Here is a 57463-nt window from a genome sequence, read left to right as displayed (position 1 = left end):
ACGGCCTTGTCGTGGTGTACGGGTTCGTACTCGGCGCCGTGGTGTGGGGCATCGGACACCGTGTGATCCGCCCCGACCGCGACCTGCGGGAGACGCCGCGCACCACGGTCGGTTCCCTGACGTCCGCGATCCGGCGCTAGCCCGACGGGGTGACCACGCCGGGCCGCCGGCCGTTCCGTCCATCCGACTCGCCTCGCACGCAAGGGATTCGCTCATGCCGTTCGTCACCGTCGAATACTCCGACCGGCTCGCCGCCACGTTCGACCGGCCGGCGTTCGCCCGTGAGGTCCACGAGGTCGCGCCGCCGCTGGTCAATGTGGCGGCCGAGGCCTTCAAGACCCGCTTCCGGCGCATCGAGGAGTCGTACTTCGGCGCCGCCGATGACGACCTCGACGCCGTCTTCATCCAGGTCGCGATCCTCTCCGGACGTACGCCCAAGGTGATCGAGCAGCTGAGTGAGACCGTCCTGGAGATCGCCCGCAAGCATGTGACGGGCGTCGAGGGGCGCAGGCTGCACATCATGGTGGAGACGCGTGAGATGGAGCGGGACTTCTACCGCGCCCACAAGGCGTAGGCGCGGCCCCTCAGCGCGGATATGCGGGGGCAAGCCCCGCCGTCAGCAGGCGGCGGGGCTTTCCCGTGCCGTCCGCCGGGACCGTGTACAGATCGGTGCCGTAGTCGCCGGCCAGGGCATAGGTGACCGTACGGTCGTCCTGCCAGACCACCTGGTCGTCGACGCTCCGCGGCTCCGCGAGCGGGGTCTCGCGCAGCGTCGCCAGGTCGAGGGCGTACAGCCGCCACGGCGCGTCGGCGGGCAGCCCCGGCACCCGCTTCTTGTAGACGATCCGGGTGCCGTCGGGGGACAGCGAGGGGCACTCGACGTTCGCGTGCAGGGAGGTCACCGTGCGGGACGCGAGGTCGCCCCGCACCAGGTACGTCCGGCCGCCGGTCGCCATGGTCGCGTAGAAGTGCCGGTCGTCGGCGGCGAAGGTGACGCCCCAGAAGTTGGTGTCGGGGGCGTGGTGCTCGCTGCCGTTCAGATACGCGGTGAAGTCCTCAAGGGACGCGGTGAGTTGGCCGGTCCGGGTGTCGAGCACCGCCGTGCGCGTCGAGAAGTTCGTGCCCGCGTACGAGTCTCCGCCGACGAACACCGTCCAGGCCGCCCAGCGGCCGCTGGGCGAGACCCGGGCCCGGGTCGGGATGCCCGGCAGGCTGTAGTGCGCGCGCTCCTTGAGCCCGGCGTCCAGCACCACCGCACGGTAGGAGTCCTGGAGCGTGCCGTGCTCGGCCCGCAGGCAGATGCCCGTGCCGCCCGCCGCGTAGAAGCGCAGGCACTTCACGCCGGAGGCGATGCGCGGGCCCGCCGGGTCGTCGGCCGCGACCGAGGCCAGCTCGTCGCGGTGCGGGCCCCACGCCATGCTGCGGAACACGATCCGGGGCCTCGCCCCCGGCGCCAGCGACACCGTGCCCGCGGTGACGGGGGGCCCGTCGGCCCGCGTCTGGTTCTTGCGGTTCTCACGGCCTGCCGCGTGCAGCACGGACGCGGCGGCGAGACCCGCCAGGACCGCGACGGCCACCATCAGGACCAGGATCTTGCCGCGCAGGGTCAAGGGCGTTCCTTCTTCAGGGAGTTCGGAGCGTGCGGAGAGGTCGGAGCCTCCGGGGAGTTCGGAGCGTCCGAAGAGGTCGGGGAGGTCGGAGCCTCCGGGGAGTTCGGAGCGTCCGAGGGGAGGAGCAGATATCCGACCGTCACGCAGACGGTCAGGACCATCGCCGCCGTGCCCAGCGCCGTACGGTCGCCCCAGGCGGCCCAGGCCGCGCCGAAGGCGATCGAGCAGGCGAAACGGGCCAGCGCCTGGCCGGTCTGGATCAACGCGAGCCCGGAGGAGCGCAGTTGGGCCGGTACCGACCCGGCGGCCGCCGCCATCAGGACGCCGTCGGTCGCCGCGTAGAAACCGCCGTGCAGCGCCAGCGTGAGGAAGGGCAGCGCCGCCCCTTGCCAGCCGGTCAGGAGCAGCGCGTATGCCAGCAGCAGCGCCAGATGGCCGCCGAGGAAGACCCGTCGGCGGCCCACCGTGTCGCAGAGCCGGCCCATCGGCACGGCGAGCAGCAGGAACGCTCCCGCCGTGCCCAGCGGCAGCAGGGCGAACCAGCGGTCGGGCACCCCGAGGCGGTGCTGGAGGAGCAGGTACACGAACGAGTCGCTCACCGTGGCCAGGCCCAACAGCAGGGCTGCGAGCGCGAGTTGGCGTACGGCGCGGACGCGCAGAAGGGCGAGGGCCGCCGTGAAGGAGACCCGGGGTGCGCCGTCCACCGGGGCGGCCGCGGGGACGCGGGAGGGGACGAAGAGGAGCAGGACCAGCACGCCGACGGCGGCCACGCAGAAGCTCACCGTGAACACCGCGTCGTAGCCGTCCGTGGCCTGACGCAGGATCAGGAACGCCGTCAGGGGGCCGAGGAGCGCTCCCGCCGTGTCCATCGCCCGGTGCACTCCGAACGCCCGGCCCCTGGATTCGGGCGCGGAGGCCAGCGAGATCAGCGCGTCGCGCGGCGCGGTGCGCAGCCCTTTGCCGGTGCGGTCGACGGCGAGCACCGCACCGATCACGGGCAGCGAACTCGCCGCCAGGAGAAGGGGTTTGCACGCGGCGGACAGTCCGTAGCCGAGCACCGCGACGGCCTTGTGGCGCCCGCCCCGGTCGGCGAGGTGACCGCCCACGAGACGGACCAGGGCGCTGAAGCCGTTGTACACACCGTCCAGGAGCCCGAAGCCGAGCGGGGACAGGCCGAGGCCTGTGACCAGGTACAGCGGGAGCACGGCGGTGACCATCTCCGATGAGACGTCCGTGATGAGACTGACCGCGCCGAGCGCCAGCACGGTGGAGGCGACGGCCGAACGCCGCCCGGATCCGGCCCGGGCGGCGTCGGCAGGCGCGGCGGGAGTGCCGCGGCTGTCCGCTACGTACACGTCAGCCGGCCCAGATCCCCGTGATGTCGGCGGAGTTGGCGGCCTGGCCGGCGTGCGCGGTGCCGTACATGTCCTCGATGGTGCGCAGCAGGTTGTAGTGGTTGTACGTCGTCGAGGACGAGGACCCCGGCGTCACCTGCTGGCCGTAGAGGACGGTGGGGATCTTGTTGCCGGCGAGCCTGTTGTCCTCGTCGAAGGTGATCACGAGCAGGCTCTTGTGTGTCTTCGCCCAGGTCGCGTACGCGCCCAGGTTGTTCTTCAGCCAGGTGTCGCCGCTGGAGACGGAACAGTCGTGCATGTCGCTGCACAGGTTCGGCGTGACGAAGGAGACCTGGGGCAGCTTGGTGTAGTCGCTGGGGAACTGGGCGAAGGTGTACGCCGACGAGGTCGGCACGTTCGAGAAGCCGAACCACGGGTTGTGCTTCTGCGCGTACTTGCCGCTGGTGCACTTGGTGGAACCCTGGCTGGGCAGCGTCTCGTTGTAGCTCGCCCACGTCCTGCCCGCCGCGACCAGTTCGGAGGCGAGATTGGGCGCGGAGGAGAAGCCGGGGGTCACACAGCTGTCGTCGGTGACGCCCTGCGTGGAGCCGGAGAACATCGCGTAGTAGTTCGGCTGGCTCGGGTGCGTCTCGGCGTACGAGGCCGGGAGGCTGGCCCCGCCGGACTTCAGCGTGTTGATGTACGGCGCGCCGGAGCTGCCGATGACCTGGTCGTAGGCGTGGTTCTCGAAGACGACCACCACCACGTGGTCGGGGGTGGGGACGCCCGGCGCGGCCTGCGCTGCCTGCGCGGTGGACGGGGTGCCGAGGCCGGCCCACAGGCCGGCGGACGCGGCCGCGAGGCCGAGGGCACACAAGAGGGCGGTGCGGGTGCGGCGCTGCGTGGGGTCGCCGGACACGGCTACCTCCGGGGTGAGGGGGGCGGGCGGACGCCGGTCGGGCGCTGCCCGGGGGCGGGGCGCGCTCCGGTGTGGGGGCGCGGCCGGTGTGCGGACACCCAGAGGTTAGGGGTGTGCATGACAACCCGGAAGGGGGAAGGGGGTGAAGACCGGGGAAACGTACGGTGCCCGACGCGGTGGCTGCCCGAACACGCGCACGCGGCCCCCTACGGTGGGACGAATGACCAGCTCCACCCCCCACCCCGGTCCTGGCAGCCCCCGAACCCCCGATCGCAGCCCGTTCTTCGACAACGCCAAGTTCCTGCTGATCGCCCTGGTCGCGCTCGGCCACAGCTGGGAGGAGATCATCACCCTCCACACGCAGGGCCTCAGAGCCCTGCACAACCTGGTCTACTGCTTCCACATGCCGGCCTTCATCCTGCTCTCCGGCTACTTCTCACGCGGCTTCACCGGCCGGCCCGACCAGATCCGCCGGCTGCTGCGCGGCGTGCTCCTGCCGTACCTGATCTTCGAAGCCATCTACAGCGTCGTCTACCACTGGGTGCGCGGCACGGAACTCGCGATCACCCCGACCGCGCCGACCTACCTGTGCTGGTTCCTCATCGCCCTGTTCGTCTGGCGGCTCACGACCCCCATCTGGAACGCGGTGCGTCACGCGCTCCCCATCGCCCTCGTCGTCTCGATCGCCGCGGGCACGACCGCGGTGGGCGGAGAACTGGCGCTGTGCCGGGTGCTGATGTTCCTGCCGTGGTTCGTCCTGGGGCTGCGGCTGCGCCCCGAACACTTCGCCCGGCTGCGCACCCGTACGGCCAGGACGGTCGCGGTGCCGGTCTTCGCCGGCGCTCTCGCGCTCGCCTACTGGCTGTCTCCGGACCCGGGCGACGACTGGCTGTCGTCGGACGCGGACAACACCGTCCTGCATGTGTCGCTGGTGCGGTACCTGCTGCTCAAGCTGGCGCTGCTCGTGGTCACCGCGCTGCTGGTGGGGGCGTTCCTCGCGCTGGTGCCGGGGCGCCGGACGTGGTTCACGGGGTTCGGCGCGGTCACCCTCTATCCGTATCTGCTGCACGGGATCGCGGTCCGGGTGGCCGAGCACTACGGATTCTTCCGGTCCGTGGGGGCGGCGGGGCTCGTGGGACAGCTGGGGCTGAGCGCACTGGTGGTGGCGGCGGTCACGCTGCTGTCGACGTCACCGGTGCGGGCGCTGGTGAGGCCGCTGGTGGAGCCGCGTCTGCCGGGCCGGCTCGTGCCCCGCCCCCAGGCGCCTGCGCCCACGGCCGTTCCGACGGCCGCCGCCGAACGCGAGAAGACGCTCGCGGGCTGACGGCGGCGGTCCGTGGGCGGCGCCGGTCGGTTCGTGGGGCCGGTCGGCGGGCGGCGCCGGCCAGTTCGTGCGGCCGGTCAGTTCGTGGCGGGGGTCCAGGGAGCGGCCGGGGCGCCCGCGCCCGTGGTCCGCGTCCAGTACAGCCGCCCGTCGAGACCGATCGCGGCCGCCACGGCGCCCTGGCCGTTGTGGCCGTTCTGATCGTTCTGATCGTTCTGGCCGTCCCACACCGCCGAGGGCGCGCCGGTGAAGAGGATGTTCTCGTCCGCCTTCCAGCGCGGTGCACCCGCGCCCGGCTCCAGCGTGGCGAGGGCACCCGAGGCGGCACGGCCGGTCACGAGCGGGCCCGCCGCGCCGATGGTGCCGTAGCCGGAGGTGCCGCCGAGGTCGACCGGGGCCGAGGGCGTCGCCCCGGTGAACAGCACGCTCTGGACGTCACCCGAATCCGCCGCGCGGTAGTACACCCGCACCCCCGCACCCTCCGGGCGGGCGGAAAGCCCCGTCGTGTTCGGCGGCAGCTTGGTGTCATCGGCCCGGGCGGGCATCGGGGCGCCCGGGTTCGGCTGTACCCACGTCGACATGGTTTTCGGCGTACTGGAGAAGACATGGACGCGTCCTGCGCTGTCGGTGACCGCCACCGGGTCGCCGATCAGTGCGGCGCCTCCCAGCGTGGTCCACGGCGTCCAGCCGCCGTCCTCGGTGGCGGTCGCGGAGTGCAGCCGTCGGTCACCGCCGCGCAGGAACACGGTGAGCCTGCCGGTGCCGTCCACGGCGGCCGAGGGCGTGGACATGTCGAAGACGCCGTTGCTCGCGCTCGTGCCGGGCGAGCCGAGCGAGCGCCAGGGGCCGAAATCGCCGTTCGCCCCCTGCACCGTGGTGACGACCTCGCGCTGGTAGCCGCCCTGGTCGGCGCCGAAGAGCGTACGGGTGCCGAACACCACGAGGCGGCCGTCCGGCAGGCGCGTCGCGCTCACGCCGGGGTCCATGCCGTCACCGGGCAGCAGCTCGGGCTCGCTCCAGGCGCCGTGCGCGCCGGGTGCCTTGTGCCAGACGGCGAGCCGCTGGTCGAGCACCCCGAAGGCCCACAGGCTGCCGTCCTTGCCGGCCTGCAACCAGGACGTGGAGTTGGTGCGGCTGTAGCGGACCGACTCGGCCCAGTTGTTGCCGTGCGGGTCGGGCGCCACCTTGCGGTCGCCGCAACCGGCGTCGCTGGCACAGTAGTTGTCGTCCGGGTCCATCCAGGCGTACGTCTCCACGACGGCGGCCTTGGCGTCGGCGGCCGGCTTGGCGAACGTGTGCGGAAGGTGGCTGGTGTTGTAGCCGAAGTAGCTCTGGACGCTGAAGTCGGGGCGGTTGGGGGAGTCGGCGTACTCCTGGAGCGCGGCCTGGGCGAAGCGGGCGCTGTAGATGTGGTCCTGGTGGTCGATGATCTTCCCCGGCTTGCCGTCCAGGCCCGGTGTCGGGTCCATGGTGCGCACGTGCGTCGGGCGGAAGCGTTCCATCAGGCCGGCGAGCGTCTTGATGACCTGGTCCTTCGTGTACGTGAAGGAGTGCGCGGGGCTGCCGGACGCGGGCTGCGAGGTGAGCACGCCGGTCTGGCCCTTCCACAGGCCGCGCAGGCTGTGCGGCTGGTTGCCGAGGATCGTCTCGGACTCGCGCAGCTGCACCCAGACCAGGTGGATGCCGGGGTGGGCGTCGAGCGTGTCGAGCTCGGCGGTGCCACCGCCCGCGGTGGGTATGGAACTGCGCGTCCAGGAGCTGCCGCGGTCGCCGGTCGCCATCTGCGCGTAGGCCCCGCGTATGCCGTTCTGGCGGGCTTCGGCGTACTTGGCCCGGTCGGCGGGGGGCCGGGGGGTGCCCTTCTTCACGGGCGGTGAGTTCACGCCGTCCGCCTCGCCGGCCGTGACGTACACCGACGTCTCGGGGCGGCCCGAGCGCAGTGACTGGCGGGTGTCCGGGTTCATGAAGAACAGGTCGTCGTCCGGGTGGGCCATGATCTGCATCACCGAGCCGCCCTCAGGGCGCACCGGCGGCGGCGACGCTATGGGCCGGCCGCTCGCGCCCGGCGCGCCGGAGACGTCCTGGCCCTCGCTGTCCGACATCGCGAGTTCCGCGAACACCCCGCCCGAGACGAGTACGGCGACGAGTGCGGAGCCGGCGACGGCGCCGCGGCGGGAGAGCAGCGCGGAGCGCAGCGGCAGCCTGGACTTCATGGGCGTGGTCTTTCGGTGCGGGCGGCCTGGGTGGCCGGTCGGTGCGTGAGCACGTCCTCGCCGGGCCGGCCGTGAGTGCTCGATCGGGGGTGATCAGAACCCGATCGGAAAGGAAGACGAAAGGTCCAAGAATGGGGTTCATTTGGACGTGTGGGCAAATCGTGTGGTGTTGCTCACCACGAATTGCCGCTATGTACGCACAAGTCGGGCATACGCCCCCTGAACACCCCCCAGGGCACGGGCCCCTGAGCCCCACCCCCTGGGGCTCCGCCCCAGCCCCCGCCGCGCCTGAACGGCGCTCGTCCTCAAGCGCCGGACGGGCTGGGGTGGCCCGTGCCGTCCCGCATCGAGTAGTCAGGGGCGCGGGGAACGGCGCGAGACGCGGGCACGGTTCGCAGGCGTAGGCCGGGGTTGCCGGGGCTTCGCCCCGGGCCCCGTTTCGGGCCTGAACGGCCCTCGTCCTCAAGCGCCGGACGGGCTGAGGTGGCCCGTGCCGTCCCGCATCGAGTAGTCAAGGGGCGCGGGGAACTGCGCGAGACGCGGGCGCGGTTCGCAGGCGTGAGCCGGGGTTGCCGGGGCTTCGCCCCGGGCCCCGTTTCGGGCCTGAACGGCCCTCGTCCTCAATCGCCGGACGGGCTGGGGTGGCTTTGGCTGGCCACTCTGCCAAGGTCGGCCCTGTCAGGGGCGCGGGGAACTGCGCGAGACGCGGGCACGGTTCGCAGGGCGTGGGCCGGGGTTGCCGGGGCTTCGCCCCGGGCCCTGTTTCGCGCCCGGAAGGCGCTCGTCCTCAAGCGCCGGACGGGCTGAGGTGGCCCGTGCCGTCCCGCATCGAGTAGTTCAGGGGCGCGGGGAACTGCGCGAGACGCGGGCACGGTCCGCAGGCGTGGGCCGGGGTTGCCGGGGCTTCGCCCCGGGCCCCGTTTCGCGCCCGGAAGGCGCTCGTCCTCAAGCGCCGGACAGGCTGAGGTGGCCCGTGCCGCCCCGCATCGAGTAGTCAAGGGGCGCGGGGAACTGCGCGACCAGCCACGCACGGCCCGCACCCGAAAGCAGAGGCCGGGGGCTGCGCATGCGGGCCGGTGTCGGCAGGCGGACGGGCTGGGGGTGCGTAGGCGGGCCGGCGTCGGGGGCCCGGGGCCCGGGTGGGGGCGGGGGGAGGGGGCTCGTGGGGGCCCGCCCGGCGCCATGCGGCTACGCTCGGAAGCCGGGTCTTGATCGCGTGGGCCGAAGCCCGGGCGCGCGGGCATACGGACGACGTGGGAGGCGGCCAGATGACGGTGCCGGTGCCGGGACGCAGGAGCAGTACCTTCACCCGCCTGCTGCGGCATGGCTTCACCGACCCCTCGGCCGCCGAGCGCCTGCTCGACACCCCCGAGCTCACGCCCGTACGGACCGACCCGGTGCTCCTGGACGCGCTCGGCGCCACCGCGGACCCCGATCTGGCCCTCCTCGGACTCGTCCGCATCGTGGAGGCGCAGGACGAGGACGAGCGCCGCGCCCTCCTGGACACCCTGGTCACCGCGAAGCCGCTGCGCGACCGGCTGCTCGGGGTGCTCGGCGCGTCCGAGGCGCTGGGCGACCACCTGGCCCGCCACCCGCACGACTGGCACGCCCTCGTCACCTACGAGGCCGCGGACCTGCACCCCGGGGTCGCCGAGTTCGAGCGGGGCCTGGCCGAGGCCACCGACCCCGTGGCGCTGCGGATCGCCTACCGGCGCTGCCTGCTCGCCATAGCGGCCCGTGACGTGTGCGGCACCACCGACGTGGCCCAGGCCGCCGCCGAGCTCGCCGACCTCGCCACCGCGACCCTGCGCGCCGCACTCGCCATCGCCCGCACCGCCGCGCCCGCCGACGCCGACCAGTGCCGGCTCGCGGTGATCGCGATGGGCAAGTGCGGGGGACACGAACTCAACTACGTCTCCGACGTCGACGTCATCTTCGTGGCCGAACCCGTCGAGGGCTTCGACGAGGGCAGGGCGATGCAGGCCGCGGCTCGGCTCGCCGCGCACCTGATGCGGATCTGTTCGGAGACCACCGTCGAGGGCGTGATCTGGCCCGTCGACGCCAACCTGCGCCCCGAGGGCCGCAACGGCCCGCTCGTGCGGACCCTCTCCAGCCACCTCGCCTACTACCAGCGCTGGGCCAAGACCTGGGAGTTCCAGGCGCTGCTCAAGGCCCGCCCGGTCGCGGGCGACCCCGAGCTCGGACGGGACTACGTGGAGGCCGTCGCCCCGCTGGTGTGGCAGGCCGCCGAGCGGGACAACTTCGTCGCCGACGTGCAGAAGATGCGGCGCAGGGTCGTCGACAACATCCCCGCCGCCCAGGTGGAGCGCGAACTGAAGCTCGGCCCCGGCGGCCTGCGCGACGTCGAATTCGCCGTCCAGCTCCTCCAGTTGGTGCACGGACGCAGCGACGCCACCCTGCACAGCGGCACCACCCTCGACGCGCTCGCGGCGCTGGCGGCCGGCGGCTACGTGGGCCGGGCGGACGCCGCCCAGCTCGACGAGGCGTACCGCTTCCTGCGCGCCATGGAGCACCGCATCCAGCTGCACCGGCTGCGCCGCACCCACCTCGTGCCCGAGGACGAGGCCGATCTGCGCCGGCTCGGCCGCTCGCTCGGGCTGCGCACCGAGCCCGTCGCCAGCCTCCACAAGGAGTGGAAGCGCCACGCGTCGGTCGTGCGCCGCCTGCACGAGAAGCTCTTCTACCGGCCGCTCCTGGACGCGGTCGCCCAGCTCGCGCCCGGCGAGATCCGGCTCAGCCCCCGCGCGGCCGCGCACCGCCTCGAAGCGCTCGGTTACGCCGACCCGGCCGCGGCCCTGCGCCACCTGGAGGCCCTGAGCTCCGGGGTCAGCCGCAAGGCCGCCATCCAACGCACCCTGCTGCCCGTCCTGTTGGGCTGGTTCGCGGACTCCGCCGACCCCGACGCCGGACTGCTCGGCTTCCGCAAGGTCTCCGACGCGCTCGGCAAGACCCCCTGGTACCTGCGGCTGCTACGGGACGAGGGCGCCGCCGCCGAGAACCTGGCCCGGGTACTCTCCGCCGGCCGGCTCGCCCCCGACCTGCTGCTGCGCGCCCCCGAGGCGGTGGCCATCCTGGGCGACCCGGACGGGCTGGCGCCGCGCGGCCGTGACCATCTGGAACAGGAGATCATGGCCGCGGTCGGCCGGGCCGAGACCGCCGAGGGCGCGGTCGCGTCGGTCCGGGGCGTCCGCAGACGCGAACTGTTCCGCACCACCGCCGGTGACCTCATCGGTTCGTACGGGACCGAGGACAGTCCCGCCGAGGAGGACCCGGGCGCCCTCGTCGACCGGGTCGGCGCCGCGGTCACCGACCTGAACGCGGCCACCATCGCCGGTGCCCTGCGCGCCGCCGTGCGGGCCGAGTGGGGGGAGACCCTGCCGACCCGCTTCACCGTCATCGGCATGGGCCGCTTCGGCGGCCACGAACTGGGTTACGGCTCGGACGCGGACGTCCTGTTCGTGCACGAGCCCCGGGCGGGGGTCGACGAGCAGGAAGCGGCACGGGCCGCCAACCGCGTCGTGTCGGAGATGTGCCGGCTCCTCCAACTCCCCACCGCGGACCCGCCGTTGCTGATCGACGCCGATCTGCGCCCGGAGGGCAAGTCCGGGCCGATGGTGCGCACGCTGAAGTCGTACGGGGCGTACTACCGGCGCTGGTCGCTGGTGTGGGAGAGCCAGGCGCTGCTGCGCGCCGAGGTGATGGCGGGCGACGCGGAGCTCGGCGACCGCTTCATCGAGCTGATCGACCCGCTGCGGTATCCGGTGCAGGGCCTGAGCGACGACGCGGTGCGCGAGATCCGCCGCCTCAAGGCCCGGATGGAGTCCGAGCGGATGCCGCGCGGCGCCGACCCCACGCTGCACGCCAAGCTGGGGCGCGGTGGCCTCTCGGACGTCGAGTGGACGGTCCAGCTGTTGCAGATGCGGCACGGCTGGGAGCTGCCGGGCCTGCGGACGACGCGGACCCGTGAGGCGCTGGCCGCCGCGCATGCCGCGGGGCTCATCGAGACCGAGGCCGCGTCGATACTGGACGAGGCGTGGGTGCTGGCGACGCGGGTGCGCAACGGGGTCATGCTGGTGCGGGGCCGGGCCGGGGACACGTTCCCGTCCGACGGGCGGGAGCTGGCGGCGGTGGGGCGTTACCTCGGGTACGAGCCGGGGCATGTCGGGGACATGCTGGAGGACTACCGCCGCCTGACGCGCAGGGCGCGGGGGGTCGTGGAGGAGCTCTTCTATGGAGCCCACCTCTAGCGCGCAGCGGGGTTGCCGGAGCTCCGCCCCAGTCACGGCTGAGGATGTGCGTGCCGCCCCGCATCGAGTAGTCAGGGGCGCGGGGAACTGCGCGAGACGCGGGCACGGTTCGCAGTCGTAGGCCGGGGTAGCCGGGGCTTCGCCCCGGGCCCCGTTTCGGGCCTGCACGGCCCTCGTCCTCAATCGCCGGACGGGCTGGGGTGGCTTTGACTGGCCACTCTGCCAAGGTCGGCCCTGTCAGGGGCGCGGGGAACTGCGCGAGACGCGGGCACGGTTCGCAGGCGTGGGCCGGGGTTGCCGGGGCTTCGCCCCGGGCCCCGTTTTGGGCCTGAACGGCCCTCGTCCTCAATCGCCGGACGGGCTGAGGTGGCCCGTGCCGCCCGCATCGAGTAGTTCAGGGGCGCGGGGAACGGCGCGAGACGCGGGCACGGTTCGCAGGCGTGGGCCGGGGTTGCCGGGGCTTCGCCCCGGGCCCGGGTTCGGGCCTGAACGGCCCTTGTCCTCAATCGCCGGACGGGCTGGGGTGGCTTTGGCTGGCCACTCTGCCAAGGTCGGCGGTGTCAGGGGCGCGGGGAACTGCGCTAAGCGCTGGGCGGCGTGGCGGCGCGGCCGGCCCGCGGGGCCGCGCTTCGTACCCGCTGCGGGAGCCGGTGCGGCAGCGCCCCGTACCACGTGCGGGACACCAGCAGGCCGAAGGTGAGGCAGAGCAGCCCACCCACCGCGTCCAGCCAGAAGTGGTTCGCCGTGGAGACGATCACCACCAGCGTGGCCATGGGGTAGAGCAGGCCCAGGATCTTCGCCCACGGCGCCGAGGCGAGCGCGAAGATCGTCAGGCCGCACCAGGTCGACCAGCCGATGTGCATGGACGGCATCGCCGCATACTGGTTCGACATGTTCTTCAGGTCGCCCGAGGCCATCGAGCCCCAGGTGTGGTGGACCAGAACCGTGTCGATGAAGCCGCCCCCGTTCATCAGGCGGGGCGGTGCGAGCGGGGCGAAGAAGTAGCCGACCAGGGCCACGCCCGTCGTCGCGAAGAGGACCAGGCGTGACGCCGCGTAGCGGCCGGGGTGACTACGGAACAGCCACACCAGCACACCGATCGTGATGATGAAGTGCAGTGTCGCGTAGTAATAGTTCATGCCGATGATGAGCCAAGTCACCGAATTCACGGCGTGGTTGACCGACTGCTCCACCGCGATGCCCAGGTGGTGCTCGGCGCTCCAGATCCAGTCCGCGTTCCTGAGCGCCTGCGCCTTCTGCTCGGGCACCGCGTTGCGGATCAGCGAGTACACCCAGTAACTCACCGCGATCAGAAGGACTTCGAACCAGATGCGGGGCCGACGCGGGCGGCGCAGGCTGCGCACCCGGGCGGTAAATCCGTTTCGTCCGGGTTCGGTGGTCGTCGTGGGTGAGGCCGGCGGTCCCTTGGTTGGAGCGGCCGTCCGGCCTTCCAGAGTTTTCACGGTCATGTCACCCATGAGGAGAGAGTCTGCCAGATGCACATACCCCCCGCCGATCATCCTCCGGTCGGGTTCGTTCCGCACCCGCTACTCCCGAAGGACGAGGCTTTCCCCGAAGCGCGTCAGGATTGGCGGGGCCGCGCGCCGGAGGTTGAACCGCGTACGACCAGCTCCGGCATGAACACGAATTCGCTGTGCGGGGCGGGGGTGCCGCCGACCTCTTCGAGCAGGGCGCGGACCGCGGCCTGGCCCATCGCGGTCACCGGCTTGCGGATCGTGGTGAGCGGTGGGTCGGTGAACGCTATCAACGGAGAGTCGTCGAACCCCACCACGGAGATGTCGCGCGGCACGTCGAGCCCCGCCTGGCGGGCCGCCCTGATCGCGCCGAGCGCCATCATGTCGCTGGCGCACACCACCGCGGTGCAGCCCTGTGCGATGAGCGCGGAGGCCGCCGCCTGGCCGCCCTCCAGGGTGTAGAGCGAGTGCTGGATCAGGGACTCCGCCTCGGTCAGGCTCAGGCCCAGCCGGTCCTGCATGCCGGCCGTGAAGCCCTCGATCTTGCGCAGGACGGGTACGAAACGCTTCGGGCCGACCGCGAGGCCGATCCGGGTGTGGCCGAGGGCCGCGAGGTGGGTGACCGCGAGCCGCATCGCGGCCCGGTCGTCGGGGGAGATGAAGGGCGCCTGCACCTTCGGCGAGAACCCGTCCACCAGGACGTACGGGACGCCCTGGGCGCGCAGCTGCTCGTAGCGCTCCATGTCGGCGGTGGTGTCCGCGTGCAGCCCGGAGACGAAGATGATCCCGGAGACGCCGCGGTCCACCAGCATCTCGGTGAGCTCGTCCTCGGTGGACCCGCCGGGGGTCTGGGTGGCGAGCACCGGGGTGTATCCCTGCCGGGTCAGCGACTGGCCGATGACCTGGGCAAGGGCGGGGAAGATCGGGTTTTCCAGTTCCGGCGTTATCAGGCCGACGAGCCCCGCGCTGCGGCGGCGCAGTCGTACGGGCCGTTCGTAGCCCAGCACGTCGAGTGCGGCCAGAACGGATTCACGGGTGCCCGCGGCCACGCCGGGCTTGCCGTTGAGCACGCGGCTGACTGTGGCTTCGCTGACCCCCGCCTGGGCTGCGATGTCGGCGAGCCGTGCGGTCACGGGATTGGACTGTACCGGTCGCACGTCAGATTGCCCACCAGACCGCGGATTCGGCGGGCAGCAGGGCGTGCGCGTCGTCGAACGTGACGGCGCCGGTGGTGAGCAGCGGCCGCCCCGGCAGCGGGAGTTGGACCTCGTGGTCCAGGGTGTTCAGGGTGCAGACGAAGCCCGGGCGGGCGAAGGCCAGCACGCCGTCCGGCGCCGCCAGCCAGGTCATCGTTCCGTCGCCGAGCCCCGGCAGTTCGCGGCGCAGGGCGAGGGCCGCGCGGTAGAGCTCAAGGGTGGAGTGCGGGTCGCCGGACTGGGCGGCGACGCTCAGGCCCCGCCAGGACGCCGGCTGCGGCAGCCAGGGCGCGGCGTCCCCGAACCCGTAGGAGGGCCCGTCCGCGGTCCACGGGATCGGGACGCGGCAGCCGTCGCGGAAGCCGTCCTGGCCGGACGCGCGATAGAAGGCGGGGTCCTGGCGCACCGCGTCGGGCAGCTCGGTGACCTCGGGCAGGCCCAGCTCCTCGCCCTGGTAGAGATAGGCGGAGCCGGGCAGGGCCAGCGTGAACAGGGTCGCCGCGCGGGCCCGGCGCAGGCCCTGTTCGCCGCCGCCGTAGCGGGTCACATGGCGTACGACGTCGTGGTTGGAGAGCACCCAGGTGGTGGGGGCGCCGACCGCGGCGGTGGCGGCGAGCGAGGCGTCGACCGTCTCGCGCATCCGCTCCGCGTCCCAAGGGCAGGTGAGGAACTGGAAGTTGAAGGCCTGGTGCAGCTCGTCGGGGCGTACGTACAGGGCGAGGCGTTCGGGCGAGGGCGCCCAGGCCTCGGCGACCGCGATGCGCTCCCCGTCGTAGCCGTCGAGCAGCTCGCGCCAGCCGCGGTGGATCTCGTGGACGCCGTCCTGGTCGAAGAAGGGGAGCACCTGGTTGCCGATGAGCTTGGCCTGCCCGCTCGCCCCGATGTCGGGGAACCCCGGCGCCTTGACCATGCCGTGGGCCACGTCGATGCGGAAGCCGTCGACGCCGAGGTCGAGCCAGAAACGGAGCACGGAGTCGAACTCGGCCCGGACCTGCGGATGGTCCCAGTTCAGATCGGGCTGCTCGGGCGCGAACAGATGGAGATACCAGGCGCCGTCGGCGGTCCGTGTCCAGGCGGGGCCGCCGAAGACCGACTCCCAGTCGTTGGGCGGGAGTTGACCCTCTGCGCCCCTGCCGGGGCGGAAGTGGTAGCGCGCCCGCTCCGGGCCGCCGGCCAGCGCCGCGCGGAACCAGGCGTGCTGGTCGCTGGTGTGGTTCGGTACGACGTCGACGATGATCCGCAAGCCGAGCCGGTGGGCCTCGCGCACCAGGTCGTCCGCGTCGGACAGGGTGCCGAAGAGCGGATCCACGCTGCGGTAGTCGGCCACGTCGTACCCGCCGTCGGCCTGCGGTGAGGCGTAGAACGGGGTGAGCCAGACCGCGTCCGCGCCCAGCTCCCGCACATACGGCAGCCGCGCCGTGATGCCGGGCAGGTCGCCGACGCCGTCGCCGTCGCCGTCCGCGAAGGAGCGCACGTACACCTGGTAGATCACCGCGTCGCGCCACCAGCCGCTCCCCGGACCGGTCCGCTCCCGCGCGACGGCGGGTGTCGTCAGCTCCTGCGTCATGTGGGGTCCCTCTCGAAAACTCTGCATCTACGGGATCAACGCCGATGGCCCCTCGAAAATAACAGTCTTGCAAGGCCTTGCGGAAGCCTTGCAGTGATCGCTCAGGGGTTCGCGGACCAGCCATACCGGCTTTGACAAGGCGCACAACGGCAACCGTGCGGACACGCTGATGTAACGATCGACCGGCCTTGCAGAAATTCTTCGCAAGGTCTTTCGGTCTCCTTTCATCCTTGTTACGTTCCTGGCGATCCGGCGCCGTGATGGAACGGCACCCAGTGAAGGAGTTCTCATGCGACGTGGCATAGCGGCCACCGCGATCGCGGCGACCCTCGCTCTCGCGGCGACGGCCTGCGGTGGCAGCGACAGTGACGGCGGCTCGGCGGACGGCCCCGTCACCCTCACCTGGTGGGACACCTCGAACGCCACGAACGAGGCCCCCACGTACCAGGCGCTGGTCACGGAGTTCGAGAAGGCGAACCCGAAGATCAAGGTCAAGTACGTCAACGTGCCCTTCGACCAGGCGCAGAACAAGTTCGACACCGCCGCCGGCGCCAAGGGCGCCCCGGACGTGCTGCGGGCCGAGGTCGGCTGGACGCCCGCCTTCGCCAAGAAGGGCTACTTCGTGCCGCTGGACGGCACCGAGGCCCTGGCCGACCAGGCCAAGTTCCGGCCCAACCTGATCAAGCAGGCCCAGTTCCAGGGCAAGACGTACGGTGTCCCGCTGGTCACCGACACGCTCGCCCTCGTCTACAACAAGGCCCTGTTCGCCAAGGCCGGCATCACCAAGGCCCCCGCCACCTGGGACGAGCTCAAGGCGGACGCCGCGCTCGTCAAGGAGAAGGCGGGCGTCGACGGGTACTGGGGCTCCACCGCCGGGTACTACGCGCAGCCGTTCCTGTACGGCGAGGGCGCCGACACCGTGGACGTCGCCGCCAAGAAGGTCACCATCGCAAGCGCCCCCGCGGTCAAGGGACTTGAGACCTGGAAGGGCCTTTTCGACGGGCCCGGCCTGCACAAGGCGGACGTCACCGCCGACGCGTACGCCCACATCCAGGACGCCTTCGTGAACGGCAAGGTCGCCGCCATCGTCCAGGGCCCGTGGGAGATCACCAACTTCTACAAGGGCTCCGCGTTCAAGGACAAGGCCAACCTCGGCATCGCCACCGTCCCGGCCGGATCCGCGGGCACGGCGGGCGCCCCGACCGGCGGCCACAACCTGTCCGTGTACGCGGGCTCCGACAAGGCGCACACGGCCGCCGCCATGAAGTTCGTCAACTTCATGACCTCGGCCAAGAGCCAGGAGACCATCGCCCTGAAGAACTCCACCCTGCCGACCCGCGACGACGCCTACACCGCGCAGGTCAAGGCCGACCCGGGCATCGCCGGCTTCCAGGGCGTGCTGCCCGCCGCCAAGCCCCGGCCCGAGCTGCCCGAGTACAGCTCGCTGTGGACCCCGATGGACACCACCCTGCCCAAGGTCGCCGACGGCAAGGAGTCCGTCGCCGAGGCCACCAAGAGCCTTGAGCAGGACATGGCCAAGCTGGTCCCCGGCTTCACCAAGTGAGCCCCGCCGCCGGGCCGTTCCCCCACCGGGACGGCCCGGCGGTACGCACGTGTGCCGAACTTCTGGGAAAAGGTGTCGAGATGACCGTTGCCGTCGATGGCGCGGCCCCCAAGAGCGTGTCCAAGGAGCGCCCGGGGCCGCTGGAACGCCTCAGGCGGTCCTGGCAGAAGCACTGGTACGCCTACGCGATGGTCGCGCCGATCGTCGTCGTGCTCGGCGTGCTCGTGCTCTATCCGCTCGTCCAGGGCGTCTACTACACGCTCACCGACGCCAACAGCCTCAACTCGGCGCGCACCATCGGCGCCAACCACATCCCGGGCACCTACGAATTCGTCGGGCTGCACAACTACGCCGACATCCTGTGGGGGCCGACCGCCTGGGACCGGTTCTGGTCGCACTTCATCTGGACGGTGGTGTGGACCGTCGCCTGTGTGACCCTGCACTACACCATCGGGCTCGCGCTGGCCCTGCTGCTCAACCAGAAGCTGCGCGGACGCACCTTCTACCGCATGATGCTGATCCTGCCGTGGGCGGTGCCCACCTTCGTCACCGTCTTCTCCTGGCGCCTGATGCTCAGCGACTCCGGCATCGTCAACACCGTGCTCGGCACGCTCCACCTGCCGCAGCCCCAGTGGCTTGAGCAGCCGCACTTCCAGCAGCTCGCCGCGATCCTCGTCAACACCTGGGTCGGCGTGCCCTTCATGATGGTCTCGCTGCTCGGCGGGCTCCAGACGATCCCCGGCGAGCTGTACGAGGCCGCCGAGATGGACGGCGCGAGCGCCTGGCAGCGCTTCAGGCACGTCACCCTGCCGGGCCTGCGCCCGGTCAGCGCCACCGTCGTCCTGCTCGGCATCATCTGGACGTTCAACCAGTTCGTGATCATCTTCCTGCTGTTCGGCAACGGCGGCGCCCCCGACGCCCAGATCCTCGTCACCTGGGCCTACCGGCTCGGCTTCGGACAGCAGCCCCGCGACTTCGCGCAGTCCGCCACCTACGGCGTGCTGCTGCTCTCCATCCTGATCGTCTTCTCCTCCTTCTACCGTCGCTGGCTGGCCCGCAATGAACAGGTCTGATGCCCCCATGACCACCAAGGCCGTCTCCCGGGACCACGGCCGGCGCCGCACCGCCGTCCTGTCGCACCTCGCGCTGAGCCTCGCCAGTCTCGTGGCCCTCTTCCCGATCGTGTGGCTGGTCTTCGTCTCGCTCGGCCCCGACAAGGACGACTACCTGCACCCGGGCCGCATCTGGTCCAAGCTGTCCCTCTCCAACTACGCGTTCGTCACCGAGCACACCAAGTTCTTCACCTGGCTCGGCAACACCGCCCTGGTTGCCGTCCTGACCTGCGTCATCGGCGTGATGTTCGCGGCCACCACCGGCTACGCGGTGTCCCGGATGCGCTTTCCCGGCTACAAGAAGCTGATGTGGGTGCTGCTCGTCACCCAGATGTTCCCGATCGCCGTGCTGATCGTGCCGATGTACCAGATCCTCGGCGACCTCGGTCTCATCGACACCTACGGCGGCCTGATCCTCGTGTACTGCTCCACGGCGGTCCCGTACTGCGCGTGGATGCTCAAGGGGTACTTCGACACGATCCCGATCGAGATCGACGAGGCGGGCCGCGTCGACGGCCTGACCCCCTTCGGCACCTTCTTCCGGCTGATCCTGCCGCTCGCCCGGCCCGGCCTCGCCGTCGCCGCCTTCTACACCTGCCTCACCGCGTGGGGCGAGGTGGCGTTCGCGTCCACCTTCATGCTCGACGACAGCAAGTACACGCTCGCCGTGGGCCTCTCCAGCTTCGTCAGCCAGCACGACGCCCAGTGGAACTACATGGCCGCGACCGCCGTGCTCATCGCGATCCCGGTCTCCGCCATCTTCTACCTGGTGCAGAAGCACCTCGTCACCGGCATGACCGCGGGTGCCACCAAGGGCTGAGCCGGGCTCGGACCCGGCCCCTCGACACCGAAGGCTCGGGGCGTTACGCCCCCAGACCCCCCTCCTAAGGACGACATGACCCAGCACTTCACCGCCCCCGACCGCCTCGCCGGGACGACCGGAACCCAGTGGTGGCGGGACGCCGTGATCTACCAGGTCTATCCGCGCAGCTTCGCCGACGGCAACGGCGACGGCATGGGCGACCTCGAAGGAGTGCGCGGCAGGCTGCCCTATCTGCGCGACCTCGGCGTCGACGCCGTGTGGCTCTCGCCCTTCTACGCCTCCCCGCAGGCCGACGCGGGCTACGACGTCGCCGACTACCGGGCCATCGACCCGATGTTCGGCACCCTGCTCGACGCCGACGCGCTGATCCGCGACGCCCACGAGCTGGGTCTGCGCATCATCGTCGACCTCGTACCCAACCACTCCTCCGACCAGCACGAGTGGTTCAAGCGCGCCCTCGCCGAGGGCCCCGGCTCGCCGCTGCGGGCCCGCTACCACTTCCGTCCCGGCAAGGGCGCCCACGGTGAACTGCCGCCCAACGACTGGGAGTCCATCTTCGGCGGGCCCGCCTGGACCCGTACCGAGGCGCCGTCAGGCGATGGGGGCACCTCCCAGCCGGAGGCTGGGGGAGAGTGGTACCTGCACCTGTTCGCCCCCGAGCAGCCCGACCTCAACTGGGACCACCCGGCCGTCGCCGACGAGTTCCGCTCCATCCTGCGGTTCTGGCTCGACATGGGCGTCGACGGCTTCCGCATCGACGTCGCCCACGGCCTCGTCAAGGCGCCGGGCCTGCCCGACATCGGCGGCTCGGACCAGCTCAAGCTGCTCGGCAACGACATCATGCCGTTCTTCGACCAGGACGGTGTCCATGAGATCTACCGGTCCTGGCGGACCATCCTCGACGAGTACGACGGTGAGCGCATAGCCGTCGCCGAGGCATGGACCCCCACGGTCGAGCGGACCGCGCACTACGTACGCCCCGACGAACTCCACCAGGCCTTCAACTTCCAGTACCTGGGCGCCCCTTGGGACGCCGCGGCGCTGCGCGAGGTCATCGACGTGTCGCTCGCCGCGATGCGCCCGGTCGGCGCCCCCGCCACCTGGGTCCTGTCCAACCACGACGTCACCCGGCACGCCACCCGCTTCGCCAACCCGCAGGGCCTCGGCACCCAGCTGCGCACCCCGGGCGACCGCGAACTCGGCCTGCGCCGGGCCCGCGCGGCCACCCTCCTGATGCTGGCCCTGCCCGGCTCCGCCTACGTCTACCAGGGCGAGGAGCTGGGCCTTCCCGACGTCACCGACCTGCCCGACGAGGTGCGCCAGGACCCCTCCTTCCTGCGCGCCGCGGGACAGGACGGATTCCGCGACGGGTGCCGCGTGCCGATCCCGTGGACCGTCGATGGCACCTCGTACGGATTCGGCAGCGGCGGCAGCTGGCTCCCGCAGCCCGACTCCTGGGGCGGGCTCAGCGTCGAGGCGCAGACCGGCGACGCGGACTCCACCCTTGAGCTGTACCGCCGCGCCCTCGCGGCCCGCCGCACCCACCCGGGCCTCGGCGCCGGGGACGACGTGCGGTGGCTCGACGCACCCGAGGGCGTGCTCGCCTTCGCCCGCGAGGACTTCGTGTGCACGGTGAACCTGACGGGACGCCTGGTGTCGCTGCCGGTGCCCGGCCGCGTCCTCGTGGCCAGCGGTCCCTTCACCGTGGACGGCGACCGGTTCGAGCTGCCCGGCGACACGACGGTGTGGTGGACGGTGTGAGCCATGCCGCGCAGCCGGGCGGGCCGCGCCTCGCCGACATAGCGGCCCAGGCCGCCGTCAGCGAGGCCACCGTCAGCCGCGTACTCAACGGCAAACCCGGGGTCTCCGACCCCACCCGGCAGCGGGTGCTCGCCGCCCTTGACGTGCTGGGCGGCGAGCGCCCCGCCCGGCTGCGCCGCCGCAGCGCGGGCCTGATCGGTCTGCTCACCCCGGAGCTGACCAACCCCATCTTCCCCGCCTTCGCGCAGGCGGTGGAGCAGGTCCTCGCCGGCCACGGCTACACGCCGGTCCTGTGCACCCAGCTGCCGGGCGGCCCCACGGAGGACGAACTGGTCGAACAGCTGGAGGAGCGGGGCGTCAACGGCATCGTGTTCCTCTCGGGACTGCACGCCGACACCTCCGCCGACCCGGGCCGCTATCTCGCGCTGGCCGAGCGGGGCGTTCCGTACGTCCTGGTCAACGGCTACAACGACGCGCTGCGCGGGCCCTTCGTATCGCCGGACGACCACGCGGCGATGCGGATGGCGGTGGGCCACCTCGCCGATCTCGGGCACACCCGCGTCGGGCTGGCCATCGGGCCGCTGCGGTATGTGCCATCGCGCCGCAAGACCGACGGGTTCACGGCGGCGCTGGGGGAGCGGCTCGGGCTGCGCGAGCAGGAGGCGGCGGCGTACATCCGGCCCACCCTGTACAGCGTGGAGGGCGGCCAGGTGGCGGCGGGGGCGCTGCTCGACCAGGGCTGTACGGGGATCGTGTGCGGCAGCGACATGATGGCGCTCGGGGTGGTGCGCGCCGCGCGCGAGCGCGGACTCGACGTGCCGGGCGACGTCTCGGTGGTGGGCTTCGACGACTCCCAGCTCATCGCGTTCACCGACCCGCCCCTGACCACGGTCCGCCAGCCGGTGCAGGCGATGGCGACGGCCGCGGTGTCCGCGCTCCTGGAGGAGATAGCCGGAACGCCCATCCAGCGCACGGAGTTCGTCTTCCAGCCCGAACTGGTGGTGCGCGGATCCACGGCGGCGGTGCGGAGCGGACGGTGACGGCGTGGCCCTGGCCGGCGAGCCCGGCCCGGTACGAGCGCACCGGCCGGGCCCCCGCCGGCCGGGGCGGCCCCGGCTACCCGAAGGCCGTCAGGGTGTCCTCGCCGTCGCTCCACCAGACGGCGAGGCGCTGACGGGTCAGGAGCCAGCCGTCGGGGCCCCGGCGGAACTCCCAGTCGTAGGGGCCGCCCATGGCGTACGGAGACGCGGCGCGGCCGGGTTCGGGGACCGCGACGAACCACATGTAGCCGACGCCCGTCGCCCGGTCGCCCGCCACGTCGACGTGCATGTTGAGAATGTGGTGCTGCATGTTCGCGTACGCCGATTCCGCATCGCGCACCTTCGTCAGGACCCCCTCCTTGCCGCGGACCGTCCCCCACGGCCCGAACTCCAGCTCCGCGTCCGTCGCCCAGCAGGCGATCCAGGTCCCCCAGTCCTTGCGGTCCAGGGCCCGCCAGCCGCGGATCAAGAGGGCGCGCAGTGCCTCCTTGTCCTCCAGGGTCCTCAACCTGCGCGCCAGGTCCGCGCGGTCGGCGTCGATGTCGATGTCGATGTCGGTGTCGATGTCGGTGTGGGTGTGGGTGTCGGGCATGGTGGTCCCTTCCCGGGTCACTGGGCGCTCGCGGCGGGACGGACGACTATTTCGTTGACGTCGACCTCCGGAGGCTGGGAGACGGCGTAGGCGATGGCCTGCGCGACGGCGTCGGCGGGCAGCGCCACCGCGCGGTAGCTCTTCATCGCCTCCCGGGCAGTCAAGTCATCGATACCGTCGGCCAGTTCGGACTCGGTCACCCCCGGGGAGACGAGGGTGATTCGGATGTCCCCGGCGGACTCCTGGCGCAGCCCCTCGGAGATCGCGCGCACCGCGTATTTGGTGGCGCAGTAGACGGCGGCCGTGGGTGAGACCGCGTACGCCCCGACGGAGGCGATGTTCACGAAGTGCCCGCCGCCCTGGGCACGCATCACGGGCAGGGCGGCCGCGATGCCGTGCAGCACTCCCCGCACATTGACGTCGATCATCCGGTCCCACTCGTCGGTCCTGAGCGCTTCCAGCGGCGAAAGAGGCATCACCCCGGCGTTGTTGACCAGCACGTCAAGCCGGCCGTGGCGCTCGCGGGCGGCGGCGACGAAGGCCCGGACGTCGTCGGGGTCCGTGACGTCGAGCCGCCGGTGGGCCACGGTGCCGCCTGCCGCGGTGATGTCCTTGGCCAGCGCGTCGAGGCGGTCGGTGCGCCGCGCACCGAGGAAGAGGCGGTGGCCGTCGGCGGCCAGCCTGCGGGCGGTCGCCTCGCCGATCCCGCTGCTCGCCCCGGTGACCGCCACGACCTTGGCTGTGTCCGTCATGCCTGCTGTTCCTCTCGGTGAAGTACGAGGTGTTCGTGGTGGAGCACCCCGTCGCGGATGTCGCCCGTCGCGGTGAACCCGGAGTCGTCGGCGTAGTCGATGTGGCTGCCGCTCACCCAGTAGCGCCCCGTGTACGCCGCACGCCGGGCGCCGCGGGCCTCCTCGTACCGGCCGTCCGGCCGCAGCTCCTGGCGGATGTGACCGTCCGAGGTCACCCACATGCCGACCACGTCGGCACAACTCCCGTCCGCGTTCCCTGACATGACGGACTCCCCTCGTCCTGGGTATGGATCTGTCTGCGTATGGATCCGTGGATCCGTTGGCGCCACCGAGTCTGCGCGGGCCGGTGGTTGCCGCCCAGGGCGTTCGCTGCCTGGGTGCGCCACACCCAGGCGCCGCGGGGCCCGGCATGCCCGAAACGCGAGGCCCTAGGGGGTGTCTGGTGGATCATGGCCGGGGGTGCGGCGCCTGGCACGGCACCTCGCGGCGTTGCCGAAACGCCCCGATAGCTCCGCTATCACGACGTTCCGGCGCCTTGCGATGCACCGCACCAGGCGCCGCACCCTGACCGACCCTGATCCACCAGACACCCCCTAGCCTGAGCCGCATGAGCGACAACCACCTGGGAGAGTTCCTGCGCGCCCGCAGGGCGGGCCTGCGGCCGCAGGACGTGGGCATGGCGAGTTACGGCGTGCGCAGGGTCGCGGGGCTGCGCCGTGAGGAGGTCGCGGTCCTCGCCGGGGTGAACGTGGACTACTACACGCGCCTGGAGCAGGGCCGCGAGCGCCACCCGTCGGCATCCGTACTGGACGCGCTCGCCCACGCCCTGCGGCTGAGCTCCGACGCCCACGAGCATCTGCACCGGCTGGCCGGGACACGGCCGTCGCACAACCGGTTCGCGTCCGGAACGGACGAGGTCGGTCCCGCACTCCGTCAACTGCTGGACGCCTGCCCCGGCGCCCCCGCGCTGGTCGTCAACGGGGCTCTGGACGTCCTGGCGGCCAACGCCCTTGCCGAGGCCCTGTACGCGCCGTTCCAGCGGATGGACAACCTGGCCCGCATGACCTTCCTGGACCCGGCGGGCCGGCCGTTCTTCACCCAGTGGAGCCGCGCCGCGCGGGCCACGGTGGGCCACCTGCGCCAGACGGCGGGCCTCGACCCGGACAACCCGCGGCTGCGGGAAGTGGTGCGCACCCTGACCGGGCGGAGTTCGGACTTCACCCGCCTGTGGGACGCGCACGCCGTGCACGGCAAGACCCAGGACGCCAAGCACATGCTCCACCCGGACGTCGGACCCCTGACGCTCACCTACCAGACGTTCGACGTACGGGACGCGCCCGGCCACCAGCTCGTCATCTACCAGGCCGAGCCCGGCAGTTCCAGCGCCCAGGCCCTGAACCTGCTCGGCACACTCCACGCCACCGCACACGCCCGCCCGTGAGCCGGCCGTGCAACTCCTTGCAGAACGGCAATCTCACGCCGCGGATTCTGCCCAAACCGTTGACCTGAGCCCAGCCTCCCTCCTACGGTCACCTGCTCAGAAGCACTTTCAGTCTTGCAGCAAGAACATGCAATCCCGGTTGCGGCCCCCACCGCAATCCGCATCACAGCCCCGGTCGCACACCTCGTCGCAATCCCCGTTGCGATCCCCGCTGCAAGCCCACTGAGAGACCTCCCCGAGCCGCAGGAGGATCCGCCCCCATGAAGCCCCCCAGTACGCATCGCAGAACCGCAGCAGCCCTCGCCGTCGTGACCGCCGCGTCGGCGGCCTTCCTTGCCGGGTCCGGCGTCCCCGCCGCCCTCGCTTCGGCCCCCGGTGACCGGGACGTCACCGCCGAACTCTTCGAGTGGAGGTACGACTCGGTCGCCCAGGAGTGCCGGACCACCCTGGGACCGGCCGGATACGGCTACGTCGAGGTGTCGCCCGCCACCGAGCACATCCAGGGCAGCCAGTGGTGGACCTCGTACCAGCCCGTCGGCTACAAGATCGCCGGCCGGCTGGGGGACCGCACGTCCTTCAAGAACATGGTCGACGTCTGCCACGCGGCCGGCGTGAAGGTCGTCGCCGACGCCGTCATCAACCACATGGCCGCCGGCTCCGGCACCGGCACCGGCGGCTCGTCGTACAGCAAGTACACCTACCCCGGGACCTATCAATCCGCCGACATGGACGACTGCACCGGCCAGGTCACCAACTACGCCGACCGCTGGAACGTCCAGCACTGCGAACTGGTCGGGCTCGCCGACCTCGACACCGACGAGCCCTACGTCCGCACCAGGATCGCCCAGTACCTGAACGACCTGCTCTCGCTCGGCGTCGACGGGCTGCGCATCGACGCCGCCAAGCACATCGCCGCCGAGGACATAGCGGCCATCAAGTCCCAGCTGACCAACCCCGGGGTCTACATCAAGCAGGAGGTCATCTACGGGGCAGGCGAGGCGGTCCAGCCCTCGGAGTACCTGGGCAACGGCGACGTCCAGGAGTTCCGTTACGGGCGCGACCTCAAGCGGGTCTTCACCGGCGAGAACCTTGCCGAGCTGAAGAACTTCGGCGAGGCGTGGGGCTATGTGCCGAGCGACCGGGCCGGGGTGTTCGTCGACAACTGGGACACCGAGCGCAACGGCTCCACCCTCACCTACAAGGACGGCGCGGACTACACGCTCGCCAACGTCTTCATGCTGGCCTGGCCCTACGGCTCGCCCGACGTCCACTCCGGGTACGAGTTCACCGACAACGACGCCGGCCCGCCCAACGGCGGTACGGTGGGCGCCTGTTACGCGGACGGCTGGAAGTGCCAGCACCGGTGGCCCCAGATCCAGAGCATGGTGGGCCTGCACAACACCGCGCGCGGCGAGTCCGTCACCGACTGGTGGGACGACGGCGCCAACCGGATCGCCTTCGGCCGCGGCTCCAAGGCGTACGTGGTCATCAACCACGAGTCGTCCGCGCTGACCCGCACCTTCCAGACCGCGCTGCCCGCCGGCGACTACTGCGACGTGCAGAGCGGAAAGGGCGTGACGGTCGACTCCGCGGGCCGCTTCACCGCCACCCTCGGCGCCGACACCGCCCTCGCTCTCCAGGTCAACGCCCGTACCTGCGGCGGCGGTTCGGGCAGCGGCAGCGGTACGGGCACCGGCACCACCGCGCCCGGTGCGTCCTTCGCCGTCGACGCCACCACGGTCCCGGGCCAGAACATCTATGTCACCGGGGACCAGAGCGCGCTGGGCTCCTGGAACACCGGCGCCGCCCTGAAGCTCGACCCCGCGGGCTACCCCGTGTGGAAGCTCGACGTCGCGCTGCCCGCCGGCACGTCCTTCGCGTACAAGTACCTCCGCAAGGACGCGAGCGGCCAGGTCACGTGGGAGAGCGGCGCCAACCGCACCGCCACCGTGCCCGCCGACGGCAAGGTCACCCTGAACGACACCTGGCGCCCCTGACCCGCACCCCTCCGCGAACCGGGCCGGCCGACGCCCGTTCCGCCCCGCTCCGGGCGCCGGCCGGCCCCCACCTCCACCCCTGCACCCGTCCCGACCCGTCCCATGTCCCGTGCCGAGAACCCCGTCCGACCGAGGAGCACCCGGTGATCCCCCTGCGAAGAACGGCGGTCGCGGTCGCGGCCGCCCTGTGTGCGGCGCTCGTCCCCGCGCTGCCCGCCACCGCCGCGCCCAGGCCGCCCGCGCCGCCCAGCGACGCGCGCCTGGCCGCCGAGCCGGCCCGGCACGACGCGACACGCGAACAGTTCTACTTCGTGCTGCCCGACCGGTTCGCCAACGGTGACACCGCCAACGACCGCGGGGGGCTGACCGGTTCACGTCTCGCCACCGGGTACGACCCCACCGACAAGGGGTTCTACCAGGGCGGCGACCTCAAGGGGCTCACCCGGAAACTCGACTACATCAAGGGCCTCGGCACCACCGCCATCTGGCTCGCCCCCATCTTCAAGAACAAGCCCGTCCAAGGCACCGGCAAGGACGCGTCGGCCGGCTACCACGGCTACTGGATCACCGACTTCACGCAGGTCGACCCGCACTTCGGCACCAACGCCGACCTCACCCGGCTCATATCCGGCGCCCACGCCAAGGGCATGAAGGTCTTCTTCGACGTCATCACCAACCACACCGCCGACACCGTGGACTACGCCGAGCAGCAGTACGGCTACCGGCCCAAGGGCGCCTACCCCTACCTCGACACCAGCGGCCGCCCCTTCGACGACCGCACCGGCATGGCGAAGGTCGACGCGAACTCCTTCCCGTACACGCCCGTCGTCAAGGAGAAGAAGGTCCCCGACTGGCTGAACGACCCCACGATGTACCACAACCGGGGCGATTCGACGTTCGCGGGCGAGAGCGGCGAGTACGGCGACTTCTCCGGCCTCGACGACCTGTGGACCGAGCGGCCCGAGGTCGTCTCCGGTATGGAGAAGATCTACGAGAAGTGGGTCCACGACTTCGACGTGGACGGCTTCCGCATCGACACCGTCAAGAACGTCGACCTGGACTTCTGGACCCAGTGGGCGACCGCGCTCGATGCGTACGCGAAGAAGCAGGGGCGCCCGCGCTTCTTCATGTTCGGCGAGACCTACTCCGCCGACCCCGCGGTCACCTCCCCCTACGTCACGCGGGGGCGCCTCGACGCGACCCTCGACTTCCCCTTCCAGGACGCGGCCCGCCAGTACGCCTCCCAGGGCGCCCCCGCCGCCAAGCTCGCCTCCCTCTTCGCCGACGACTACCGCTACACCACCGACAAGGCCAACGCCTACGAGCAGGTCACCTTCCTCGGCAACCACGACATGGGCCGCATCGGGAGCTTCCTCAAGCAGGACCACCCCGGGGCGAGCGACGCCGAACTGCTCCAACGCGACCGGCTGGCCAACGAGTTGATGTTCTTCAGCCGGGGCAACCCGGTCGTCTACTACGGTGACGAGCAGGGCTTCACCGGCGCCGGCGGCGACAAGGACGCCCGCCAGACCATGTTCGCCTCCAAGGTCGCCGACTACCTCGACGACGACGAACTCGGCACCGATCGCACGCACGCGACGGACGCCTACGACCCCACCCACCCGCTCTACCGCACCATCGCCGACCTCTCCCGCCTCACCCGGGCCAACCCGGCGCTGCGCGACGGCGTCCAGACCGAGCGTTACGCCAAGGACTCCGTCTACGCCTTCTCGCGTACCGACACCACGTCGCGCACCGAGTACGTCGTCGCCGTGAACAACGCGACCGAGGCGAAAAGCGTCTCCGTGCCCACCGGATCCGCCGACGCCGACTTCGCCGTCCTGTACGGCGGTTCGGGCTCGGTGCGCAGTGGCGCGGACGCCACGGTGCAGGTGACCGTGCCCGCCCTGTCCTCCCTCGTCCTGAAGGCCGCGGCCCCGCTGCCCGCGCCGGCCGCCAAGCCGTCGATCACGCTCAAGGCGCCGGCTGCCGGAGCCACCGGAACCGTCGAGGTGTCCGCCGACGTCAGCGGCGGCGGCCTGAACCGGGTCGTCTTCGCCGCACAGAGCGGCAACGGGACGTGGCAGACGCTCGGCTCCGCCGACCACGCCCCCTACAAGGTCACCCAGTACGTGGACCTGGCCGCCGGAACACCCCTGCGCTACAAGGCGGTCGTGGTCGACAGCCGGGGACGCACCGCGAGCGCGACCGCCGCGACGACCGCGGGACAGACCCCCGCGCCCGCACGGCCGACGGCCGTCGAACGCGACTACGCGGTCGTGCACTACCAGCGTCCGGCAGGCGACTACGACGGCTGGCAGCTGACCTCGGACGGCCGGAGCGCCCCGTTCACCGGCCGCGACGCCTACGGCGCCTTCGCCTGGGTCAAGATCCCCGAGGGCGCCGCGTCACTGACGTACACCGTCGCCAAGGGGGGAAGCGCCGACGGCCCCGCGCGCACCGTCGACCTCGCCGCCACCGGCGAGGTGTGGATCGCGCAGGGCAAGGACGGCCAGGTCGACCAGGCGCCGACCGGCGCCCACCCGCCGCAGGACACCTCCAAGGTGGTCCTGCACTACTCCCGGCCCGACGGCGACTACGACGGCTGGGGGCTGCACACCTGGACCGGCGCCGCCACGCCCACCGACTGGTCCAAGCCGCTCATGCCGACCGGCCACGACGCCTACGGCGTGACCTTCGAGGTGCCGCTCGCCAAGGGCGCCACCACCCTCAGCTACATCCTGCACAAGGGCGACCAGAAGGACCTGCCCGACGACCAGTCCCTCGACACCGCCGCCTCCGGCAACGAGGCGTGGCTGATCGCGGGCGAGCCCAAGTACCTGCTGCCGCAGGCTGGTTCGGGCGTGTCGCTCGACCTCACCAAGTCCGCCGCCCAGTGGATCGACAAGAACACCGTCGTCTGGAAGGTCAAGGCGAGCGCCGCCACAAGTCAGCAGCTGGTGTACGCGCCCGGCGGCGGCATCACCGTCAAGGACGGCGCGCTCTCCGACGAGGGCCACTGGCTGCGCCTGACACCGTCCGCGCTGAGCGACGCGCAGAAGGCCAGGTTCCCCCAGCTGAAGGACTACCCCGCCTTCACCGTCGACGCCCGCGACCGCTCCCGTGTCCGAGACGCCCTCACCGGGCAGCTCATCGCCACCCAGCGCGCCGCCGACGGGGCGCTGCTCGCCGCGACCGGCGTCCAGACCCAGGGCGTCCTCGACGACCTGTACAGTCCTGCCGCCGTCAAGGCATCACTCGGCCCCGTCTTCGCCCACGGCCGCCCCACCCTGTCCCTGTGGGCGCCGACCGCGCGCAAGGTCTCCCTGGAACTCGACGGGCACACGGTCGCGATGCGCCGCGACAGCGCCTGCGGCATCTGGTCGGTGACCGGGCCCGCGTCCTGGTCGGGCAAGCCCTACCGGTACGCCGTGACGGTGTGGGCGCCCAGCGTCCAGCGCGTGGTGACCAACCTGGTCACCGACCCGTACTCGACCGCCCTCACCACCGACTCGGCACGCAGCCTCGTGGTGGACCTCGCCGACCCGAAGCTGGCCCCCACGGGCTGGTCCACGCTGAAGAAGCCGGCCGCCGTGCCGCTGCGCGACGCCCAGATCCAGGAGCTCCAGATCCGCGACTTCTCCATCGCGGACCCGACCTCCCACCACCCCGGCCAGTACCTGGCCTTCACCGACACCGGCTCCGACGGCATGAAGCACCTGGCGCAGCTGGCCAAGTCCGGCACCTCCTATGTGCATCTGCTGCCCGCCTTCGACATCGCGGGCATCCCCGAGAAGAAGTCCGAACAGGCCGTCCCGGCCTGTGACTTGAAGGTGTACGCACCCGACTCCGCCGAGCAGCAGGCCTGCGTCGCGAAGGCCGCCGCGAAGGACGCGTACAACTGGGGCTACGACCCGCTGCACTACACCGTCCCCGAGGGCTCCTACGCCAGTGACGCCGACGGGACCCGCCGCACGGTGGAGTTCCGGCAGATGGTGCAGGGGCTCAACGGAGCGGGCCTGCGCACCGTCATGGACGTCGTCTACAACCACACCGCGGCCAGTGGCCAGGCCGACAACTCCGTGCTCGACAAGATCGTGCCGGGCTACTACCAGCGGCTGCTGGAGGACGGCAGCGTCGCCAACTCCACCTGCTGCGCCAACACCGCGCCCGAGAACGCCATGATGGGCAAGCTGGTCGTCGACTCGGTGGTGACGTGGGCCAAGCAGTACAAGGTCGACGGGTTCCGCTTCGACCTCATGGGCCACCACCCCAAGGCCAACATCCTCGCCGTCCGCGCGGCGCTCGACGCGCTGACCGTCGCCAAGGACGGCGTCGACGGCAAGAAGATCATCCTGTACGGCGAGGGCTGGAACTTCGGCGAGGTCGCCGACGACGCCCGCTTCGTGCAGGCCACCCTGAAGAACATGGCGGGCACCGGCATCGCCACGTTCTCCGACCGGGCCCGTGACGCGGTGCGCGGCGGCAGCCCCTTCGACGCCGACCCGGGCGTCCAGGGCTTCGCCTCCGGCCTCTACACCGACCCCAACTCCTCGTCGGCCAACGGCACCCCGGCCGAGCAGAAGGCCCGCCTCCTGCACTACCAGGACCTGATCGAGGTGGGCCTGAGCGGCAACCTCGCCGGATACACCTTCACCGACAGCTCGGGCCGCACCGTCAAGGGCTCCGACGTCGACTACAACGGCGCCCCGGCCGGCTACGCGGCCGCCCCCGGCGACGCGCTCGCCTACGCGGACGCCCACGACAACGAATCGCTCTACGACGCGTTGGCGTACAAGCTCCCCGCGGGCACCTTGGCCGCGGACCGCTCCCGCATGCAGGTCCTCGCGCTCGCCACCGCCACGCTCTCCCAGGGGCCCGCCCTGTCCCAGGCAGGCAGCGACCTGCTGCGCTCGAAGTCCCTCGACCGCAACTCCTTCGACAGCGGCGACTGGTTCAACGCCGTGCACTGGGACTGCCGCGCGGGCAACGGGTTCGGGCGCGGGCTGCCGATGGCCGCCGACAACCAGCCCAAGTGGCCTTATGCGAAACCGCTGTTGACGAACCCGGCGCTGACGCCCGGCTGCGCCGAGATCAACGGGACCTCGGCCGCCTACCAGGACCTCCTCGCGATCCGCGCCGGCGAGAGCGCGTTCGGGCTCGCCACGGCGGGCCAGGTCCAGTCGGCGCTTTCGTTCCCGCTGTCCGGGGCGGGCGAGACGCCCGGCGTGATCACCATGCGGCTCGGCCCGCTGGTCGTCGTCTTCAACGCCACACCGAGGTCGCAGACCCAGCAGGTCACCGCCCTCGCGGGCACCGGCTACGCGCTGCATCCGCGCCAGGCGGCCGGTGGCGACCCGGTGGTCAGGACGGCCACATACGATCAGGGTTCCGGCAGCTTCACAGTCCCGGCCCGCACCGTAGCGGTCTTCAAGCAACGCTGAACCGATCATTCCAGGTCGCTCGACGAGCGATTTCGGTTGTTCCCCGCCGCGGGTTCCGTCACGGGCCACACTGTGGTCCAGACTGTGCCCGTGGTGGGGAATCTTCCTGCGGAGAGCACGAGTTTCATCGGGCGGTCGGGCGAACTGGCCGGTCTGGGCGGCCTCCTCGAACGGCATCGGCTGGTCACCGTCACGGGACCCGGCGGCGTCGGGAAGTCCCGGGTCGCCCTGCGGGCCGCCCGGCAGACCGAGCACCGCTACCCCGATGGCGTGTGGTGGGTGGAACTGTCGCCGCTGCGGGACCGCGACCTGCTCGCCGCCACCGTCGCCGACGCCTTCGACGTCACCGACCAGAGCCTGCGCACCGCCTGTGAAGCGCTGTGCGGCCGGCTCGCCGACAAACACGCGCTCCTGGTGCTCGACACCTGCGAACACCTGATCAGCGCCTGCGGCCACCTCATCGGCGAACTCCTCCAGGCCTCACCGGGGCTCACCGTGCTCGCCACCAGTCGCCAGGCCCTCGGCCGGCCGCAAGAACGCGTCTTCCCCCTGGAACCGCTGCCCGTCACGGGCGAGGCGCTGACCCTGTTCAAGGCGCGTGCCACCGAGGCCGTGCCCCACCTCGACCTCGACGACCCGGCCCGCGCCGCGGCGGCGGCCGAGGTCTGCCACCGACTCGACGGCATTCCGCTGGCCATCGAACTCGCGGGCGCGCGCCTGAAGATGTGGTCCGTCGAACAGCTCGCCGTCCGGCTCGGCTCCCGCTTCGACGTGCTGGCCGACGCCGGTGTCGCGTCGCTGCCCCGCCACCGGACCATGCGCACCGCCATCGGCTGGAGCCACGAGCTGTGCGAACCCCTTGAGCGGCTGCTGTGGGCCCGGCTCTCCGTGTTCGCCGGCGGCTTCGACCTCGCCGCCGCCCAGGACATCGCGGGAGGCGGCCCGCTGCCCGCGTGCGCCGTCGAACAGGTCCTCGCCGGGCTCGTCGACAAGTCGGTGGTCCGCACCCGTCTGGAGCCCTCCGGCCGGCTCGGCCACCGCATGCTGGACACCATCCGCGAATTCGGACTGCGCTGGCTCGACGAACTCGGCGAGGCCCCCGACGTCGCCGACCGGCACGCCCGCCGCTTCAGCCGCATCGCCCACGAGGCCGACGCCGCCTGGATGGGCCCCGGCCAGCTCGACTGGTACGTACGCCTGGAGGCCGAGCACGCCGATCTGCGCACCGCGCTCGAACACCTCCTGGCCACCGACCCCGAGTCGGCCCTCGACATGGCGGCCACCCTCTGGTTCGTCTGGGTCTGCTGCGGGCGGCTGCGCGAGGGCCGCGGCTACCTCCAACGCGCCCTCGACGGCTGCCCGGGACCCGGCCCGCACCGCGCGGCGGCCGTCTGGGCGCTCGGCATGTGCGCCTTCCTCCAGGGCGACTTCGTCATCGCGCACCGGCTCGGCGAGGAGAGCGCCCGCGCCGCCCGCGACCCCGAACAGCGGCTGCGGGCCGCCTACTTGTACGGCGGCAGCGTCCTGATGCCGGGCGATCCCGAGCGGGCGCTCGCCATCCTGGACCCGGCCCTCGCCCAGGACACCGGCTTCTCGCCGGGCCGCGCCCTGTGCGCGCTCGCCCGGATCTTCGCCCTCAACAACCTGAGCCGCTACGCCGAGGCGTCCGACGAGGCCGTCCGGCTGCGCGACGAGTGCGCCGCGCGCGGAGAACGCTGGATGCGCGCGTACGCCGACTACATGCTGGCCGCCGGCGCCCTCGCGCTGGACCGGCCCGCCGAGGCCGCGGCCCACGCCCGCGCCATGCTCGCCGGCAAACGGCTCCTGCGGGACAGCTTCGGGCTCGCCATGGGCCTCGACATGCTGGCCTGCGCGGTCGCCTCGCAGGGTGACGCAGAGGACGGCGCCCTGCTGCTCGGCATCGGCCGGGAGTGCTGGCGCACGGTCGGCAAGGAGCAGATGGGCGCGCCCGAACTGGCCGCGGTGCGCGAGCGGTGCGAGCGCCGGGCCCGCGCGGCGCTCGGCGACGGGGCGTACGCATCGGCGTTCGGCCGGGGGGTGGCCACCGGCCTGGACGACGGTCTCGCGCTCGCCCTCAGGGGCGGCTCGGCCCGAGGGCCTTCTCCATCAGCGTGACCGCGTACGGGCTGCCCCCGCCGTCCGTCTTCGCCGGCTGCTCGCCGACCACCGCGTACCCCCGGCCCTCGTAGTAGCGGACCAGAGCCGCGTTGTCCGAGCGGCAGTCCAGGCGGCACAGGGTGCGGCCGGTCTCGGCGATGCGCCGCTCGGCGTGGCCGAGCAGGGCCTTGCCGGCGCCGCGCGGCGCGGCCGCGCGGTCCACCATCAGGCGGTGCACATAGCCGGCCACCGGCGGCTGCTCGCCCCAGGCCGGCTCGTCCTGCCACCACAGTTCGTACGCGCCGACGACGACGGATCCGGTGCGGGCCAGCCACACCTCGCCCTGCGCCATGCGCAGCCTGAAGTGCTCGGCGTCCTTGCCGCCGGGCTGCCATTGGTCGATGCCGTGCTCCAGCATCCAGCGCGCGGCGCCGTCGTACAGCGAGGTCAGCGCGGGCAGATCGCAGGCGTCGGCCAGATCGAGCGCGAGTTCGGGCGTCATGGGGACGATCATGCCGCAGTGCTCAGCCGACGCGGGGCGCGGGGACCGGCGCAAGCAGGGCGGTCAGGCGCTCCATCAGCTCGCCGAACGGGCCGTCGGCGGGCTCGTCCGCGAGCATCCGCAGCATGATCGCGGCCATCTCCTCGTCGTAGGCGGCGCTCACCGCGGCCAGCGCCGCGAAGTCGTGCACCAGCTGCAACTCCAGCTCGCCGCGCGGAATCCGCCGCCCGTCCAGCCAGATCAGCGCCGTCGACTCGGCGAGCGACACCCACGACCGTACGACCAACTCAAGCCGCGCGGGCGGCCGTTGGACGCCCAGGTGCGCCAGGATCTGGAGGTGGGCGGCGTTGCGCACCTCGTCGATCATGGCGTGCGCGGTGGACACCGCGTCCGAGCAGGATCCGCCCACGGAGACCGCAGGGCCGCCTCGCATCAGCGCGGAGAAACCGGGCCCGTGGTCGTCGACGAAGTCGAAGAACCGGCCCATCACCCGCAGCAGCCGGGCGCCGAGCGGGCCCTCGTGCGGCTCCATGAAGCGCCCGGCGAGCTCGTCCGCCGCGCGGCGCAGCGCCGCCTCGTACAGGCTCTGCTTGCCGGGGAAGTAGTGGTACACCAGCGGCCGTGAGATCCCCGCGGCCGCCGCTATCTCGTCGATGGACACGTCGTCGGGCGAGCGCTGGCTGAACAGATCGAGGGCGACCCCGATCAACTGCTGCCTGCGCTCGTCGACGCCCATCCGGCGCCGTACCCCGGTCGTCATGCGAACAGAGTACCCAGGGCGCGCCCGCCGGGGCAGGCCGGGCCCGCGGGGTCCGGGCTGCCCCGGCAACCACCGCCTTACAGGTCGAGCACCAGCTTCTCGCCGAGGCACCGCGATACACAGATCAGCATCGAACCGTCGCGTTCCGCGTCCGTCAGGAGCTCGTCGCGGTGGTCGATCTCGCCGTCCAGGACCCGCAGTTGGCAGGTTCCGCAGAATCCCTGCTCGCACGAGTAGGAGATGCCCGGCACCTGGGCGCGCAGCACGGAGAGCAGCGATTCGTCCGCCGGCACGTCGAGGGTGCGCCCCGAGCGGCGCAGCTCCACCTCGAACCCGGTGCCCGCCGGGGCCGCGCCGGGCGCGAACCGCTCCAGGTGCGGTGGGCGGCCGGGGCCGAGCGCCGCGCTGACCGCGTCCATCAGCGGATCGGGGCCGCAGCAGTAAACGGCGGCGTCCGCAGGGGAGTTGGCCATGTAGGCGGCGAGGTCGGGCAGTCCTGACTCGTCCTCGGGGACCACGGTGACCCGCGCGCCGAACCGCTCGACCTCGTCGAGGAAGGGCATGGTGGCCCGCGAACGCCCGCCGTACAGCAGCCGCCACGGGACGCCCGCCGCCTCGGCGGCCCGCACCATGGGCAGCAGCGGCGTGATCCCGATGCCGCCCGCGACGAACACGTAGGAGGCGGCCGTCACCAGCGGGAAGCGGTTGCGCGGCCCGCGCACGCGCAGCTCGCTCCCCTCCTGAAGCCGCTCGTGCACCTCGCGTGAACCGCCCCTGCCGTCCTCGATGAGACGGGTGGCGACGGTGTACGCGGCGCGGTCGCCGGGATCGCCGCACAGCGAGTACTGCCGTACGAGACCCGAGGGCAGCACCAGGTCGAGGTGGGCGCCGGGCTCCCAGGCGGGCAGCTCGGTCCCGTCCCGGGCCTCAAGACGCAGCCGTACGACGCCGTGTGCCGGCTCGGTGCGCGCGGTGACCGTCAGCTCCAGGGCGACGGTGGAGCGCCGGGTGCCGCGCCCCGATATGGGCTCTTCGAGTGCGGGCATCGGCCACAGCGGGGAGGCCCCGATACGACGGCGCAGCGCCCTGCGGGCCAACAGCGCGGTCCCCGCGGCCAGTACGAGGGTGGTGGCACGGCGCATCTCAGTGGCCCCCGTTGGCGCCGGGCGAGGTGGCGAGATAGGCCACGGCCTGGGCCGTGCTGCCCTCCTGCGAGGGATGGTAGGAGCGGCTCAGATAGCGCGGGATGGACTTCAGCATGGAGGGGGTCGAGGGCAGCATCCCGTTCCTGCCCGCCCGGTAGAACTCCTTGAAGCTCGCCCTGCCGACCTCGGGGGCCGGGTCGTTCGCCATGAAGAAACGGGCCCCGCGCTGCCACAGGAAGGCGAGCGCCGCGAAGCCGGTGGCCCAGGTGCGCACCCGGCGCCGGTAGCCGCCGTCGACGTGCATGAACAGCTCGAAGGCCACCGAGCGGTGCTCGACCTCCTCGGCGCCGTGCCAGCGCAGCAGATCCAGCATCACCGGGTCGGCGCCGCGCTCGTCCAGGGTCTCGGCGTTGAGGATCCAGTTGCCGAGGAAGGCGGTGTAGTGCTCGATCGCCGCTATCGTGGCGACCCGCTCCATCAGCCACCAGGTCCGGGCCCGCCCCGGCGGCAGCGTGCGGTCCCCGAGCAGTTTCTCGAAGAGCCAGTCGACCTGCGCGGTGTAGGGCGTCGGGTCGAGGCCGAGCTTCTTCAGATGGGGGAGTACGTCGTCGTGGGCGGCGGAGTGCATCGCCTCCTGGCCGATGAACCCGATGACATCCGCACGCAGCCGGTCGTCCGTGATGTACGGCAGGACCTGCTTGTAGACGTGCACGAACCAGCGCTCGCCGGCCGGCAGCAGCAGATGCAGCACATTGATGGTGTGGCCGGCGAACGGGTCGCCGGGTATCCAGTGCAGGGGGGTCTTCTCCCACGCGAACGAGACGTTCCGGGGCTTGAGCTCGATGCGCTCCTCCGCGACCGGAGCGGGCTGCGGCGTATTAGACATGGCGTCAATGTACTGACGGGTACGCCGCAGCGACAGGGGTTCGCGCCGGATTCTTGGGCCTAGGGGGTGTCTGGTGGATCATGGCCGGGGGTGCGGCGCCTGGCACGGCACCTCGCGGCGTTGCCGAAACGCCCCGATAGCTCCGCTATCACGACGTTCCGGCGCCTTGCGATGCACCGCACCAGGCGTCGCACCCTGACCGACCCTGATCCACCAGACACCCCCTGGGCTCAGCGCAGCGTGGCGATCGGACTCCCGTCGGCGAGCCGCCCGTTGAGCTCGGCGCGCGCCCCCTCCTTCGCCCGCACGGCCAGCAGGTTGCCCCGCTCGCTCCCGGTCATCCCGCCCGACAGCGTCACCGACGTGACCTGCTCACTGCCCGCCGCGAGCACGAACCAGGTACCGCCGCGCGACTTCCACAGCACCCCGGCGAGCACCCGTGCCTCGCGCACGCCGCACGCCGCCGAGTTCTCGGCGCGGGCCGCGATCGCACCCGGCGCGAGCCGCGTGGACGGCGCCTGGAACTGGGCGAACACCCGGCTGCCCGCCCCCCGCCACGTCTCGGCCCTGGTGCAGATCCAGCCGGCGGTGCCGTTGTTCTCGGGCATCGCCTGCTGGGCGAACTGCCAGTCGTTCACGGAACGCACCCCGTGCGAGCGCACGGTGGGCAGCAGACAGGCGGTCCGTGCCCAGCCCTCACGCGCCGCCCGGTCGCCGACGTCGTGGGCACCGGCCGGCGGCCCCCACGTCAGGCGGGCCGGAGCGAGCTCCCCGAGGTCGGTGACGAGCCGCACCCCGCTGTCGTCACGGAACTCAAAGGCCTCCCAGGACGTGCACTGGCGGGCCATCGAGGGCGAGACGACCGGATCGGTCACCCCGTTCCCGTCCCGGTGCAGCGGCCGCGCCGACGCGTCCGGCGTGAGCAGATCGCGTACGGATGCCTCGCGCACCCAGGGCGCGGTCAGATAGCGCACATTGCCGTCGGTCCTGCCCACCACGAGCGCGCTCGCGGACGCGGCGTCGGCGGCGTCGACCCGCGCGAAGTCGAGCGCGGCCCCCGCCGAGCCCTGCAACGGCTCGGCATAGCGGGCCACCCGCAGACCGTCGTAGAACAGCACCACCCTGGCCCGGTCCACATCGCCCGCGAACAAGAGCTGGGGCGCGCCCATCGGAGGGCCCGACGGGGTGCCGGGCGTCGCCGACACCTGGACCGACTCGCCCGGCCGCGCCCACACCGCGAGCGCCCGCCGCAGCAGCGCCGCGTCGCCGGTGAGCCCACCGCGGGCGGGCCACACCGAGAAGTCCGTACGTGTCGCGGTCGTCCAGGCCGTGGGCTCGACCCGCAGCAGATGCCCGGGGTCGAGCGCGGCGCGGGCCGCCGGGTTCTGCGCGTAGGCCGGCGCGGCGGCGCCGTCGGGCCCCCAGTCGTCGCCCGGCAGACCGATCAGCGCCCCGCACACCGCAAGGGCGGCGACGGCGGCGAGCGCGGCCCGGCCGTGCTGGCGGCGCCGCATCAGATCGGTGGGCCTCGCCTGGAGGGAGCAGGGGTCGAACTCGGCGGACGCGAGCAGCCCGGGCTGCGATTCCACACCGTCCGCGTCGGCCAGCGCCTGGCGCACCCCGCTCGCCCCCGCCGCGGTCAGCTCGGCGGCCACCGCCTCGTCGCCGAGACGATCGAGACCGCGCAGGACGTAGGCCGCGCGCGCGGGCCCTGACAAAGCGGACAGGCGCTGGTCGAGGGCGAGTTCATCGGCGCCGCCCGAACGAGGGAACAACCGCAGGCCCCACACCTGGGGCAGCAGCGGCGGGAACTGGGCGCGCTTGGGCCAGGCCCTGCGCCGCAACGGAAGCCCGGCTTCCAATGCCTGGCGCACCACGCGCCGCCGCACGTACACATACCCCGGATCGCCGCCTGCCTCGGCGCGCCGTGCCGCCGGGATCAGACCCTCGCCGAGGCCGTCGGCGGGGCCGCCGCGGCCGCGCGGCAGCGAGCGCTGCACGATCGCGTGCGCGGTCACCACCCGGCGGTTGCGCCCGAGGGACGGCGGCAGTACGAGATAGGCGAGCCGCACCAGTCGCGGATAGTGCTCGACGAGCGCGGCCTCGGCCTGCTCGACGCCGACGGAGGGTGCGGGTGGGTTGAGGATGTCCTGCTCTGGGGCCACGTTCAGCAAAACGAGCGAATGTGGAGATGGTCACCCCGTGCCCAACCGCCCGCACCCCCGGGCGAGTTGACGCCCGGGGGAGGTGATCACGCGATGAGTCGTTCGCGCAGCCGGGCGACCGCCTCGTCCGGCACTCCAAGTCCCTCGCGGACGTAGTTCTCCATCGAGCCGTACGCGGTGGCGACCTCGTCCAGGGCCGCCGCCAGGTACTCCGGCACCACACCGATGATGGCGAGCGCGATCTCGGGGTCGCCGCCCTGCGTCACGAAGCCCTCGATGAGCGGGGCGAAGGCCTGGCGCACCGCCGGGTTCACCGACAGGTACTCCCGCTCGACGGTCGCCTCGTCCGCGCCGAGCAGCGCCAGAATCACCGTCGCCCCCCAGCCCGTGCGGTCCTTGCCCGCCGTGCAGTGGAACAGCAGCGGGCCCGCGTCGTCGGCGGCCAGCTCGGTGAGGAGCGTGCGGTAGGCGGCGCGGGCCGAGCCGGAGGAGACCAGCGAGCGGTAGGTGTCGGCGAACAGCGCCTGTGCCCTGCCGCCGCCCAGGTGCTCCTCGGCGACGACCGGGTCGGCCAGGATGTGCTTGAGCTGGGCGGCGGCGGGTGCGCCGGTCGCCGACATCTTGTCCGCCAGCGCGTCGGCGATCAGGAGCCGGGTCCCGGCCGGCACCCGGTCCGGGTGGTCGGCGCGCTCGGCGGCGGTGCGCAGGTCCAGGACGGTGCGCAGTCCGAGCGCGGCGACCGCCGGGTCGGCGACCGCGTCCATGCGGTCCAGCTGGCCGGCGCGGAAGACCAGGCCCGTGCGGACCGTGCGGCCACCGGAGAGCGGGGTGGAGCCGAGGTCGCGCAGGTTGGCGACGGTGGTGGCGGGGATCGCGATCATGTGCGGGCGGCTTCTGAGCAGGTGAAATCTACCGGTTTCGAACCGAACGGTAGTCCACGGCCGTCGCCACCCCGAGACCGAGCCCCAGGGCCGTGGCATGTCCCGCGTCCGTGAAGGTGCGGCCGGGCCGCAGCAGGGGTTTCGCGACGAGCGCGAGCAGCGCGATCCGCGCGCAGCGGCGCGGCAGGCCGGGCGGCAGCGTCGAGGTCAGCGCTCCCAGGACCGCGTAGAAGCCGTAGCTGGGGCCCACGTCCACGGCGGAGCGGATCGCGGGGGAGGGCCGGCCCGCGCGCAGGGCGCCGTACACCAGGAGGCTCGCCCCGACGTGGCCGAGCAGGAACACCCCGGCCGCCCGCCAGGCCCCGTACGCGTACTCCGCGTGGCCGAGCACGGCGAGCAGGAGCAGCGCGTAGGGCAGCTCCATGGGCTCCTCGACGAGCAGCGCGCTGGTGGCAAGCGTCCCGCAGCGCCCGGCGGCGAGGTTGTCGACATTGGTCGAGCAGGCACGCAGCAGGTCCTGGCGGGCCCGGGCGCCGAGCAGTCGCCGGGTGCCCAGGGCGATGAGCTGCACGCCGCCCACATAGGCGGGGGCGAGGAGAGGTACACGCATGCGCCCATGATCGGGCATAGGGGGACGGCTCGCGCGTTGGCCTTGCGTGAATGGCCAACTCCCCTTGCTTTTAAGGCAGTTGGAGGCAGGATGGGGGGATGCGAAACGATGCACGTGTGGTCCTCGGGGTGGTGGTGGCCGCCGTCATGACCGGCTGCGGTACGTCGTCGCCAAACACGCCGGTGACCGCGAGCGGCACTCTCGAACAGCTCGCCGCGCGGGCGTCCTGCACGCCCGTCGTCTCGACGGATTCGACGGAGCTGCGGCAGGCCAACTGCACGACGGCGGACGGCCGTTATGTGCTCGCCACGTTCGCCACCGACCGCGGCCAGCGCGAGTGGATCAATGAGGCGGAGGACTACGGCGGCGTCTACCTGGTCGGCCGCAAGTGGGTCGCGGTCGGCACGCAGCCGGTGGTCGCGGCACTGCGCGGCCGGCTCGGTGGCAGTGTCGAGACCGGGACCATGCATTCCGGACACTGACCGGGACCGGCCGCGCGGCGGCAGGTGCCTCTTCGCGCTCGTGCGCGGGGAAGTCAGGCGCAGGAGCGCCCCGTGTTGATGCAGTTCACCGCCTTCCCCATCAGCTGATCGCTGAAGACGTCGATGAAGTCACCGTGATCGGTGACCGGCTTGTGGAGTTGCTCGGGGAACGAGTCCACGGCGAAGGCGCCGGCCCTGGCCGGTACGTCGTAGACGATGCGCTGCACGAGCTGGGGGATGGCCTTGAACCCGGCGGGGCAGGCGCCCCGCTTGTCGGCGAAGGCGACATGGGTGCGGTGGTTGGCGCTGTCGGTGTTCCGCCCGTCCCAGCAGTTCTGGAACTTGAAGGTCCGCACCACCTTGCTGCCCTGCGGACAGAGCGGGTACTTGTCCTTGAGCTGGCGGTTCTCGAATCCGGTGCAGCTCCAGGAGGCGTTGGCATTGGCGTTGCCGTTGGTGAACGCCTTGGCGTCACCCGTGATGATCCGCAGGAACCGCGGCATCGCGGTGACCTTGCTCACCGGTGACCCGACGTAGGTGATCGTCGCCTGGACCGGGGTCTGGATCTTTCCGACGTTCCTGTCCTTGCCGCCGCCGTCGGCCTGCGCGTCGGTGTCGTTCCCGTTGTTCAGGACCCGCACGACCGGCCAGTAGTAGGTCGATTTGTCGCCCTGATTGCGGCAACTGGTCGCGCCCCTTGCGAGGTCGGCGTCGCTGGAGAAGGCGTCGGTCGCCTGGTTGCCGACGTAGTCGTGCATGTGGTGGGCGCCGTTGCTGACGCCGGGCGCGACGATGACGTTGTCGGGGTTGCGTTTGCCGTTCTGGTTGCGCCCGCAGTCGCTGGTGAAGGTGCCGGTGGAGGCGCCGCGCCGGGGCGCGGGGGCGGCGGCGTCGGGCCGTACGGAGCGGATGTCGACGAAGTCGCGGCGGTCGGGCCCGGATGCGGAACGAGCGGCGTCGACGGCCTGCCCGTTGCCCTGCCCGTCGACCTGGCCGTCGCCTTGCCCGTTGCCCTGGCCGTCCTGCCCGCCCTGGCCGTCCTGGCCGCCGGCCGGCGGGGCGTCGGCCGCCCGCATCGTGCAGGTCGCGAGCCCCCGGTTCTTGAGGTCCGGCCGGCCGGTGGCGTCCGCGATCCGCCCGATGGAATCGGTCCGCTGCTTCTTGAGCGGGGCCAGCACCATGGTGTCCGCGAGCCGTGCGTCGCGCTGGATGCGGTCCTTGTTGTCCGCGAACTTCGTGTACGCGTCGGTGATCTGCGTATCGAGGTCGGCGAGCTGCCGGTCGACCCGTGGTCGCGCCGGATCGGGCACGGTGGTCAGGGAGTTGCCCACATCGGGACAGTCGATGGTCGACACCATCCGCATCTGTGCCATGTCGTGCCCGGACCCGCCGGAACCCGGCGGACCGCCTTCACTGGCCGATGCGTAGACATTGACCGCGGCCAGCCCGCCGCCGCCCAGGACGAGGGCGGCCGCGGCCAGCATCATCCGGCGCGGGAGGGCCGGCCGTTTTCGGGATGAGCGTGCGATGCGTCCCATGGAACTCCTTCGCTCGAAGCGCGCAGTTCCATACGGATGGGAAGGGTGGGGCGTTCAACGGCTCAGGAGGAACGGGGGAGTTGACGCGCGAAGACGCCGGGGCCCGGGTACGTCCTGCGTACCCGGGCCCCGGCGCCGCGGCGGCGCTATCGAGCCTGCTTCACCGCGCGCAGCACCACGAACTTCGGGTCCGACGCCACCAGTTCGCACGAGCCGAACATGCGGCGCAGCTTCTCGTGGTAGCCGAGGTGCCGGTTGCCGACGACCCACAGCTCGCCGCCGTCGCGCAGCGCGGTGCGGGCGTCCGCGAACATGCGGGAGGACGTGCGGTCCGTCGTCGTCTGGTGGGTGTGGAACGGCGGGTTGTTCAGGACCAGGTCGGCCGTGCCCGGCGGGAACGCGGCAAGGCCGTCGCCGAGGTGGAAGTCGGCCCGCCGCAAAGGCCCCGCGCACATCCGGAACGTGGCCTCGGCCGACGCCATCGCCGGATGTGACTCGTCGGCGAAGGTGATGTGCGCCTCGGGGTTGGCGAGCGCCGCCGCCGTCCCCACGATGCCGTTGCCGCAGCCCAGGTCCACCACGTGGTCGGGGCCGGTGCGCTCGGGCAGGTGCTGGAGCAGGAAGCGGGTGCCGATGTCGAGGCGGTCGGCGCAGAACACCCCGGCGTGATTGGTGGTGGCGAGCCCGGACGCCGGGCCGATGCCCAGTTCGAGCGAGTACGTCAACGGCCACGGATTGCGGGGCCTGACGAGCTCCGGATCCGGGGTGGTGAAGATCAGGCGGGCCTTCTTCTCGGCCAGCGAGGTCTTCGTCGGGCCCAGGATCCGCTCGAACAGGGCCAGCGTGGAGGTGTGGATCTCCTTGACCATGCCGGTGCCGACCACGACCGTGCCCGCGTGCACCGCGGGGGCGATCCGGTGCAGCTGGTCCTCCAGGAGACCGAGGCTCTTGGGCACCCGCACCAGCAGCACGTCGACCCGCTCGGGCACCTCGTCCCGGGTGGAGAGCAGCCGTACGGAATCCGGTGCGAAGCCCGCCCGCGTCAGGTTGGCCCGGGTCGCCTCCTGGGCCAGGAACGAGTCGCTGATCTGTACGGGCTTGTGCTCGGCGAGCGCCGTCGTGAGCGCGCCCCAGCGGTCGCCGATGACGACGACGGTCCCCGAAAGGCCGAGGTCCGTGATCCCGGCGAGGTGGCGCAGCAGATAGTCGTCGGCGGCGTCCCAGGCCCGCAGCGGGTCGCGGGGATCTTCGGGGAATCGGGTCAGGTCGTACTCGCCCCAGGGCGTGAGCATGCGGTTCATTGCCGCCAGGCTAACCCGAAACGGCCGCCGCGCCCCGCCGTGGCGGCCGGAGCCCGGCGGGGGGCGGGGGCCGCCGGTGCGCGGCGGCTCAGCCGCGGTCGAGGTGGGCGAGCACCGCGAGCACCCTGCGGTTGTCGTCGTCGGAGACGGGCAGGCCCAGTTTGGCGAAGATGTTGGAGGTGTGCTTGGCGATGGCGCGCTCGGTGACCACAAGACGCTCGGCTATCGCGGCGTTCGACCGCCCCTGCGCCACCAGCTCCATGACGTCGAGCTCGCGCGGTGTGAGCCCGCGCAGCGGCTTGTCGCGCTCACGCCGGGACAACAGCTGCTGGATCACCTGCGGGTCCATCGCGGTGCCGCCGCCGGCCACCCGGCGTACCGCGTCGATGAACTGTTCCGCGTCGAAGACCCGGTCCTTGAGCAGATAGCCGATCCCGCCGGTGCCGTCCGCGAGGAGTTCGCGCGCGTACAGCTGCTCCACGTGCTGGGACAGGACGAGGACCGGAAGGCCGGGCCGGGCGCGGCGGGCGGCCAGCGCGCACTGCAATCCCTCGTCGGTGTGCGACGGCGGGAGGCGGACGTCGACGATCGCCACGTCCGGGTCCAGCTCCGCGAAGGCCCGGGTGAGCTCGGGCCCGCTCTCGACGGCGGCCAGGATCTCGAAGCCGAACGCCTCCAGCATCCTGACGAGGCCGTCACGGAGCAGGAACAGGTCTTCGGCTAGGACAACACGCAAGGGATCTCCATGGTCACCAGGGTCGGACCGCCCGCGGGGCTGCTGACGGCGAGGACGCCGTCGAATGTACCGAGGCGCCGTTCGACCCCGCTCAGGCCGCTGCCCGCGCCGATCCGCGCGCCGCCCCTGCCGTCGTCGCCGACGGACACGCGCAGCGCGCCGTTCGCGTACGACAGGTCGACCCACACGCTCACCGCCGCCGCGTGCTTGACCGCGTTGGTCAGCAGCTCGCTGACCGCGAAGTACGCCGCCGCCTCGACCGGCGCCTCGGCGCGGCTCCGCTCCGGCAGGTCCACCGACACCTCGGTCGGCACCGGCAGGCGCAGCGCCAACGCCCTTGTCGCGTCCGCCAGTCCGCGTTCGGCCAGCACCGGCGGGTGGATGCCGCGCACCAGGTCGCGCAGCTCGGTCAGGGCCTCGGCGGAGGACGCCCGGGTCAGGGCGAGGAGCTGCTTGGCCTGTGCGGGGTCCTTCTCCACCAGCGCCTCGATGGTGCTCAGATGCATGCCCATGGCGACCAGACGGGCCTGCGCCCCGTCGTGCAGGTCCCGCTCGATGCGGCGCAGTTCGGCCGCCGAGGTGTCCACGGCGTCGTGCCGGGTCTCGGTCAGACGGTCGACCCGCTGCTTCAACTCGTCCTCCCGTGAGGGGTCCAGCAGCTTCCTCGTGAGACGGAAGTGGGCGCGCAGCAGCGCCGGATTGACGAAAAGGCCGAGCACGGACAGCGCGGTGCCGAGCGCCGCGGCCTCGTACGCGCTCTGCCGGCCCGTGATGTGGATGAACAGGAACCAGACGCCGCCGGCGTCGGCCATCGGCCGCCACACGCCGAACACGAGCACCCAGCCGTAGGCGACGTAGGCGAGCAGCAGCGGCGGGAGGATCGCGAGCAGGGCGCCCGCGGTCATGTCCACGAGCAGCCAGCGCAGATCGTGCCAGGTCGCCGGGTCGCGCAGGATCACGGTGATCCGTTCGCCCGCTCCCACGAGGCCCGGGCGGTCGGGGACCCGGTGGTAGGCGGAGCCGATCCGCACCCCGCTCCACTCCTTCGCCAGTCTGCGCCGGGTGTCGGCGTGCGCGCGCACCTTGCCGATGACGACCGGCGTGGTGAACACCCCGATGCCGAGCGGAATGAAGGCGAGGGAGATGACGGAAAGGGTGAACAGGATGATCGAGCCGGTCCACGCGGCCAGTGCCACCGCGAGGCCCCGCGCCCCCGCCGTCAGTCCCTCGCGTGCTCTGACCGCCGTGTCCATCGTGTCCCCGTCTCCCTCGTGCCGTTCGAGCCGGTCACCAGTGTGGCGCAGCCGCGGACGCCCGGTCACGGGGCTCGTCCCCCCGGCGGGGGGTGTACCTGACGACACCCCGCGCCCGGCGGCCGGCGCGGGGTGCCGCCCGGGTTCATGACCGGGGGGATCAGGATCAGGGCGTGTACTTGTAGCCCACGCGCCGCACGGTCTGGATGGCGCCGCGGTGGTCGGCGCCCAGCTTGCGCCGCAGCCGTGCCACATGGACGTCCACGGTGCGGCCGTCACCGGCGTGCCCGTACCCCCACACGGTGCTCACCAGCTGGTCGCGGGTGTGCACCCGGTGCGGATGCGCCACGAGGTGGGCCAGCAGCTCGAACTCCAGGTAGGTGAGGTCGAGTTGGACGCCGTCCACCTCGGCGGTGCGGCGTGCGGTGTCGATCCGTACGCGGGCGTCCTGGTCCGCCGGAGCGGCCACCGCCGACGGCTCGGGGAGCCGCGGCCCGGGCGCCGGGGCGGGCGGCGTGGCGGGCGGCGCGGGCTGCTGGCCGGCCGGGACCAGCACGAGGTAGCCGACCATCGGCGGGCGGCCCGGCAGCGCGGGCAGGGTGTGCTGCGGTGCGGGCAGCCAAGTGGCGCCCGGAGGAAGGAAGTTGAGGATCTGGCCGGGGGTGCCGGGGGCGGCCGGGCGTGCCGTCTCGTCGCCGGCCACGGCCCGCAGGCGGTGGCGGCCCGGGGCCGGTGAGGGGGCGGCGGGGGTCGGGAGGGTGTGGGTGTTCGCCATGAGGGGTCAGCTCTTTCGCGCGGAGAGTGTCGTCGGCAGGGACGTACGTGCGGTGCGCGCGGGCCGAAGGCCTGGAGTGGATCGAGGCGTTAGAGGGCCGGCGCGTTCGTCGCGCGGCAACACACCCGGTCGAAATCGTGGTCCTGGCGGGAGGGCCAGAACGGTTCGAGGTCGCTGTGACCTGTCACGGAGTTCTGGATGCTGGACATGCGCCCATTCAACCAGACACCCCGCCTCCGGCAGCAGTCCCCTCCCACCGGTCGATACGTATGCCTGCCACGGCGTGACCTGAATCGGCCCCCATGGGGCCGGGCACGCGGGCGGGTCCGCGACCACGTCGAAGGGCGCCCACCGCCATGGCGGGGGCGCCCTGTCGAGCACGGGCGACGGCGCGGATCCGGCCGTCGGCGAGGACGGCTCAGACCTGGCCGGCCTTCTCCAGGCCGGTGCAGCAGGTGTCGACGATGAGGCGGGTCACCCCATACGGGTCGACGTTGGCGTTGGGACGGCGGTCCTCGATGTAGCCCTTCTTGTCCACCTCGACCTGCCAGGGGATGCGTACCGAGGCGCCGCGGTCCGAGACGCCGTACTTGTACTGGTCCCACGGGGCCGTCTCGTGCAGGCCGGTCAGGCGGTCGTCGATGCCCGCGCCGTAGTTCTTGACGTGGTCCAGCGGCTTGGAGCCCTCGCCCAGCGCCTCGCACGCGGTGATGATCGCGGACCAGCCCTGATGGCCTTCACGCATCGCCTTCGTGGAGAAGTTGGTGTGCGCGCCCGCGCCGTTCCAGTCGCCCTTGACCGGCTTGGGGTCCAGGGTCGCCGACACACGGAAGTCCTCGGCGGTGCGGTACAGCAGCCAGCGCGCGATCCACAGCTGGTCGGAGACCTCAAGGGGGCCGACCGGGCCCACCTGGAACTCCCACTGGCCGGGCATGACTTCGGCGTTGATGCCGGAGATGGCAAGGCCCGCGGCCAGGCAGTGGTCGAGGTGCTTCTCGACGATGTCGCGGCCGAAGATCTCGTCCGAGCCGACACCGCAGTAGTAGCCGCCCTGCGCGGCCGGGAAGCCGCCCACGGGGAAGCCGAGCGGGCGGTCGCCGTCGAAGAAGGTGTACTCCTGCTCGATCCCGAAGATCGACTCCTGCGTGGCGAACCGCTCGGCGACCGGACGCAGCAGCGCGCGCGTGTTGGACTCGTGCGGCGTCCCGTCGATGTCGAAGACCTCGCACAGGACAAGGATGTTCTCGCCGCCACGGATCGGGTCCGGGCAGGAGAACACCGGCTTCAGGACGCGGTCGGAGGCGTGGCCCTCGGCCTGGTTCGTGCTGGACCCGTCGAAGCCCCACACGGGAAGCTCGGCGACGCCGGCCGGCGAACCCGCCATGATCTTCGTCTTGGAACGGAGCTTGGCGGTCGGCTCGGTGCCGTCGATCCAGATGTACTCGGCCTTGAACGTCACGGAAGCCATCCTTTGCGGGAGCTGCGGGGGTGCCTGCGCGCTGCCACGCTGCGGCGCTGCTGTACGCCGGGCAGCCTCACACCCCGGCGTTTCCCGCCCGTTGCCCGTTTGTGAACCCGGTGTTACCCGGGGGCCCTCAGGAGGCCGGCGAAGCCCGCATCACGTATCCGCCTCGTCAGTTCCTCCGGGGTGGTTCCCAGCGCCTCGGAGCATCGCCCCAGGTGCCAGTCGTGTGCGGCCAGGCTCTGGAGCAGGTGGCCGCGCCGCACCTGGTTCTCGGAGAGGCGGAACGTCTTGAGGTACGCCACCCTGCCCTTGCGGTCCGTGATCGCCTCCCCGATGTGCTGTGCGCCGCCGCCCCTGCGGAACGGAGGCAGAAAGCGCCACAGGTCGAAGCCGCGCATCCGGTACACCCGGCTGAAGGCGTACGAGGTGTCGTACAGCTCCGCCGCCATGACCGTGTCGTGGGCCTCGCGCCAGGCCCGCTCCTGTGCCCGGGCCGCCGCCCGCAGGTCGGTGAGGGTGTGTACACGGCGGTCGTCGATGCGCGCCGTGAACTCCTCGACCGGGCGCCCGTACTGCGCGTACTGGTGGATCAGCTCGCCGAACAGGTCCTGGAGCAGGGTGGCGTGCAGCGCCCGGTAGTCCTCCGGGTGCGGCACCGCGAAGGCCGCGCCCAGCGCGTCCGCCGCGTACACGAGGACGCCGCACTGCCCCGGATGGATCTCGAAGACCCGCAGCGCGTCGGCGAGCCCCGGCACCTCCGTCCCGAGGTAGGCGCTCTCGACCCGCGGCGAGAGCCCCGCGCGCACCGCCTCGCGCGACCAGGTGTCCCACAGCATGGACGGCCCGCCGAAGTGCAGCGCCAGATAGCCCTCCAGGGCGAGGTGCAGCGGCAGGAACCGCAGCCGGTCACCCGGCCGGCGCTTGGCCATCCGGTGCAGCGGCACCCGGCTGGGCACCGCGTCGCCCAGGCTCGTGCCGTACGCCGCCGAGGCTCCCTCGCCCGACCAGTCGGCCACGAAGCCGTGCGGGATGTAGGAGGTGTAGCGGGCGCCGTCGCTCAGGCCGACGTCCGCGACGCCGCAGCACTCGGATGCGTACACCTCCCGGTGCAGCCGCAGCCCCGCCACCGGCTCCGCGCGCAGCAGCGGCACGAGCCGGATGCCGCCCCAGACCTGGGACGGCCCGGCGGTGAGGCCCGTCAGGTCGAGCGCGGTCACTGGATGCCCCCGGTGAAGGCGGCCGTGCGGCCGTCCAGATACGTGTACAGCGCGGCCAGATCCGTACGCCCCTCGGCGAACTCGGCGATCTCCACCAGGGCGGGCAGGTCCTCCGCGTCGCGGATGCCGGCCGTGGGCGTCGAGGCGTCCAGGCGGCGCACGTCGAAACCGTCCGCGTCGTACACGGGGTTCATATGCACCACGCGCGTACGCCGCTCCGGGTCGAGCCGGGTGCGCCACACCCGCAGTACCTCGCCGGCCAGGCCGGGCGGTGCGTTGTCCCAGCCGTCGGAGACCACCACGAGCCGGTCGGGGGCGTCGCCCAGGGCGTCCAGCAGGCACGCGCCGAGCGGCGTCGCCCCGCGCGGCCGGACGAGCAGGGCGTCCGTGCCGCCCGAGGTCCAGCGGCCCCGGAACAGGCCGGCGCCGGCCAGCGCCTCAAGCAGGAAATGGCAGGCCAGTGCCACCGCGAGCGGGCGACGGCGCTTGTGGCCCGAGCCGGCGGAGGAGTAACTGTCGTCGAGCACCGCCGTGACGCGGCCCCACGTCCGCGCGTGCGGTCCTGCCGCGCGCAGGGCCGCGGCCCGCAGCGCGCCCGTCAGTTCGGCCCGGCGCGCCGTGCGCTCGTCGAGACCGAGCGAGAGGACGAACAGGGCGAGCCGCGTCAACGGCATGGTGGTCAGGTCGGCGGCGGGCGCGCCCGGCTGTGCCTGGATGCGCAGCCGTTCGAGCCGGGTGGTGCGGGGCGCGATCCGCTCAAGGAACACGCGGCGCGCCACCCCGTGCCGCGCCGCGAACCCCTCGGCGACGGTGAACGGCAGCTCGTAGAGGGCGGCCTGCTCGTAATGGGCGCGGCGGTGCGCGTCGAGCAGCGGGTGCTCATAGCGGGCCCGGCGCCCCGGCCGGAACAGGAAGCCCCCCAACTCGGCGTCCGCGCAGGGCACATGGGCGTGGCGGGCGGCGGACTTGAGGCCGGCCCGGTACTTCACTGCGTCGAACGCCGGGTCCGGCCGGGCCGCGAGCCAGTCGCGGAAGATCGCGCGCGTGCGCCGGTTGTTGACCTTGGCCGTGCGCAGTGCGCGCAGCAGCCGGTACACGCGCTGCGGCGGCAGCACCGCGAGCCGGGCCGCGATGAGCCGTCCCTCGGTGCGCTTGTCCTCGGCACTCGCCTCACCCGCGTTCTCCAGGAGGTGGCGCACGATGAGCGCGGCGTTGTGGTCGTTGATGTCCAGCGCGAGCACTGCGGCGTACACCCGGCGGTAGTTGACGCGCACGTACGCGTGGAGGAAGGCGAGGGAGAGCCGTTGCTCGCCCGCGGCCGAGCGGAACTCGCGCTGTCCGGTGGCCGTGACGGCGGCGTTCACGAAGAGGAGCACGTCCTCGGCCGCCACCAGCTCGGCGCGGCTCTCCTGAGCCATGGGGATCTCCCGGGGGTGAAAGAGGGAAGCCGGCCGGGGAAAGGGGGCGCGAGCAGCGAAATGTTTGCTTCAGAGGCAAGTCCCGGAAGTCGCACCGAAGTCCCGCGGCCGGCTCCCGGAAACGTAACACCGCACCCCCCGGGCGCCGCCACCGCAATTCCGTCCGGGGCAGACTGGCCCCATGAACCCCATGAATCCCATGAACCCCATCGTCAGCACCCCCCGCATCGGCCTCCTCGGTACCGGCGCCTGGGCCGTCGCCACCCACGCACCGGCGCTCGCCGCGCATCCCGGCGTCGACTTCGCGGGGGTGTGGGGGCGGCGCCCCGAGGCCGCCGCCGCCGTCGCGGACGCGCACGGGGTCAGGGTGTACGAGGACGCGGACGCGCTGTTCGCGGACTGCGACGCGGTCGCCTTCGCGCTGCCGCCGGACGTCCAGGCACCGCTGGCGATCAGGGCGGCGCGGGCGGGCTGCCATCTGCTTCTGGACAAGCCGGTCGCCACCGATGTCGCGGTGGCCCGTGAGCTCGCCGACGAGGCCGAGCGTGCCCGGGTCGCCTCCGTCGTCTTCTTCACCCTGCGTTTCGCGAAGGAGACCGCCGCGTGGGTGGCCCAGCAGACCGGGACGGAGGGCTGGTTCACCGGACACGCCCGGTGGTACGGGTCGCTGTTCACGCCGGGCGCCGAACGCAGCCCGTACGCCGCCTCGCCCTGGCGCGGCGAGAAGGGCGCGCTCTGGGACGTCGGCCCGCACGCCCTCGCCGTCCTCGCCGGGGTGCTCGGCGAGGTGACGCAGGTGACGGCCGCGCCCGGCCTCGGGGACACCGCGCACCTGATCCTGCGTCACGCCTCCGGCGCCTCCAGCACCGCCGACCTGAGCTTCACCGCGCCCCCGGCGGCCGCGGGCGTCGAGGTGAGGCTGCTCGGCGCGGCGGGCTCGGCGGCGATGCCCGAGTGGGGCGGCGCGCTCGACGCGTTCGGCGCGGCGATCGACGCCCTCCTCGCATCGGCCCGCACCGGGGTGCCGCACCCCTGCGACGCACGGTTCGGGGCGCGGATCACCGAGCTCCTTTCCGACGCCGAGGCACAGCTCGACCGGGCCTGATGCGGCGCTACCTGCGGGTCAGCGCATCGCGTACGGCGTCGTCGGTACGGCCCACCACGGCCGTGCCGTCGTCCGCCGTGATGATCGGGCGCTGGATCAGCTTCGGGTGCTCGGCGAGCGCCGTCACCCAGCGCTCGCGGGCGTCCGCGTCGCGCGGCCAGTCCTTGAGGCCGAGCTCCTTGGCGGCTTCCTCCTGGGTGCGCGTGATGTCCCACGGTTCGAGGCCGAGCCGGCCGAGGACGGCCCGGATCTCGTCCGGGGACGGCACGTCTTCGAGGTAGCGGCGCACCGTGTAGTCGGCGCCCTCGGCGTCCAGCAGACTCACCGCGCTGCGGCACTTCGAACAGGCCGGGTTGATCCAGATCTCCATGCCCGCAAGGTTACCCGCGAGCCCCCTCAAAGCCCTTCCGGCCAGGGACGATTGTCAGTGGTCCCCAGTAAAATCGAGGGAGTAAGTGAGGGTCCCCGACTGTCCAGGAGGATGCCCATGACCGCTGCCGTACTCGCCTCGCACGCCCCGAAACAGCTGTCCCTCCGGCCCCTTCGCAAGGTGCCGCTGCCCGCCGGGCGGCCGCGCGTGTGGTACGAGTCCCACAACCGGCGTCTGAAGGCCATGCGCCTGGCCATCGCGCTGCTCGACACGGGTGTGTACCGGCCCGAGCAGGCGCCCGACCGCACGATACGCGGCGTAGCCGCACTCATCGGCGTGCACCCGCCGTCGGAGACGACCTGCCGGATGGTGCGTGCGCTGATCTACGACGGGCGCTGATCACCGGCGGCGGCCGGTCCGTCGCCGCGCCCGGTCCCGGTCATGCCGTCGAGGCGTGGCCGGGGCCGGTCCCCGAGGGCGTCATCGCGTACTGGTCCAGGAGGCGCGCGGTCGCCTCGTCCACCACCCGGTAGCGCACCACCCGCCCGTCCTTCTCCCCGGCGACCGTCCCGGCGGCCCGCAGCAGGCGCAGTGCCTGCGAGACGGCCGGGTCGCGCATGCCCGTGGCGACCGCGAGGTCGGAGACGGCCAGCGGCCCGGCCCGGTGCAGGGCGAGCAGCAGCGCGAGCCGGTTGGGGTCGGCGAGCAGCGAGAACCGCTCGGCCCAGGCGCGTACGCGACCGGGGTCGCCGATCGCGGCGATGGCGTCACAGACACGGTGGCCGTCGATGGTGCGGTGGCCGGCGCGCTCGGCGGGGACGAGATGCATACCCGCATCCTCGCAGGAGCGCGCCGGGCCGCTCCGTGTGATCTTCGATACCTGCACAGCTGTGCAGCTGTGCGGGCAACTCCGCAGCGTCTAGGGTGACCTGGCCGTGGTGTTCGGGAAGACCGGTGCGAAACCGGAGCGGCCCTCGCCACTGTGATCGGGTTCCCCCGGATTTCTCGGGGGAGCAGCCGTCCCCTCGCGACGCCACTGGCCAGCATCCACCTGGCTGGGAAGGCCGGGGCGGCCGCACCCACCCGTCAGCCAGGAGACCGGCCGCGGCATCTCACGAAGTGATCCACGAGGTGCTGGAGCGTGACCCGTATGACCCTGCCCATGAGTACATCCACCCAGCCGGCCACCGCCGCGCCGACCTTCCACTGGCGGCGCGAGGACACCGTCCGCACGGGCTTGCTCCTTGCGGTGATAGCGGCCCTGCACGTGGCCGCGTTCGGCATCCTGTTCCTCCTGGTGGCCCCCGAGCACTATGCGGTCGGCACCAAGACGTACGGCATCGGCCTCGGCATCACCGCGTACACCCTCGGGATGCGGCACGCCTTCGACGCCGACCACATCGCCGCCATCGACAACACCACCCGCAAGCTGATGGCCGACGGCAAACGGCCGGTCTCCGTGGGCTTCTGGTTCGCGCTCGGGCACTCCAGCGTCGTCGTCATCATGGCGGCGCTGGTGGCCGGCGGCGCACATCTGGCGGGCACCATCATGAACGAGAAGTCCGACACCCACCAGGTGCTCGGCGTCCTCGGAACCACCGCCTCCGGCTCCTTCCTCTACCTCATCGCCGCGCTCAACCTGGTGGCCCTGTTCGGCATCCTGAAGGTGTTCCGTGCGATGCGGGCGGGCGCGTACGACGAGAAGGAGCTCGAAGCCCACCTGGACTCGCGGGGGTTCATGAACCGCATCCTGGGCCGCTTCACCAAGTCCATCACGCGGCCGGGCCAGATGTTCCCGCTGGGCTTCCTGTTCGGCCTCGGCTTCGACACCGCCACCGAGGTCACCCTGATGGTGATGGCCGGCACGGGCGCCGCCGCCGGTCTGCCCTGGTACGCGATCCTGTGCCTGCCGCTGCTGTTCGCCGCAGGGATGAGCCTGTTCGACACCCTGGACGGCACGTTCATGAACTTCGCCTACCAGTGGGCCTTCTCCAACCCGGTCCGCAAGGTGTACTACAACCTCACCATCACCGGCCTGTCGATCGCCGTCGCCTTCTTCATCGGCACCATCGAACTGGTCGGGGTCGTGCACGAGAAGTTCGACCTCACCGACCCGGTCAGCGGCTGGATCGCGGACCTGAACCTGGACAACGTCGGCTTCGTCATCGTCGGCCTGTTCGTGGTGGTGTGGGCGGCGGCGCTGGCGTACTGGCGGCTGGGGAAGGTGGAGCAGAAGTGGGCGGCGTCCAACGCGTGACGCGGGGCCGCGCCACCCCCTAGGGCAGGAAGGCTCGTCGGCTGTGCGCAAGCAACTCCCTTACCGCGGGGCTGGGGTGGGGCTTGTGGACGAGGCAGAGGAACGCGGGTGTGTCGAGGTCGTCGATGGGGCGGGCGGTGAGCCGTTCGCGGTAGCGGGCCGCCATCGACTCGGAGAGGACGGCGACACCGAGCCCGCGGTCGGCGAGGTCGGCGATGGCGTCCGCGGCACTGGCCTGCCACGCGATCGCGGGCTTGAGCCGCTGGGCGGCGCAGGCCCGGTCGAAGACGGTGCGCAGGCCCGTGCCCGGGGGCATGCAGACGATCGGGTACGCGGTCAGGTCGCTCAGGGTCACGCGCCGCCGCCGCGCCAGGGGATGGCCGGCCGGGACCGCCGCGACGAGCGTCTCGCTGATGATCGTCAGCGTCTCCAGTCCGTCATGGGTCGCAGTCGGCGTTCCGATGAGCGCGAGGTCGACGGCGCTGGCGCGGACGCCGTCGACGAGCCGGTCGGAACGGTCCTCCAGCAGGGAGATCTCCACGCCGGGATGTGCCCGGTGGAACGCGGCGAGCGCGTCGAACAGCGGGGTGACGGTGCAGCCGATGACCATCCCGATGGTGAGCCGGCCCCGGAGCAGGCCGGTCACCTCGCCCACCGCCTGGCTCACCGCCCCGGCGGCCGAGAGCGTGGCGCGGGCGTGTTCGAGCGCCGCCCTGCCCGCGGTGGTGAGGGTGGCGGCGCGCGCCGACCGGTCGAACAACTCGGCCCCGAGCTCCCGTTCCAGCTGCCGGATCTGGGCACTGACGCCCGACTGGCTGATGTGCACCCGCTCGGCCGCGCGCGTGAAGTTCTGCTCCTCGGCGACGGCGACGAAATATTCGAGCTGCCTCAGGTCCATGACTGTGGATTCTAGTTCCCATCCGATCCATCTGTTGGACTTCTGGTCGCGGCGGACCCAGGCTGGGACGTGCCGGAAGACGGAACCGAAACGCCCACAAGACGTACCGAAGCGCGATTCCAGGAGGAGAACCCATGCCGGAGTACGAGAAGGCCATGCGGCCCGAGGACATCACCCGCCTGTTCGTCGAGCGGTCCAACGCGGGGGACGCGGCCGGAGTCGCCGCGCTCTATGAGGAGGACGCGGTGCTGGCCTTCCCGCCGGGCAGCCGGACGGTGGGCCGGGAGGCGATCCGCGAGCTGTGGGAGAAGGTGCTCGCCGGCCGGCCCCGCTTCGAGCGGGAGGAGCCGCTGCCGACGCTGATCAACGGCGACATCGCCCTCACCGCGACTCCGCCGAAGGACGGCAGCGGCGCCCGCGCCCAGGTCGTGCGCCGCCAGCCCGACGGAAGCTGGCTCCGCTTCCTCGACCAGCCGGAGTTCGTCACACCCGCCAACTGAGCGGCACAGTAGGGCGCTTGATGCAGGGTGCTCGGCTCTTGACGCTTGGCGGACCAGGACGTTCCGGGGCGTGCGCGGGGCGGATACGGAGGTGTCGTCCTCCCGCGCGGTGTCGTCCTCCCGCGCGGTGTCGTCCTCCCGCACGGTGTCGCCCGGCTGCACGGTGTCGCCCGGCCGCTATCCGTCCCCCTGGGGCGCGCGCGGCCCCGGTACGCCCCGGTCGTTCTGGAGCAGCCACAGTTCTCTGAACAGGCCATCGGATGCGACGAGTTCGGCGAAGGTGCCCTGCTGGATGATCCGGCCCCGGTCGAGGACGACGATGCGGTCCGCGACCGCGACGTTCGCGAGGCGGTGGGTCACCAGGACCACCGCCCGGTCCTGCGCGATCGTTCGCAGGCCGGTGAAGATGCGGTGCTCGGCCCGTGCGTCGAGCGCGCTCGTCGGCTCGTCCATCACGAGCAGCCCGGCCGGCCGGTGGAAGGCCCGCGCGATCGCGATCCGCTGCCACTGCCCGCCGGACAGCTCCACCCCGCCGAACCACTCCCGCGCGAGCAGCGTGTCGAGCCCGCTGCGCAGCCCGTCGACGACCTCCGACGCGCCGGAGTGGGCCGCGGCGCGCAGCACCGCCTCGTCGCCCCCGTGCGGCTGG

The 57463-nt window shown here is 72.1% G+C and carries 47 protein-coding genes and 1 riboswitch (2 of these 48 only partly in view); of the genes, 18 read left to right on the top strand and 29 right to left on the bottom strand.

What is annotated here, in order from left to right:
- Positions 1-140 carry the final stretch of a hypothetical protein gene (locus ACGFW5_RS19125; protein ID WP_393835415.1) on the top strand. The gene continues 571 nt to the left of window position 1, outside the view, so 140 of the gene's 711 nt are visible here — the last part of the coding sequence; its start codon lies off the left edge, out of view; it ends in the stop codon at positions 138-140.
- A gap of 74 nt (positions 141-214) precedes the next feature.
- Positions 215-574: a 5-carboxymethyl-2-hydroxymuconate Delta-isomerase gene (locus tag ACGFW5_RS19120; protein ID WP_393835414.1), complete on the top strand. Its 360-nt coding sequence runs from the start codon at positions 215-217 to the stop codon at positions 572-574.
- Between the two features lie 10 nt (positions 575-584).
- Here ACGFW5_RS19120 and ACGFW5_RS19115 read toward each other — a convergent pair whose 3' ends face one another.
- The 3 genes from ACGFW5_RS19115 to ACGFW5_RS19105 are packed head-to-tail and all read right to left on the bottom strand — an operon-like array spanning position 585 to position 3863.
- Positions 585-1610 carry a TolB family protein gene (locus ACGFW5_RS19115; RefSeq protein WP_393835413.1) on the bottom strand — a complete coding sequence of 342 codons (1026 nt, stop codon included), beginning with the start codon at positions 1608-1610 and terminating at the stop codon, positions 585-587.
- A complete protein-coding gene (locus ACGFW5_RS19110) occupies positions 1607-2965 on the bottom strand; it encodes an MFS transporter (RefSeq protein WP_393835412.1) in 1359 nt (452 codons plus the stop codon). Before ACGFW5_RS19110 ends, ACGFW5_RS19115 begins: the two co-directional genes overlap by 4 nt.
- 1 nt (position 2966) lies before the next feature.
- A complete protein-coding gene (locus ACGFW5_RS19105) occupies positions 2967-3863 on the bottom strand; it encodes an alkaline phosphatase family protein (protein WP_393835411.1) in 897 nt (298 codons plus the stop codon).
- Positions 3864-4083: 220 nt separating this feature from the next.
- On the opposite strand from ACGFW5_RS19105, the gene ACGFW5_RS19100 reads away from it, so the two are divergent.
- Positions 4084-5187, top strand: coding sequence for an acyltransferase family protein (locus tag ACGFW5_RS19100; RefSeq protein ID WP_393835410.1), 1104 nt, complete (start codon positions 4084-4086; stop codon positions 5185-5187).
- Between the two features lie 77 nt (positions 5188-5264).
- Here the strand turns inward: ACGFW5_RS19100 and ACGFW5_RS19095 are convergent, their stop codons facing one another.
- Positions 5265-7400 (bottom strand): PIG-L family deacetylase, encoded by a 2136-nt coding sequence (locus ACGFW5_RS19095; RefSeq protein ID WP_393835409.1) that lies wholly within the window; start codon positions 7398-7400, stop codon positions 5265-5267.
- Positions 7401-8668: 1268 nt separating this feature from the next.
- On the opposite strand from ACGFW5_RS19095, the gene ACGFW5_RS19090 reads away from it, so the two are divergent.
- The gene (locus ACGFW5_RS19090; RefSeq protein WP_393835427.1) at positions 8669-11668 is read left to right on the top strand and encodes a bifunctional [glutamine synthetase] adenylyltransferase/[glutamine synthetase]-adenylyl-L-tyrosine phosphorylase; all 3000 of its coding nucleotides are present in this window, start codon (positions 8669-8671) and stop codon (positions 11666-11668) included.
- A gap of 581 nt (positions 11669-12249) precedes the next feature.
- Here ACGFW5_RS19090 and ACGFW5_RS19085 read toward each other — a convergent pair.
- From ACGFW5_RS19085 to ACGFW5_RS19075, 3 genes are all read right to left on the bottom strand, one after another.
- Complete coding sequence (locus ACGFW5_RS19085) at positions 12250-13146, bottom strand: phosphatase PAP2 family protein (protein WP_393835408.1); 897 nt, start codon at positions 13144-13146, stop codon at positions 12250-12252.
- A 104-nt stretch (positions 13147-13250) separates the two neighbouring features.
- The gene (locus ACGFW5_RS19080) at positions 13251-14276 is read right to left on the bottom strand and encodes a LacI family DNA-binding transcriptional regulator (RefSeq protein ID WP_393835407.1); all 1026 of its coding nucleotides are present in this window, start codon (positions 14274-14276) and stop codon (positions 13251-13253) included.
- A gap of 25 nt (positions 14277-14301) precedes the next feature.
- On the bottom strand, positions 14302-15906 hold the full coding sequence (locus tag ACGFW5_RS19075; RefSeq protein ID WP_393835406.1) for a glycoside hydrolase family 13 protein: 1605 nt from the start codon (positions 15904-15906) through the stop codon (positions 14302-14304).
- A gap of 289 nt (positions 15907-16195) precedes the next feature.
- Here ACGFW5_RS19075 and ACGFW5_RS19070 point away from each other — a divergent pair, with 289 nt between their 5' ends.
- The 5 genes from ACGFW5_RS19070 to ACGFW5_RS19050 all read left to right on the top strand — a co-directional run bounded on the left by ACGFW5_RS19070 (position 16196) and on the right by ACGFW5_RS19050 (position 22206).
- Complete coding sequence (locus tag ACGFW5_RS19070; RefSeq protein WP_393835405.1) at positions 16196-17470, top strand: extracellular solute-binding protein; 1275 nt, start codon at positions 16196-16198, stop codon at positions 17468-17470.
- Positions 17471-17550: 80 nt separating this feature from the next.
- Complete coding sequence (locus ACGFW5_RS19065) at positions 17551-18543, top strand: carbohydrate ABC transporter permease (RefSeq protein WP_393835404.1); 993 nt, start codon at positions 17551-17553, stop codon at positions 18541-18543.
- Positions 18544-18550: 7 nt separating this feature from the next.
- A complete protein-coding gene (locus ACGFW5_RS19060; RefSeq protein WP_393835403.1) occupies positions 18551-19402 on the top strand; it encodes a sugar ABC transporter permease in 852 nt (283 codons plus the stop codon).
- 75 nt (positions 19403-19477) lie between these two features.
- Positions 19478-21166 carry a glycoside hydrolase family 13 protein gene (locus ACGFW5_RS19055; protein ID WP_393835402.1) on the top strand — a complete coding sequence of 563 codons (1689 nt, stop codon included), beginning with the start codon at positions 19478-19480 and terminating at the stop codon, positions 21164-21166.
- Entirely contained in the window at positions 21151-22206 is a 1056-nt protein-coding gene (locus ACGFW5_RS19050) for a LacI family DNA-binding transcriptional regulator (RefSeq protein ID WP_393835401.1), read from the top strand. Before ACGFW5_RS19055 ends, ACGFW5_RS19050 begins: the two co-directional genes overlap by 16 nt.
- Before the next feature lie 76 nt (positions 22207-22282).
- Here ACGFW5_RS19050 and ACGFW5_RS19045 read toward each other — a convergent pair whose 3' ends face one another.
- The 3 genes from ACGFW5_RS19045 to ACGFW5_RS19035 are packed head-to-tail and all read right to left on the bottom strand — an operon-like array spanning position 22283 to position 23813.
- Positions 22283-22798, bottom strand: coding sequence for a nuclear transport factor 2 family protein (locus tag ACGFW5_RS19045; RefSeq protein WP_393835400.1), 516 nt, complete (start codon positions 22796-22798; stop codon positions 22283-22285).
- A 17-nt stretch (positions 22799-22815) separates the two neighbouring features.
- On the bottom strand, positions 22816-23550 hold the full coding sequence (locus ACGFW5_RS19040; protein WP_393835399.1) for an SDR family oxidoreductase: 735 nt from the start codon (positions 23548-23550) through the stop codon (positions 22816-22818).
- Entirely contained in the window at positions 23547-23813 is a 267-nt protein-coding gene (locus ACGFW5_RS19035) for an Atu4866 domain-containing protein (protein ID WP_393835398.1), read from the bottom strand. The genes ACGFW5_RS19040 and ACGFW5_RS19035 overlap by 4 nt, the downstream gene beginning before the upstream one ends.
- Before the next feature lie 344 nt (positions 23814-24157).
- On the opposite strand from ACGFW5_RS19035, the gene ACGFW5_RS19030 reads away from it, so the two are divergent.
- The 4 genes from ACGFW5_RS19030 to ACGFW5_RS19015 all read left to right on the top strand — a co-directional run bounded on the left by ACGFW5_RS19030 (position 24158) and on the right by ACGFW5_RS19015 (position 34568).
- Positions 24158-24991, top strand: a complete 834-nt coding sequence (locus tag ACGFW5_RS19030) for a helix-turn-helix transcriptional regulator (protein ID WP_393835397.1) — start codon at positions 24158-24160, stop codon at positions 24989-24991.
- A gap of 260 nt (positions 24992-25251) precedes the next feature.
- Positions 25252-26988, top strand: a complete 1737-nt coding sequence (locus tag ACGFW5_RS19025; protein ID WP_393835396.1) for a carbohydrate-binding module family 20 domain-containing protein — start codon at positions 25252-25254, stop codon at positions 26986-26988.
- A gap of 143 nt (positions 26989-27131) precedes the next feature.
- The gene (gene pulA / locus ACGFW5_RS19020) at positions 27132-32432 is read left to right on the top strand and encodes a pullulanase-type alpha-1,6-glucosidase (RefSeq protein WP_393835395.1); all 5301 of its coding nucleotides are present in this window, start codon (positions 27132-27134) and stop codon (positions 32430-32432) included.
- Between the two features lie 90 nt (positions 32433-32522).
- Positions 32523-34568, top strand: coding sequence for an ATP-binding protein (locus tag ACGFW5_RS19015; protein WP_393835394.1), 2046 nt, complete (start codon positions 32523-32525; stop codon positions 34566-34568).
- On the opposite strand, the gene ACGFW5_RS19010 is transcribed toward ACGFW5_RS19015, so the two are convergent.
- The 7 genes from ACGFW5_RS19010 to ACGFW5_RS18980 all read right to left on the bottom strand — a co-directional run bounded on the left by ACGFW5_RS19010 (position 34528) and on the right by ACGFW5_RS18980 (position 41499).
- Positions 34528-35052, bottom strand: coding sequence for a GNAT family N-acetyltransferase (locus ACGFW5_RS19010; RefSeq protein WP_393835393.1), 525 nt, complete (start codon positions 35050-35052; stop codon positions 34528-34530). The two genes, ACGFW5_RS19015 and ACGFW5_RS19010, sit on opposite strands and share 41 nt — an antisense overlap.
- Before the next feature lie 22 nt (positions 35053-35074).
- Positions 35075-35812 carry a TetR/AcrR family transcriptional regulator gene (locus ACGFW5_RS19005; protein WP_393835392.1) on the bottom strand — a complete coding sequence of 246 codons (738 nt, stop codon included), beginning with the start codon at positions 35810-35812 and terminating at the stop codon, positions 35075-35077.
- Positions 35813-35889: 77 nt separating this feature from the next.
- Entirely contained in the window at positions 35890-36954 is a 1065-nt protein-coding gene (locus ACGFW5_RS19000) for a PDR/VanB family oxidoreductase (protein ID WP_393835391.1), read from the bottom strand.
- Position 36955: 1 nt separating this feature from the next.
- Positions 36956-37843: a metal-dependent hydrolase gene (locus tag ACGFW5_RS18995; RefSeq protein ID WP_393835390.1), complete on the bottom strand. Its 888-nt coding sequence runs from the start codon at positions 37841-37843 to the stop codon at positions 36956-36958.
- A 230-nt stretch (positions 37844-38073) separates the two neighbouring features.
- On the bottom strand, positions 38074-40017 hold the full coding sequence (locus ACGFW5_RS18990; protein ID WP_393835389.1) for a hypothetical protein: 1944 nt from the start codon (positions 40015-40017) through the stop codon (positions 38074-38076).
- Between the two features lie 77 nt (positions 40018-40094).
- Complete coding sequence (locus ACGFW5_RS18985) at positions 40095-40889, bottom strand: tyrosine-protein phosphatase (RefSeq protein WP_393835388.1); 795 nt, start codon at positions 40887-40889, stop codon at positions 40095-40097.
- A 28-nt stretch (positions 40890-40917) separates the two neighbouring features.
- Positions 40918-41499, bottom strand: a complete 582-nt coding sequence (locus tag ACGFW5_RS18980; RefSeq protein ID WP_393835387.1) for a rhomboid-like protein — start codon at positions 41497-41499, stop codon at positions 40918-40920.
- A gap of 146 nt (positions 41500-41645) precedes the next feature.
- Here ACGFW5_RS18980 and ACGFW5_RS18975 point away from each other — a divergent pair, with 146 nt between their 5' ends.
- A complete protein-coding gene (locus ACGFW5_RS18975) occupies positions 41646-41981 on the top strand; it encodes a hypothetical protein (protein WP_393835426.1) in 336 nt (111 codons plus the stop codon).
- 53 nt (positions 41982-42034) lie between these two features.
- Here the strand turns inward: ACGFW5_RS18975 and ACGFW5_RS18970 are convergent, their stop codons facing one another.
- The 8 genes from ACGFW5_RS18970 to ACGFW5_RS18935 form a co-directional block, all read right to left on the bottom strand.
- Positions 42035-43519: a DUF1996 domain-containing protein gene (locus ACGFW5_RS18970; RefSeq protein ID WP_393835386.1), complete on the bottom strand. Its 1485-nt coding sequence runs from the start codon at positions 43517-43519 to the stop codon at positions 42035-42037.
- 146 nt (positions 43520-43665) lie between these two features.
- Positions 43666-44820: a methyltransferase gene (locus tag ACGFW5_RS18965; RefSeq protein WP_393835385.1), complete on the bottom strand. Its 1155-nt coding sequence runs from the start codon at positions 44818-44820 to the stop codon at positions 43666-43668.
- Positions 44821-44908: 88 nt separating this feature from the next.
- Complete coding sequence (locus tag ACGFW5_RS18960; RefSeq protein WP_393835384.1) at positions 44909-45556, bottom strand: LuxR C-terminal-related transcriptional regulator; 648 nt, start codon at positions 45554-45556, stop codon at positions 44909-44911.
- Positions 45541-46809 (bottom strand): sensor histidine kinase, encoded by a 1269-nt coding sequence (locus ACGFW5_RS18955; protein ID WP_393835425.1) that lies wholly within the window; start codon positions 46807-46809, stop codon positions 45541-45543. The genes ACGFW5_RS18960 and ACGFW5_RS18955 overlap by 16 nt, the downstream gene beginning before the upstream one ends.
- Before the next feature lie 166 nt (positions 46810-46975).
- Positions 46976-47584 (bottom strand): winged helix-turn-helix domain-containing protein, encoded by a 609-nt coding sequence (locus ACGFW5_RS18950; RefSeq protein WP_393835383.1) that lies wholly within the window; start codon positions 47582-47584, stop codon positions 46976-46978.
- Positions 47585-48002: 418 nt separating this feature from the next.
- Positions 48003-49043 carry a glutamine synthetase gene (glnII, locus tag ACGFW5_RS18945; protein ID WP_393835382.1) on the bottom strand — a complete coding sequence of 347 codons (1041 nt, stop codon included), beginning with the start codon at positions 49041-49043 and terminating at the stop codon, positions 48003-48005.
- Positions 49044-49165: 122 nt separating this feature from the next.
- A complete protein-coding gene (locus ACGFW5_RS18940; RefSeq protein WP_393835381.1) occupies positions 49166-50266 on the bottom strand; it encodes a hypothetical protein in 1101 nt (366 codons plus the stop codon).
- The gene (locus ACGFW5_RS18935) at positions 50263-51684 is read right to left on the bottom strand and encodes a hypothetical protein (protein ID WP_393835380.1); all 1422 of its coding nucleotides are present in this window, start codon (positions 51682-51684) and stop codon (positions 50263-50265) included. Before ACGFW5_RS18935 ends, ACGFW5_RS18940 begins: the two co-directional genes overlap by 4 nt.
- A gap of 181 nt (positions 51685-51865) precedes the next feature.
- Here ACGFW5_RS18935 and ACGFW5_RS18930 point away from each other — a divergent pair, with 181 nt between their 5' ends.
- Positions 51866-52789 carry a Gfo/Idh/MocA family protein gene (locus ACGFW5_RS18930; protein WP_393835379.1) on the top strand — a complete coding sequence of 308 codons (924 nt, stop codon included), beginning with the start codon at positions 51866-51868 and terminating at the stop codon, positions 52787-52789.
- A 7-nt stretch (positions 52790-52796) separates the two neighbouring features.
- On the opposite strand, the gene ACGFW5_RS18925 is transcribed toward ACGFW5_RS18930, so the two are convergent.
- The gene (locus ACGFW5_RS18925; protein ID WP_393835378.1) at positions 52797-53159 is read right to left on the bottom strand and encodes an arsenate reductase family protein; all 363 of its coding nucleotides are present in this window, start codon (positions 53157-53159) and stop codon (positions 52797-52799) included.
- A 117-nt stretch (positions 53160-53276) separates the two neighbouring features.
- On the opposite strand from ACGFW5_RS18925, the gene ACGFW5_RS18920 reads away from it, so the two are divergent.
- On the top strand, positions 53277-53558 hold the full coding sequence (locus ACGFW5_RS18920) for a hypothetical protein (protein ID WP_393835377.1): 282 nt from the start codon (positions 53277-53279) through the stop codon (positions 53556-53558).
- 40 nt (positions 53559-53598) lie between these two features.
- Here the strand turns inward: ACGFW5_RS18920 and ACGFW5_RS18915 are convergent, their stop codons facing one another.
- Positions 53599-53988 (bottom strand): ArsR/SmtB family transcription factor, encoded by a 390-nt coding sequence (locus ACGFW5_RS18915; RefSeq protein ID WP_393835376.1) that lies wholly within the window; start codon positions 53986-53988, stop codon positions 53599-53601.
- Between the two features lie 76 nt (positions 53989-54064).
- A riboswitch (cobalamin riboswitch) is annotated at positions 54065-54281 on the top strand.
- Positions 54282-54321: 40 nt separating this feature from the next.
- Between ACGFW5_RS18915 and ACGFW5_RS18910 the strand changes: the two genes are divergently transcribed.
- The gene (locus ACGFW5_RS18910) at positions 54322-55416 is read left to right on the top strand and encodes a HoxN/HupN/NixA family nickel/cobalt transporter (RefSeq protein WP_393835375.1); all 1095 of its coding nucleotides are present in this window, start codon (positions 54322-54324) and stop codon (positions 55414-55416) included.
- A gap of 19 nt (positions 55417-55435) precedes the next feature.
- Here ACGFW5_RS18910 and ACGFW5_RS18905 read toward each other — a convergent pair whose 3' ends face one another.
- Positions 55436-56314, bottom strand: a complete 879-nt coding sequence (locus ACGFW5_RS18905; RefSeq protein WP_393835374.1) for a LysR family transcriptional regulator — start codon at positions 56312-56314, stop codon at positions 55436-55438.
- Between the two features lie 134 nt (positions 56315-56448).
- Between ACGFW5_RS18905 and ACGFW5_RS18900 the strand changes: the two genes are divergently transcribed.
- Positions 56449-56814, top strand: a complete 366-nt coding sequence (locus ACGFW5_RS18900) for a YybH family protein (RefSeq protein ID WP_393835373.1) — start codon at positions 56449-56451, stop codon at positions 56812-56814.
- 177 nt (positions 56815-56991) lie between these two features.
- On the opposite strand, the gene ACGFW5_RS18895 is transcribed toward ACGFW5_RS18900, so the two are convergent.
- Positions 56992-57463: the 3' portion of an ABC transporter ATP-binding protein gene (locus ACGFW5_RS18895; RefSeq protein ID WP_393835372.1), read on the bottom strand. The gene runs 1427 nt beyond the window's last position; the window shows 472 of its 1899 coding nt (coding positions 1428-1899); the start codon falls outside the window, past its right edge; the stop codon is at positions 56992-56994.

This window comes from Streptomyces sp. NPDC048416, from assembly GCF_043200435.1.
GTDB lineage: Bacteria > Actinomycetota > Actinomycetes > Streptomycetales > Streptomycetaceae > Streptomyces.
The sequence above is the reverse complement of the archived record's forward strand: the minus strand, read 5'-3'. Positions and strand labels throughout refer to the sequence as shown.

Excerpts from the sequence above, each read along its gene's own strand:
- ACGFW5_RS19055 (WP_393835402.1), top strand. The coding sequence starts at position 19,478 with ATGACCCAGCACTTCACCGCCCCCGACCGCCTCGCCGGGACGACCGGA.
- ACGFW5_RS18985 (WP_393835388.1), bottom strand. The coding sequence starts at position 40,889 with ATGATCGCGATCCCCGCCACCACCGTCGCCAACCTGCGCGACCTCGGC.
- ACGFW5_RS18905 (WP_393835374.1), bottom strand. The coding sequence starts at position 56,314 with ATGGACCTGAGGCAGCTCGAATATTTCGTCGCCGTCGCCGAGGAGCAG.
- ACGFW5_RS19070 (WP_393835405.1), top strand. The coding sequence starts at position 16,196 with ATGCGACGTGGCATAGCGGCCACCGCGATCGCGGCGACCCTCGCTCTC.
- ACGFW5_RS18955 (WP_393835425.1), bottom strand. The coding sequence starts at position 46,809 with ATGGACACGGCGGTCAGAGCACGCGAGGGACTGACGGCGGGGGCGCGG.
- ACGFW5_RS18970 (WP_393835386.1), bottom strand. The coding sequence starts at position 43,519 with ATGGGACGCATCGCACGCTCATCCCGAAAACGGCCGGCCCTCCCGCGC.
- ACGFW5_RS19045 (WP_393835400.1), bottom strand. The coding sequence starts at position 22,798 with ATGCCCGACACCCACACCCACACCGACATCGACACCGACATCGACATC.
- ACGFW5_RS19040 (WP_393835399.1), bottom strand. The coding sequence starts at position 23,550 with ATGACGGACACAGCCAAGGTCGTGGCGGTCACCGGGGCGAGCAGCGGG.
- ACGFW5_RS19060 (WP_393835403.1), top strand. The coding sequence starts at position 18,551 with ATGACCACCAAGGCCGTCTCCCGGGACCACGGCCGGCGCCGCACCGCC.
- ACGFW5_RS18950 (WP_393835383.1), bottom strand. The coding sequence starts at position 47,584 with ATGGCGAACACCCACACCCTCCCGACCCCCGCCGCCCCCTCACCGGCC.
- ACGFW5_RS19065 (WP_393835404.1), top strand. The coding sequence starts at position 17,551 with ATGACCGTTGCCGTCGATGGCGCGGCCCCCAAGAGCGTGTCCAAGGAG.
- ACGFW5_RS19000 (WP_393835391.1), bottom strand. The coding sequence starts at position 36,954 with ATGCGCCGTGCCACCACCCTCGTACTGGCCGCGGGGACCGCGCTGTTG.
- ACGFW5_RS18965 (WP_393835385.1), bottom strand. The coding sequence starts at position 44,820 with ATGAACCGCATGCTCACGCCCTGGGGCGAGTACGACCTGACCCGATTC.
- ACGFW5_RS18935 (WP_393835380.1), bottom strand. The coding sequence starts at position 51,684 with ATGGCTCAGGAGAGCCGCGCCGAGCTGGTGGCGGCCGAGGACGTGCTC.
- ACGFW5_RS18980 (WP_393835387.1), bottom strand. The coding sequence starts at position 41,499 with ATGCGTGTACCTCTCCTCGCCCCCGCCTATGTGGGCGGCGTGCAGCTC.
- ACGFW5_RS19075 (WP_393835406.1), bottom strand. The coding sequence starts at position 15,906 with ATGACGCAGGAGCTGACGACACCCGCCGTCGCGCGGGAGCGGACCGGT.
- ACGFW5_RS19035 (WP_393835398.1), bottom strand. The coding sequence starts at position 23,813 with ATGTCAGGGAACGCGGACGGGAGTTGTGCCGACGTGGTCGGCATGTGG.
- ACGFW5_RS18920 (WP_393835377.1), top strand. The coding sequence starts at position 53,277 with ATGACCGCTGCCGTACTCGCCTCGCACGCCCCGAAACAGCTGTCCCTC.
- ACGFW5_RS18925 (WP_393835378.1), bottom strand. The coding sequence starts at position 53,159 with ATGGAGATCTGGATCAACCCGGCCTGTTCGAAGTGCCGCAGCGCGGTG.
- ACGFW5_RS19095 (WP_393835409.1), bottom strand. The coding sequence starts at position 7,400 with ATGAAGTCCAGGCTGCCGCTGCGCTCCGCGCTGCTCTCCCGCCGCGGC.
- ACGFW5_RS19100 (WP_393835410.1), top strand. The coding sequence starts at position 4,084 with ATGACCAGCTCCACCCCCCACCCCGGTCCTGGCAGCCCCCGAACCCCC.
- ACGFW5_RS18915 (WP_393835376.1), bottom strand. The coding sequence starts at position 53,988 with ATGCATCTCGTCCCCGCCGAGCGCGCCGGCCACCGCACCATCGACGGC.
- ACGFW5_RS19120 (WP_393835414.1), top strand. The coding sequence starts at position 215 with ATGCCGTTCGTCACCGTCGAATACTCCGACCGGCTCGCCGCCACGTTC.
- ACGFW5_RS19085 (WP_393835408.1), bottom strand. The coding sequence starts at position 13,146 with ATGGGTGACATGACCGTGAAAACTCTGGAAGGCCGGACGGCCGCTCCA.
- ACGFW5_RS18910 (WP_393835375.1), top strand. The coding sequence starts at position 54,322 with ATGAGTACATCCACCCAGCCGGCCACCGCCGCGCCGACCTTCCACTGG.
- ACGFW5_RS18995 (WP_393835390.1), bottom strand. The coding sequence starts at position 37,843 with ATGTCTAATACGCCGCAGCCCGCTCCGGTCGCGGAGGAGCGCATCGAG.
- ACGFW5_RS18930 (WP_393835379.1), top strand. The coding sequence starts at position 51,866 with ATGAACCCCATGAATCCCATGAACCCCATCGTCAGCACCCCCCGCATC.
- ACGFW5_RS19010 (WP_393835393.1), bottom strand. The coding sequence starts at position 35,052 with ATGACGCCCGAACTCGCGCTCGATCTGGCCGACGCCTGCGATCTGCCC.
- ACGFW5_RS18975 (WP_393835426.1), top strand. The coding sequence starts at position 41,646 with ATGACCGGCTGCGGTACGTCGTCGCCAAACACGCCGGTGACCGCGAGC.
- ACGFW5_RS18900 (WP_393835373.1), top strand. The coding sequence starts at position 56,449 with ATGCCGGAGTACGAGAAGGCCATGCGGCCCGAGGACATCACCCGCCTG.
- ACGFW5_RS19090 (WP_393835427.1), top strand. The coding sequence starts at position 8,669 with ATGACGGTGCCGGTGCCGGGACGCAGGAGCAGTACCTTCACCCGCCTG.
- ACGFW5_RS19005 (WP_393835392.1), bottom strand. The coding sequence starts at position 35,812 with ATGACGACCGGGGTACGGCGCCGGATGGGCGTCGACGAGCGCAGGCAG.
- ACGFW5_RS19025 (WP_393835396.1), top strand. The coding sequence starts at position 25,252 with ATGAAGCCCCCCAGTACGCATCGCAGAACCGCAGCAGCCCTCGCCGTC.
- ACGFW5_RS19030 (WP_393835397.1), top strand. The coding sequence starts at position 24,158 with ATGAGCGACAACCACCTGGGAGAGTTCCTGCGCGCCCGCAGGGCGGGC.